The sequence below is a fragment of the Leifsonia sp. 1010 genome (assembly GCF_031455295.1).
Taxonomy (GTDB): domain Bacteria; phylum Actinomycetota; class Actinomycetes; order Actinomycetales; family Microbacteriaceae; genus Leifsonia.
In genome coordinates this window covers 53,812-110,894 of sequence record NZ_JAVDSL010000003.1, presented here as the reverse complement: position 1 = coordinate 110,894, position 57,083 = coordinate 53,812, and the positions used below count along the sequence as shown (strand labels likewise).

Sequence of the window (57,083 nt, the reverse complement as noted above, 5' to 3'; positions counted from 1 at the left end):
CGTCGCAGGCGTGGCGGACGGCCCTCGATCCTCGCGGCGAGTGGATTCCCGCTGTGCTGGCCGCCGCCGACCGCCGCCTCACCGAGGTGCGCAACTCGATCCCCGACGCCGGCGGCCTGGTGATCGCGACGGACCACTACGCCGCCCGTGCCTACGCGGACCTGCTGCACCAGATCAGTGGGGAGCCGGCCACGGTCGTGCTGTCGGACGAGAAGGAGGCGAGCGACCGGATCGCGGAGTTCTCGCAGGGCGACTCGCGGTGGATGGTCGCGGTGCGGATGGTGTCGGAGGGCGTGGACGTGCCGCGGCTGTCCGTCGGCGTGTACGCGACCAGCGCATCCACGCCGCTCTTCTTCGCCCAGGCGATCGGCCGTTTCGTGCGTGCGCGTCGCCGCGGCGAGACGGCGTCGGTGTTCCTGCCGAACGTGCCAACGCTGATGGCGCTGGCGAACGCGATGGAGCTGGAGCGCGATCACGCGCTCGACCGCGTCGAGGAGAACGTCGAGGGCGACCTGTGGAACCCCGAGGACGCGATGATGGCCGAGGCGAACCGCGAGGAGCGCGCGTCGGAGGCGCTGACGGAGGAGTTCGCGTTCGAGGCGCTGGGGTCGGAGGCGAACTTCGACCGTGTGCTGTACGACGGGAAGGAGTTCGGCAGCTTCGCGGTGCCCGGAACGGACGAGGAGCTGGACTTCATCGGCTTGCCGGGGATCTTGGAGCCGGAGCAGGTGCACGAGTTGCTGCTGCAGCGGCAGCAGCGGCAGGCGCGCAGGCACTCCTCGCGGCCGACGACGGCGGAGGGGCATCCCCCTGCTCCGCTGCACCGCACGCTGAAGGAACAGCGCCAGTTGCTGAACAGCCTGGTGGGGTTGTATTCGAAGAACTCGGGGGAGCCGCACGGCCTCATCCACGCCGAGCTTCGCCGGGTGTGCGGGGGCCCGGCGGTGGCGCAGGCCAGCGTGACGCAGCTGCAGGCGCGCATCGACTTCCTGCGCAAGCGGCTCGGCAGTCATTAGGGTCGCCGAACCTTGCTGGCGGGCGATCGGCGTGGTTCTTAGGCTGGGCCCATGGGCGACACAGGATCGGATGATCTGACAGCGAGTGGGGCCGCGGATCGCGCGGCGGCGGACCGCGCGGCCGCGGACCGCGCGGCGGCCGACGAGGCGGCGAGCGGACCGCACCCGGACGAACCGCACCGCGGTGGCTTGGCGCAGCGCCTGAACTGGCTGCGCGCCGGCGTCCTCGGGGCGAACGACGGCATCGTCTCGGTCGCCGCCGTCGTGGTCGGCGTGGCGGGGGCGACGGCCTCTGTTGCGGCGATCGTGACGGCAGGGCTGGCGGCACTCGTGGGTGGGGCGATCTCGATGGCTCTGGGCGAGTACGTCTCGGTGAGCAGCCAGCGTGACAGCGAACGATCGCTGATCGCGAAGGAGCGCCGCGAACTTGCGGAGATGCCGGAGGAGGAACTGGAAGAGCTGACGGGTCTGTACGAGCAGCGGGGGCTGACGCCGGCCACGGCCCGACAGGTCGCGGTGGAGCTCACCGCGCATGACGCCCTCGCCGCGCATCTGTCGGCGGAGCTCGGGATCGACCAGGACGACGTCGTCAGCCCGTGGCACGCCGCGCTCGCATCGGCCGTCGCGTTCACGTGCGGCGCCGTGCTCCCGATGCTGACCATCCTGCTTCCCGCTGCGTTCCGCATCCCGGTCACGTTCGTCGCGGTGCTCGTCGCCCTCGCCGTCACCGGCTATGTCGCGGCGTGGATCGGGGGCAGCTCGCGGGGTCGTGCCATGGTACGAGTGGTGGTGGGCGGCGCGTTGGCGCTGGCTGCGACGTTCATCGTCGGGTCTCTGCTCGGCACCACCGTCGCCGGCTGACCGGCGGCGGACGAGAAAGGGAGACGCAGGATGGTGGATGCGCAGGACCGCGAGGCCGCGGTGAATGTGATGCCCAGCGAGGGCGGCATGAAGGACAAGGAGGCCATCGTCCGCGACTGGCTCCCGCGCTACACCGGCACTCCGTTGGAGGAGTTCGGCGAGTACATCCTGCTGACCAACTTCGGCGACTACGTGCAGCGCTTCGCCGATTGGTACGGCGCCGAGGTGCGCGGGCTGGATCGCTCGATGCCGAACGCTACGGCGGACGGGATCACGATGGTCGACTTCGGGATGGGCAGCCCGAACGCGGCGACGATCATGGACCTGCTGACCGCTGTGTGTCCGAAAGCCGCCCTGTTTCTGGGTAAGTGCGGCGGGGTGAAGCGCAAGAACAAGCTCGGCGATCTCGTGCTCCCGATCGCGGCGATCCGCGGCGAGGGCACGTCGAACGACTATCTGCCTCCCGAGGTGCCCGCACTTCCGGCGTTCCAGTTGCAGCGCGCCGTGTCGTCCACCATCCGCGACTTCCAGCAGGACTACTGGACGGGCACCGTCTTCACGACGAACCGCCGAGTCTGGGAGCACGACGACACCTTCAAGGAGTACCTGAAGCGGACGCGGTGCATGGCCGTCGACATGGAGACGGCGACGGTGTTCGCGGCGGGTTTCGCCAACCGCATCCCGAGCGGGGCGCTGCTGCTCATCTCGGATCAGCCGATGACGCCGGAGGGCGTGAAGACGGCGGAGAGCGATCTCGGAGTGACGCGCGATTTCGTCGAGCGTCACATCCGGATCGGTGTGGAGGCGCTCCGTCTGGTGCGCCGCAACGGTCGCAGTGTGCGGCACCTGCGGTTCGAGGAGTGACGGGACGCGCTGCGGCCTGAGGCGGCTCATCGGAAGTCCCTCGAGACGGTCCGGATGCCGGTATCGAGTGCTTCGAGCCGGTCGGCGAGCACATTGACGACGCCTTCCTCGCTGCGCTCCAGGATGCCGCGGACGATCATCGCCGGTGCCTGGCGGGCGACCCGGCGATAGCGATTCCAGACCCCGACCGGGCAGATGACGTTCACCATCCCGGTCTCGTCCTCGATGTTGAGGAACGTGACTCCCGCCGCCGTCGCCGGACGCTGCCGATGCGTCACCACGCCGCCCACCTCGATACGCCGGCCGGATTCGCCCGCGGCGAGCGTGTCGGCCGGGCGGACGCCGCGGGCGGCGAGCGCCGGGCGCAGGAAGCGGATGGGATGGTCGTCGGTCGAGATACCGGTCGCCCACAGGTCGCTGGCGAGCTGTTCGGCGGGGGAGAGCATCGGCAGCAGGGGCGGCTGCACGGTGATCGCCGTGCCGGCGAGGTACTCCGGTCGCTCCTGGGCGGCGTTGCCGGCCTCCCAGATCGCCTGCCGCCGGCTCAGGTCGAAGCCGTCGAACGCGCCGGCGGCGGCGAGCGCCTCCAGCTGGCCGGTGTTGAGTCCGGTGCGCCGGGCGAGGTCGCCGAGGTCGCGGTAGGGGCCGTACGCTTCGCGCTCGGCGACGATGCGCTCCGCGACCTTCTCGCCGATCGAGGTGACCGCCGCGAGGCCGAGGCGTACCGCGTGACCGGCGTCGCGACGGTGCGCGGCGAAGTCGAGCGGGACCGTCGGATCGAAGGGGTCGATCGGCGGCTGATCGGTCTGCAGGCACGGATCGGATCCGGTCGGCCCGCGCTGCGTGTCCGAGTCGTCGAGCGGCTCGAGGAGCGGGAAGACCCCGGACCGCTGGATGTCGGGACGGTGCACGGTCACGCCGTGCCGTCGTGCGTCGGCGGTGAGGGTGCGCGGTGAGTAGAAGCCCATCGGCTGGGCGCGCAGCAGCCCGGCGAGGAACGCGCCGGGGTAGTGCAGCTTCATCCACGAACTGACGTAGACGAGCAGCGCGAAGCTGATCGCGTGGCTCTCCGCGAAGCCGAAGTTGGCGAACGCCTCGATCTTCTCGTAGATGGCGTCGGCGTCGGCTCCGGTGATGCCGTTGTTCGCCATCCCGTCGTACAGCTTCGCTTTGAGCGCCTCGATCTTCTCCACCCCGCGCTTGGAGCCCATCGCTCGGCGCAGCAGGTCGGCGTCTTCCGCCGTGCAGTCGCCGACCGCGACCGCCATCTGCATCAGCTGCTCCTGGAACAGCGGGACGCCCATCGTGCGCTCCAGCACCGGCACGAGCGAGGGGTGCAGATAGGTGACGGGCTCTTTGCCGAGCTTCCGGCGGATGTACGGATGCACCGCCCCGCCTTGGATGGGGCCGGGGCGGATGAGCGCGATCTCGATCACGAGGTCGTAGAAGCTGCGGGGCTGCAGACGCGGCAGCGTGCCGATCTGGGCGCGGCTCTCCACCTGGAAGACGCCGATCGAGTCGGCACGGCAGAGCATGTCGTAGACGCCCTGCTCCTCCTTCGGGATGCTGTCGAGGGTCCATTTCTCGCCGAGCGACGCCTCGATGGTGCGCATCGAGTAGTCGAGCGCCGACAGCATGCCGAGGCCGAGGAGGTCGAACTTGACCAGCCCCATCCACGCGCAGTCGTCTTTGTCCCACTGCAGCACGGTGCGGCCCTCCATGCGTGCGTGCTCGATCGGGCACACCTCGCCGACGGGCCGGTCGGTGAGGACCATCCCGCCCGAGTGGATTCCGAGGTGCCGTGGGAACTTGAGCACCTGTTGCGCGAGACCCACCACGTCGTCCGGGATGTCGTGGTCGTCGCTGGTCTGGACGGTGCCCCACGAGTCGATCTGCTTGCTCCATGCGTCTTGCTGGCCGGTGGAGTAGCCGAGCGCTTTCGCCATGTCGCGCACCGCGTTCTTGGGCCGGTAGGTGATCACGTTGGCGACCTGCGCCGCGTTGTGCCTGCCGTACTTGGCGTAGACGTACTGGATGACCTCCTCGCGGCGATCGGAGTCGAAGTCGACGTCGATGTCGGGCTCCTCCTCGCGCATGCTGGAGAGGAACCGCTCGAAGGGCAGGTCGTACTTGATCGAGTCGACGGCGGTGATCCCGAGCAGGTAGACGACGGCCGAGTTCGCCGCGGACCCGCGACCCTGGCAGAGGATGCCCCGGCTGCGGGCGAACCGGACGATGTCGTGGACGATGAGGAAGTAGCCGGGGAAGTCCTTCGCCTCGATCACATCCAGCTCGCGTTCGATGCGCTCGCGTTTCGCCGGGTTGCTGTCGAGGTCGGGATACCGTTCGGCGGCACCCCGCCAGGTGAGCTCGCGCAGCCAGCTCATCGGCGTGTGGCCCTCCGGGACGTCCTGTTTCGGCAGCCGCGGACGGGCGCTGCGGAGGCGGAAGGAGAGGTCGTCGGCGATCTCGACGGTCCGTTCGACCGCGCCGGGGTAGCGCGCGAACCGGCGGGCCATCTCGGCGCCGCTGCGCAGGTGGGCCGCCCCTGCGGCGGGGAGCCAGCCGTCGAGCTCGTCGAGGCTGCGGCGGGCGCGCACGGCGGCGACGGCGGTCGCCAGGGGGTATTGCGCCGGACTCGCATAGTGGACGTTGTTGGTCGCAACGGTCGGCAGCCCGAGCCGGCCGGCGATGCGGGTGAGGATGTCGTTGTCGGTCGAGTCGCGCGGACCGCCCTGGTCGATCAGTTCGACGAGCACGTTGTCGTGCCCGAACAGGTCGGCGAGCCGCGCGACCTCCCGCTCCGCCGCGCGTTCGCCGTGCTCGGCGAGGGCCAGCCGGACGTCGCCCTTCCGGCATCCGGTCAGCACCATCCACTCGCCGCCCGACTGCTCGGCGAGCTCGTCGAGCCGGTACACCGGCCGCCCCTTCTCCTCGCCGGCGAGCTGCCCCGCGGTGATCGCGGCGGCGAGCCGGTGGTAGCCGTCCTGCCGGCGGCCGAGCACCACCAGGTGGCTGCCCTCTGGGTCGGGTTCGCCGTTCTGCGGCTTGGTGAGTGACAGCGACAGCTCGGCGCCGAAGACGGTCTTCACTCGGTCGTACGCTTCTGCTGCCTCGGCCAGGTGCACGACGCCGTACATGCCGTCGTGGTCGGTGAGGGCGAGCGCGTGCAGGTTGAGCCGGGTGGCCTCCTCGAGCAGTTCCTCCGGGGAGGATGCTCCGTCGAGGAAGCTGAAGTTGCTGTGCGCGTGGAGCTCGGCGTACGGGACCGCGTCCTCGGGCGTCTCCGGGATCGTCTGCGGAACGTATTTCTGCCGCTTGCGCGACGACGGGCGTTCGTCGTCCTGCTGTCCGGTGCGTCGTCCGGAGAGCCGCCGCTCGAACTCGGCCCACGGGATCGGCGGGTTGTTCCATCCCATCAGGCGTCACCTCGCTCAGTCATAGCGCGCCTCCGCGAACCAGCCGGAGCCTGCCAGGGCGAGCAGCCAGGCGGTGCCGTCGGCATCGACCAGCTGGAAGCGGTGCATCGTGCGGGAGAGGGAGGCGTCCCACCACCGCTCCCGCACGGGCCAGGGACCGGCCCAGGAGTCGACCGGCCGGGCGTCCCGCACCTGGCCGGTGGGGGAGAAGCGGACGATCGGCGCGGTCACGTCTCCGCGATCGGTCACCTCGACCGTCGTGCCCTCCTCGGTGAGAACCGCGACGGGACGCGGAACCTCGAACACGGTCGACGGCGCGGGCGCCGGCAGCGATCCGGGCCACGGCTGGTCGGCACGGGCGACCCCCACCGGCCGATCGCCCCACGGCACCAGCACCTGCCGTTCGCCGGGCGCGCGCCCACCGCCGATCGTGGCCGTGACCACCGCTTCGTGCCCGAGCATGCTCTGCACGCGGGTGAGGCCATGGTGGATGCGCTCGTCGGCGCCACCGCCCCACAGGCCGTCTTCGTGGTGGCCGATGTCGTCGACCGCCTCCGGCTCGAGCACCACCCGGGAGATCGGTGACGCCAGCCCGGAGTCGATCGCGCCGGAGCCCTGCAACTGCCAGCGGACCCGGTCGACCACGTCGGGCGGCGAGAACAACCGGGGGTGGAGCCAGGTGCGCTCGCTGACCCGCCCGGACTCGTCGGTGACCTCCACCCGCAGCGATGTGCACACGAGCCCGGCCTTGGTGAGTCCTCCGATGAACTGCTCGGCCGTGCCGCGCACGGCGAAGGTCACCTGGTCGACACGGTCGAGGGGAGGTTCGAACTCGATGGAGCGGTCGAGCTGCTTCGGCGGGGTCCGAGGCACCACCGCCGTGCCGTCGAGTCCGCTTGCCAGGGTATGTGCGAGCTCTCCCCGCTCGCCGAACCGCTCCCGCATGTCCACGCGCGAGAGCGCGGCGATGTCGCCGAGCGTGTGCAGTCCCAGTCGACGCAGCAGCGGCGTGAGTTCGGTGAAGCCCAGGTGGGCGACCGGGAGCGGGGCCAGGAACCTCGGAGAGTCGCCGGAGGGGATGATGCGCATTCGGCTGCGGGCCCAGAAGTGCGGGGCGGGGGCCTCTGCAGCGCGACCGGCAGCGGGATCTGTCGGCGTTCCCCCAGCCGAGGGAGTGCTGCCGGCGGAGGGAGTGCCCCCGGTGGATGGGGCTCTGCCGGACGGCCGGGCGGCTCCCGTCGAGCGCGCGGCCTGTTCGGCGGCGAAAGGACCGTCGGCGATCCCGACCCGGGCATCCGGCAACCCCAGCCCTTCCAGGCAGCGCAGCAGTTCGGCGGCAGCTTGCTCTTCGCCGCCGTAGTAGCGCGCCGGCCCGCGCGCCCGGAGCACGCAGGTGCCCGGGCGGACCGGCTGAACGCCGGGGGTGATCTCCTCGATCGCGGCGAGCACCGGCTCGAATGCACGCGCATCGAGCACCGGATCGTACGGCAGCACGTTCAGCTGGGGGCAGCGCGCCTGCGCCTCGCGCATCCGCAGCCCGCGCTTCACCCCGTCGGCTCGAGCGGCCGGAGAGCAGGCGAACACCACGCCCTTCTCGACCAGGGCGAGAGGTTCATCGGAGAGCAGGTCGAGCGCTTGCTGCGCAGCGATGACCGGCCAGTCGGGGCACCAGAGCACGATCGCCCGGGTGACGACGGCTTCGCGTGTTTCGTTCGTCATCTAGCTCACCGCCTCGAGCCGCGTTGGCCCGGAGGTGCGGAAGCTCTCGTCGACGGCCGGCAGCCACAGCTCGGCCGTGCGACGTGGTCCCGTCCCGCCACGCGGTGCCGACTCCACGGTGACCCTCCGCGACGACAGGTAGCCGTTCCCGGTGCCGAGGCCGTCCCACCCGCTGCGTGCGACGGTGAGCGTCGCTTCCACCTGCGGCCAGTCGCCGGCGACGATGAGAGTCGCTTCGCGCTGGCGCAGCCTGGCGGTAAGCCGGGCGACGTCGCCGTCTTTCGCGCGCGCGGGCGGCGCGACGACCACCACGCTGAGCACATCGACGACCGCCGCGGTCACGGTCAGCCAGTTCTCACCGGGATGCGGCACCAGCACGAGCCGCTCGAGGTCGATGCCGAACCGCCCGGCGGCCTCTGCGCCGAAGTCGGGCATACCGACCACGCCGCACCACGCTCCGGCCGCGCTCGGACCGGCCAGCATGGCCATCAGCAGGGTCGTCGAACCGCGCACCGAGTACGCCGCCCCGGCCTTGAGCGAGCCCCCGGGCAGGAGCGGGGAGAGCGCCGGATGCGTCTGCAGGGTCCGGCTCTCGAGCTTGGTCGCCTGCATCTGCCGGATGCGGGTCTGCAACTCGTGCACCTGCGCCCGGCCGGCGACCGGTTCATCGAGGTGTGGAGCTGCGAGGGACATGAGTCCATTTTCGAACGTATGTTCGAACAACGCAAATGGAATTTCGACGTTGTGGACAACCGCTCCGTGTGGAGATGAACAGTACGCCACCCGACCGACAGCCGTCGGCGCACAATGGACTCGTGCGCCCGACCTATCCCGCCGCCGTGTACCTGTGCCTGTTCGACGGAGACCGAATCCTGCTGCAACGCCGTGCGGGCACCGGCTACCGAGATGGCGAGCTGTCCCTCCCCGCCGGGCACATCGAACCGGGGGAGTCGGCCACGGCAGCGCTGCTCCGCGAGGCGCGGGAGGAGGTGGGCCTCGCGCTCGGTTCCGACCAGGTGCGGCTCGCCCTGGTCCAGCATGGGCGCGCGGACGGTGACACCTACATCGACTTCTTCTTCGCCGCCGCGCTCCCCGAGGGGGCTGTTCCCGTGATCGGCGAGCCCGAGAAGGCTTCCGAGCTGGTCTGGGCGCCTCTGACCGACCTCCCGGGTGATGTCATCCCGGTGATCCGCCACGGCATCGAGGCGCTCGGCCGCGGTGATGCCTACACCGAGTACGGCTGGTGAGCGGCGTGATCCTTCCCGCGCCTAACGCCCCTGGGGTTCGGTGACGAAGTCGATCAGCTGCTCGACCCGGCCGAGCAGCTCCGGCTCGAGATCGGTGTAGGAGCGGACCTGGCCGAGGATGCGTTTCCAGGCGCGCGCGATGTCGGCCTGCGTCTCGTGGGGGAGGCCGAGCGCGGCGCAGATGCCGTGCTTCCACGAGATCGAGCGGGGGATGCTCGGCCACGCCTCGAGGCCGACTCGCTGTGGCTTCACCGCCTGCCAGATGTCGATGTAGGGGTGGCCGACGACGAGGACGTGTGCGCCGTACGGCCCGCGCGCCACCTGCTCGGCGATCCTGCTCTCCTTCGAGCCGGGGACGAGGTGGTCGACGAGGACGCCGATGCGTCGGCCGCGGTCGGGCTGGAACTCTCGCACGATCGCGTCGAGGTCGTCGACGCCTTCGAGGTATTCGACGACGACGCCTTCGACCCGCAGGTCGTCGCCCCAGACGCGCTCGACCAGTTCGGCGTCGTGGCGACCCTCCACGAAGATGCGGCTGGCGCGGGCGACGCGTGCCTTCCGGTCGCCGACCGCGAATGACCCGGACGCGGTCCGCGTGGGGCCGGCCGCCGCCCGGGATGGGACGACCAGGCGTATCGGTTCTCCGTCGATCAGGAACGAGCCCGACAGGGGAAAGATGCGCTTCTTGCCGAAGTAGTCCTCGAGTTCCACCGTCTGTGCCTCGAGTCGCGTGATGGCCCCGCAAAAACCGGACGCAGCGTCCTCCACAACGAGGTCTTTCACGGCTTCGACGGTGGGGACGGGCTTCTTGCCGGCACTTCTCCAGTCGCCGGCGAGCACATCGGTTCCGTAGCGGTCGTCCATCACCCGATGGAGGCTATGCGACGGGATGCGCGGCGCGGGTGAGCCACGCTGCGGTCAGTCGAAAACGCGGACCAGCCGCCACGATCGGGCGCTCGCGTCGTGCCTGACGTCGAAGACATGGGCCTCGCCGTCTTCGCTGGTCCCCTGGAAGCGCCAACCGCCGATCGTGCGCGGGACGCTCCCGATCGGATAGCGATGCTCCCCGAAGGGGCGCCACCAGGCGCAGACCTCGGCCCAGACGGTCGGGGTGTCGGACACCCGGTACCGAGTGGACCTCCACACCAGGCGGATGGGGACGCCCTCGTCGGTCGTCCAGACGGCGACGGTCTCGTCGATCTCGGTCATGCTGCTCACCTCGGCTGTCGAACGTATGTTCGAAAGAGAGTGTACCTCCGCCTCGCGACATCGCACCTCCCATCCTGGTTCGCCGCCGGCTTCGCGTGCTCATCCGGAGACCGCCGGAAGCGACTGTCGTGCGAGTGGACTGTCGACCGACGCGGGCGGAGTGGTCATCGTCTCACCAGAGGGAGGAGTGCCCGTCGCAACGGCGGTGTTCTGGACGTGGCCGGCAGCGAGATCGGCGTTCGTGAGGCGGTAGCTGGCCGTCGCCGTCACCGACTGGCCCGGTTCGAGCCGCCCTGCAGCGCCGGGCCACGCATATGTGAGCGAGGACAGGCCGGCGAGCGGATCCGCGACGGACACTCCGTCGATCGTCACATTCCCGGTGTTCTTCGCCTTCAACACGTAGGTGATCACATCACCCACCTTCGCCGGCGACGACACCCCCGAACTCAACGCATCCTTCGTGAACGTCAGATCCGGGCCCTGCGTCAGCGGGACGTCGGCAGCGGCAGGAGGAGTGCTCACCGACGGGCCGGTAGGCGGGTTGCCCGAAGCGGTCGCGGTGTTCGGAACGAGTCCGTTGTCGATATCGGCCTGCGTCAGCTTGTAGGTGGCGGTCGCGGTGACCGTCTCATCCACCTTCAGAGTCCCAGCGGCGCCGGGCCAGCTGTACGTCAAGGGGGACAGTCCGACGTGGGGGTCACTGATGGTGACGCCCGTCAAGGTGGTCTGGCCGGTGTTCTTCGCCGAGAAGCGGTAGGTGATCGTGTCGCCGACCGTCGCCGGCTTGGTCACGGCCGAGTCGTCGGCCACCTTGGTGACCGTCAGATCGGACACAGGGACCGTTGACGTGCAGTTCGCGTCGACCGACCCTGCCGCGCAGTTGCTCCCGACGGTCGGAGACACGACGGTGTTGCGCAGGGAGTGGTCCCCGGCAGTCGGGTTCTTCACCGTCACCGAGTAGCTGATCGTCGCAGTCTCACCGGGTGCGAGAGCACCGGACCACGCCAGGGTGGGGGCGGTGTACGCCACCGCGCCCTGCGATGCGGTCGCGTCGCCGTTGTACGTGGCGTCCTTCAGTACGTCGGTCAGGTCGTCCGTGAACGAGGCTGTGTCGTACGCCTGCGTGCCGGTGTTCTTGACGGCGACCGTATAGGTCACCGCGTCTCCTGGCCGGGCCGATTGCAGCGACGAGCTCTTGGTGATCGCGAGAGAACAGGATGCGGGATCCGCCTCCACGGTGAACTGTGCGCCGCCGGAGGTGTTGCCGTTCGGTGCGTCGGTGCCCGCGGGGGAGGTCGTGACCGCATTGGCCGAGTTCGTGAGGATCAGTGGCGCGGGAGCGTCGCAGGAGACCGGGGGAGCCGTGGTCTGGAAGCAGAGCTGAGGAGCGTCACCAGACCACGTGATGGACACCTGGCCGCTCTCGACCCCGGCCGGGTCGGTGACGGCGTTCACGGTGACGGTCGCCGTGATGGAGGTCACCGTCGTCGGGATTCCCGACAGGTCGACGGACCCCCCGGCGATGACCGTGACCGCTTCGAACCCGGTGATGACCGCGTCGTTCTGGTCGCGCAGCGACACCGTGGCGTTCGCGTACGAGCCGTCCGTGAGGCCCGGAAGGGTCAGCGCACGCCATCCGCGGAAGGACGACGCTCCCGTCCCGCAGTAATACCCGCTCGGCGTGACGGTGACCTCCTGCGGCTCCGTCGGGCCGGCGCACTCTTTGCCCGTCGTCGCGTCGAAGAGCACGAACTGGGCGGCGTCTCCCGTGGCCACCAGGCAGTTCGTCGCGACATCCGTCGCGGGCCGGATGGTGTAGTTGAGGCCGTTGTTGACGTTGCTGAATCCGGCGCACGGCGGGACGGTGCCGGTCCCGGACCACTGCCCGAAGTCGCGGCACATCACCTGGTTGCCGTTCGACAGGTAGACGCGCGTGCCGATGACGTAGGCCTCGCCGGCGCCGTTGCCGCCGGCGGCGTAGTTCGCGCCGGTCCCGGAGTAGGGGTTGACTGTGGCAGCGCCCGTGACGGTGACGCAGTTGGACGCGGTTCCCGGACCGTTCGTGATGGTGCAGACGCCCGTAACCGCGCCGCTGCGGGAGAGGATGGGCGCCATCGGCGATCCGGCCTTGGTGTTGGCCGCCGAACCGTTCACGGGCCAGCTGCCGGTGCAGAGCGCCTTGGTGGTGGTGTTGTAGCAGTAGTTCTTCCACGCGCTCGTCGAGGTCTGCTGGACGCTGGCGAAGACATAGGGGCCGTAACTGGACGAGGTATAGATCGAGGTGGTCGTGACGCCGCTCGCGATCAGGGTTGCTCCGGGACACGAGCCCATGCCGGGTGTCGTACACACCAGGGCGGCCTCATTGCGGCTGACGACGACGCTGTAGGTGTTGCCGTCGGCGGCCGGGAGTCCGGTCCCGTTGATCTGTGCGGCGAACGCGGTGTTGCTGACGGCCGCTCCCGATCGGGCGGTGTAGCCGCAGCTAGTCGGTGTCTTGGTCGACAGGTCGAGGCACGCGATGCCGTTGCTGCTGCCATCGGTGAGGCCGGCGTACCAATACAGCTTGTCGCCGACGAGCCACGTGCCGCCCTGCTGCGGGGTGATCCCTGCGAAGGACGTGCCCGTGCCGACCGGTGTGCCCGGGACCGACGACCACGTCTGGACGTTGCTTCCGGTCGGCCAGCCCGGGCAGGTCGTCCCGTCGTGCTGTGCACAGAAGACGACCGCTCCCTTGGCGTGGTGATAGACCGCGTAGAGGAGGTCCTTCCGTGCGACGACGTTGTACGCGTCTCCGCCGCTCATCGCGATGACCTTCGACGGCGGCACGACGAACGGCGGCGAGAGCTGCTGCGTGCCCTGCGGCACGGGTGTCGCCACGAACCCGATGCCCGTGGCATCGGCGGGGGGAGTGCCGGTGACCCAGCTCGACCCGCCTGCGCGGTACTGGGGAGTCACCGAGCCGGCGGGGTTCTGGTTCGGCGGCAGCCGGAGCGAGCCGGGGACGTAGGAGCCCGCTTTGCTGAGGTCGTCCTTGACATCGACGACGGCGTTGGCGCCGGTGTTGTTCTGCGACTCGACCACCCAGTCGATCACATCGCCCGGCCGCGCGGTGCCCGTCGACGGGCCTCCCGGCGCGTCGTCCGACGCCGCGGTGGACCCGTTGGCCGTGTTCTTACCGGTGGTGAACACCGTCGACACGGCGGTCGTCGCGGCATCGGAGTAGTGCTGGGGCAGGAGGAGCACCCCGACGAGTGCACCGACGGTCACGCACGCGCCGAACGACAGCCCGACCCGCCAGCGGCGGGCTCGGCGAGCAGCGAAACCAGAACGACGCGCCATGTGCAGCACTTCCTCTCAGGACACGCCCGGAGGAGTCAGCCCCGGTCACGTGGTCGAGGGCACGGTTGCCCTCATTTATGAGGACACGGGGATGTGACGTTCGTTACGGGATGCTCGATTCAATGCAAGCAAGGTGGTCTTTCCATGCGAGACGTGCGATCCGGGGTGCGAATCCGAAACGGTGCCGTCCCGCCTGGGCCGCTGCCATACTGACGTCTATGTCGGACATCACAGACCCTTCCGGCGCATCCCTGCGCCTCAGCAACGACGAGCGCGAGCGTGCCGTCGCTGCGCTGCAGTCGCACGCCGCGCAGGGGCGGCTCACCGACGCAGAACTGCAGACGCGGTCGGCCGCGGCCCGGTCCGCCGTGACACGCGGAGATCTCGCCCCGCTCTTCACCGACCTCCCCGGCGGACTGCAGCTCGCGGGTCATCCCCAGGCGGCGCCCTCCGTCTCAGCCGGCGCGGGTGTGACCGGCCGGGAGCCGTCGTCGCGCTGGGGCCTCCTGGCGGTGTCGATCATCCCGTTCGTCTCGGTGATCCTGTTCTTCCTGACTGGGATGGCGTGGGGCTACCAGTACTCGTGGCTGTGGTTCCTGCTCATCCCGCTGGTCGGCGCGGTCGTCTACGGCACCGAGGGCGGCCGTCGGCGCTAGGGCGCATGCGACGCCGCTGCGGTCAGCCGACGGTGGCGCCGAACAGCAGGCCGAGGAGGTACGTGGCGGCCGCCGCTCCGTACCCGATGAGGAGCTGACGGATGGCGCGCTTCAGCGGTGACGCACCGGAAAGCAGCCCCACGACGGCTCCCGTGCCGAGCAGGACGATCCCGACCAGCAGCGCGGAAACGATGATCGCGGCCGTCCCGGTCAGCCCGAAGAGGAAGGGCAGGATCGGGATGAGCGCACCGGAGGCGAAGAAGCAGAAGCTCGAGATCGCGGCGTTCCATCCGGTCCCGATGGCCTCGTGCTCGTCCTCCTCGATCGCGGGGGTGATGGGGATGGGCGAGGTCACCGCCTGCAGGCTGGAGAGGACCTCGCGTGCGTGATCGGCGGCCTCGTCCGCCGTCATTCCACGTGCTCGGTAGACCAGGGTGAGCTCGTTCGCGTCGACGTCGAGGTGTGGCAGCGCCGAGCCGGTGGCGGGGTTGGGCGTGGATGCTTCCAGCAGTTCGCGCTGCGACCGCACGGAGACGTACTCTCCCGCGCCCATGCTGAGCGCTCCGGCGAGCAGGCCGGAGATCCCGGTGAGCAGCACCACGTGCGTCGGGACGCCGCTGGCGCTGACGCCGAGGACGAGCGCCAGGTTGCTGACCAGGCCGTCGTTCGCGCCGAAGACCGCGGCGCGGAACGTGCCGGAGAGCCGCTGCCTGCCGCGGGCGGCGAGCGCCCGGACGACCTCTTCGTGCACCTGCTCGTCCGCCGCCATCTGCGCCGTCGCGTCGGAGTCGTCCGCGTACGGCGACCGGGCTTCCGCGCGCTGTGCGAGTGCGAGCACGAACACCGAGCCGAACCGCCGGGCGAGCCAGCCGAGCATCCGCGTGCGCAGGTCGCCCTTCAGCGGCCGGCCCGCCTGGTCGCCCAGCAGGTCGACCCAGTGCTGCTCGTGGCGTCGCTCGGCTTCGGCCAGCGCGAGCAGGATCTCACGCTCCTCGCCCTGGCGGCGGCTGGCGAGGTCGCGGTACACCGAGGCCTCGGCGCGCTCGTCGGCCAGGTAGCGACGCCACCGCCTGATGTCGGCGGGGCTCGGGTTTCGGGCTGCTGTCGTCATCCCCTCAAGTCTAGGAGTCGGCGACGGGCTCTCTCGCGGAGGCGGCCTCAATGGTGAGCGCCAGCGCCGAGCGGGTGAACCTGTCACCCCAGTCGGCTGCGGCGACGATCGCCTCCTCCGGGCCGAGGATGCGGAAGGGCGCGTCGACCGCGGCGAGGCCGAAAAGCGCCCATTCGGCGCTGTCCGCGGTGATCCGGACAGCGCACGTGCCGTCGCCGCGGTCATCGACCGTCGCCCACCGCCCGAGCACCTCGACGACCCGGTCGCCGGGTGCCTCGATGAGCGCCTCGACGATCATGGGCTCCACCGCGCTGTTGAGCGATTCGCGCACGTACTCCGCGGCGTCCTCCGCCGGCAGCGCACGCGGCCGGAAACGGACCCCGGTCGGATGCGGATCGGCGATGCGGTCGAGGCGGAAGCTGCGCCAGTCGAATCGGGTGAGGTCGTAGGCGACGAGGTACCAGCGGCGCTCGATCGAGACGAGCCGGTGCGGTTCGACCGTGCGGTTGGAGGCTTGGCCGTCGCGGGCGACGTAGGCGAACTCGATCCGCTCCTCGTCGCGGCAGGCCTGGGCGAAGGCGGTGAGGACGCCGGGGTCGGTCGTCGGCGTCGGTCCGAGCGTCGTGGACAGCGTGGTCATCCGCAGCGCGTCGACGCGGCGCCGCAGCCGCGGCGGCATCACCTGGACCACCTTCGCCAGCGCACGAACGGACGCCTCGTCGACCCCCGCGATGCCGCTCTGTGCCGCCGTACGGAGGCCGACGGCGAGCGCGACGGCCTCGTCGTCGTCGACGACGAGGGGAGGGAGGGATGCGCCGGCGGCCAGCTGGTACCCGCCGGACACGCCGCGGGTGGCGTCCACCGGGTACCCGAGGTCGCGGAGCCGTTCGACGTCACGGCGGAGGGTGCGCGGCGAGACCCCGAGGCGGTCGGCGAGCTCCTGTCCTGGCCAGTACCGGTGCGTCTGGAGGAGGGAGAGGAGCTGGAGCGAGCGGGAGCCGGTACTTGCCATGCATCCATTGTGCACATCCTTGCGGTCGGAAACTGACCGCTAGCTGCGTACGGCCGCCTCCGGACCCGGGCCTCGCCCGGAGGGACGCAACGGTGCGGCGCCGGGCCGGGACAGCGTGATCACGGCTTCCGTGATCCACTCCGACTCCTCGAGCGACGCTTCGACCGCCTGCAAGTCGGCGGCGACATCCGACTCCCGGTCGTTGCCGACGAGGTCGACGGCCGCCACCAGATAGAACCTCTCGGGACCGACGTACTCGAGGTGCAGGTAGGTGACCGTCTCGACCTCGGGATGCGCGAGGAGGGCGCCGAGCGCGGCCTCCGAGGCGCGGTCGCAGCCGGGCTGTCCGACCAGGAACCGCCGGTTGCGCTCGATGAGCACGACGGCGACGATCGCCAGGAGCACACCGACCAGGATGGAGCCGAGCGCATCCCAGAACGGGTTGCCGGTGAGCTCGTGCAGCAGCAGGCCGAGGAAGGCGATCACGAGGCCGACGAGGGCCGCGGAGTCTTCGGCGAACACGGCCCGCAACGTCGGATTCGAGGTGCTGAACACGTGCTCGAACGTGCCGGTGCCCGAGGACTCGGCCTTCGCGTGCGCCTGCCGGTACGACTGGATGAACGAGATGCCCTCGAAGACGAAGGCCGCCGCAAGCACGAGGTAGCCCACGAGGTAGTCCGCGTCCTCCTCCTTCGATCCGAGCGCCTGGACGCCGTGCATGATCGACACCACCGCGCCGGCGGTGAACAGCCCCACGGCGGCGAACAGGCTCCAGACGTACGCGTCGCGGCCGTACCCGCCGGGATGCGACGCATCGCGCGGCCGCACGGCGGAACGCTCGGCCTGAATGAGGAAGATCTCGTTGCCGGCGTCGGCCCACGAGTGCGCGGCCTCGGCGACCAGAGAGGCGGATCCGGTGAGGATGGCGGCGATGGTCTTGGCGATCGCCACGAGGATGTTCGCCGCGAAGGCGAGCAGCACCGTGAACAGGCTCGAGGATCGTTTGCTGCGGGGCATGGCGACACCATAGTCCCGCGGCGTCGCGGGAATGCAGAAGGCCCCGGTCGCTGTGACCGGGGCCTTCTGTCCGCTTTCGCGGTTCTGTGTCCGAGGGGGGACTTGAACCCCCACGCCCTATACGGGCACTAGCACCTCAAGCTAGCGCGTCTGCCATTTCCGCCACCCGGACGAGGTGAGATGGCCGCCGAACTGCTCCGGCTGCCGAAGAAAGACGATAGCACGGATTCTCCACAGAGGATCACTCGTCCACACACCTCGGGCGTGGCGCGGCGGTGGTCGGATGCGGCAGGTAGCGTGGTGGGATGACCGACGAACTCCGCGCGACCGAGCGCGACCTCGACGAGACCGCGATCATCGCCCGGGACCTCATCCGGTTCGACACGACGAACTACGGCGAGGGCCGCTCCAACGGCGAGGCGGAGGCCGCCGCCTATGTCGAGGCGAAGCTGGCCGCGCTCGGCCTGCGTCCGCAGGTGTTCGAGTCCGAACCGGGCCGCGCGAGTGTGGTGGCGCGCGTCGAGGGCACCGACCCGGGCAAGCCGGCGCTCGTCGTCCACGGTCACCTCGACGTCGTCCCGGCAGACCCGCGCAACTGGACCGTCGATCCGTTCGGCGGCGAGATCAAGGACGGCCTGCTGTGGGGCCGCGGCGCGGTCGACATGAAGAACATGGATGCGATGATCCTGACCGCGGTCGGCGACATCCTGAGCGCGGGGGAGCGTCCCGCCCGGGACCTCGTCGTGGCGTTCTTCGCCGACGAGGAGGACGGCGGCCGTCGGGGGTCCCACTACCTGGTCGACACGCATCCCGAGCTGTTCGCCGGAGCGACCGAGGCCATCAGCGAGGTGGGCGGCTACTCCATCGATCTGGCGGGTCGCCGCGCGTACCTGCTGCAGACCGGCGAGAAGTCGCTCGTCTGGATCAAGCTCGTCGCGCGCGGCCGGGCCGCGCACGGTTCGCGGCTCATCCGTGACAACGCCATCACGCGGCTGGCGGAGGCCGTCGTCGCGCTGGGCCGTGAGGACTGGCCGGTCCAGCTGACCGCCACGACGACCCGGCTGATCGGCGAGCTCGGGCGGCTGCTCGACGTCGACCCGCAGCGGATCGGCCCGGACGAGGTGGTGATCCGAACGGGTACGGCCGCCGGCTTCATCCTGGCGACGCTCCGGACGACGACGAACCCGACGCTGCTCGAGGCCGGCTACAAGCACAACGTCATCCCCGACACGGCGGAGGCGCTGATCGACATCCGCACCCTGCCGGGCGAGGAGGAAGCCGTGCTCGCGCGCGTTCGCGAGCTGATCGGCGACGACGTCGAGATCCAGGTTATGCACCGCGACATCGGCCTGGAAGCCGAGTTCGGCGGGGGTCTCGTGGACGCGATCACGGGCACACTGCAGCAGCACGACCCGGGCGCGCCCGTCCTCCCGTATCTCCTCTCCGGCGGCACCGACAACAAGGCGCTCAGCACGCTCGGCATCACGGGATACGGCTTCGCGCCGCTCCGGCTGCCCGCCGACCTCGACTTCCCGGGCATGTTCCACGGGGTGGACGAGCGTGTCCCGCTCGACGCGCTAGTGTTCGGTAGGACCGTGCTCCGCGACCTCCTCCGCGCTTACTGACCCCGGGATTCGACGCTTCGTATGGACTTCATCAACGCCCTGATCCTCGGCCTCGTTCAGGGGCTCACCGAGTTCCTCCCCATCTCGTCGTCGGCGCACATCCGCATCGTCGGCGAGCTGCTCGGCACCGGTGCCGACCCGGGGGCGCGCTTCACCGCGATCATCCAGCTGGGCACCGAAGCGGCGGTGCTCCTCTACTTCTGGCGCGACATCACGCGCATCATCGCGCAGTGGTTCCGCGCGCTGTTCGGCCGCATCCCGCGGAATGACCCGGACGCGCGGATGGGGTGGCTCGTCATCCTGGGCAGCATCCCGATCGTGGTCCTCGGACTCTTCTTCCAGGATCAGATCGAGACGACGTTCCGCTCGCTGTGGATCGTCGCGACGACGCTCATCGTGTTCGGCATCCTGCTCGGGATCGCCGACTGGGTCGGGTCGAAGCGCAAGCGGCTGCGGGAGCTGACCTGGGGCGACGGCATCATCTTCGGGCTCGCGCAGGCGCTCGCGCTCATCCCCGGCGTCTCGCGCTCCGGCGGCACGATCACGGCCGGGCTGTTCATGGGGTACCAGCGCCGCGCGGCCGCCCGCTACTCGTTCCTCCTCGCGCTGCCCGCTGTGTTCGGCAGCGGTTTCTACCAGCTCTACAAAGCGGTGAAGGAGCCGTGCACCGAGGCGCTCGCGAAGGCAGGGACCTGCACGCCCGAGGTCTTCGGACCGGTAGAGACGGCGGCCGCGACCGTCGTCGCGTTCGTGGTCGGACTCCTGGTGATCGCTTTCTTCATGGGCTACATCTCGCGCCGCAGCTTCCTGCCGTTCGTGATCTACCGCATCGCCCTGGGCGTGCTGCTGATGATCCTGCTCGCCACCGGCGTCCTCCAGGCATGAGCGACCTGGTCGCGTCCGTTCGACGCGACCGGAGACGGTGAGGAGAACGCTCCCGCGGCTGTCAGCCGCGGCGGGGGTCGTCGGGTGCTCGCCCGGCGGTCCCGCCGTCGCGGCCGTCACCGCGCCGGCGCAGGTACCGCTCGAACTCCTGCGCGATCGCCTCTCCGCTCGCCTCGGGCGAGTCGACAGTGTCGCGCGCCTGCTCGAGCTGCTGGATGTACGAGGCCATCTCCTCGTCGTCGGCGGCGAGTGCGTCGATCCCGGACTCCCAGGCCGCCGCCTCGTCGACCAGGCTGCCGCGGGGGATCGTGACGTCGACGAGCTCCTCGAGCTTGTCGATCAGCGCGAGAACGGCCTTCGGGCTGGGCGCGTTGTGCACGTAGTGCGGCACCGACGCCCAGATCATCAGGGTCGGGATGCCGACATCCTCCGCGCCTTCGGCGAGCGCGCTGAGGATGCCGACCGGCCCTTCGTACGTGGAGCGCTCCAGGCCCAGTTCGGCCCGGACGGCCGCGTTGTCACTGGACGCGAAGACGGAGATCGGCCGCGTGTGCGGAACGTCGGCGAGCATCGCGCCGAGGAAGACGACGGCTCCGATGTCGGCGGCGAGTGCCACATCCATGATCTCGGCGGTGAAGCTGCGCCAGCTGCGGGACGGCTCGGTGCCGAGCAGCAGGAAGATGTTGCCGGCGTTGTCGCCGGTGACGGTCAGTTCGGCGTCACCGGCCAGGTCTTCGCCGACGCGCCCGGGAAGCGACGGCCCGTACATGACGGCGGAGGGCCAGATCAGGCGCCTGCGGCCGTCGTCGTCCGTCACCACCGGCCTGTTGAACTGGAAGTCGAAATAGAGCTCGGGGTCGACCTCGGCGATGGGAACCACGTCGAGCTGCTCCTTGAGCGTCTTGACCGCGCCGCTGGCCGCCTCGCCCGCGTCGTTCCATCCCTCGAAGGCCACCACGAGGATGCGCCCGCCGAGGATGTTCTGTCCGTCTGTCACGAAGCTGTCCCTCGTCCCTTCCTGGCGTCCGGTCGGGGCGCCATCCATCCAGGATAGGCCCGCGGCTCTCCCGATAGACTTGCCCGTTGTGACCGCGTCTTCCCCCCGCAGCGAACATACCCGTAGCGACGCCGACCTTCCCGCCGCCGTGCTGTGGGACATGGACGGCACCCTCGTCGACACCGAGCCGTACTGGATGGCGTCGGAGGTCGAGCTCGTCCACTCGTTCGGCGGCACGTGGACGCACGACGACGGCCTGCTCCTCGTCGGCCTCGGTCTCTGGAACTCGGCGGAGATCCTCCGCTCCCGCGGCGTCGCAATGGAGCCGGACGAGATCGTGCACTGGCTGACCGACCGGGTGCAGCAGAAGTTGGATGCGGACGGCGTGCCGTGGCGCCCGGGCGCCCGCGAGCTGCTCGAGTCGCTGCGCGAGCGCGGCATCCCGACGGCGCTGGTGACCATGTCGGTGCGGAGGATGGCGGAGCAGATCGTCGCGCACATCCCGTTCGACGCGTTCGACGTGATCGTCAGTGGCGACGAGGTGGACGAGCCGAAGCCCGCGCCGGAGCCATACCTGCGCGCCGCGGACCTGCTGGGCGTCGACATCCGCGAGACCGTCGCCCTGGAGGACTCGCTGGTGGGCCTTGCATCCGCTGTGGCGTCCGGTGCGACGACGATCGGCGTTCCGCACATCGTGCCGCTGCCGGAGTCGGAGGAGCACACGCTGTGGTCGTCGCTGGACGGCCGCACGGCGGACGACGTCTTCGCCGTCGCCCGCGCACACCGTGAGGCGGCGAACCGATGAACGAGACTCCGCGCAGCTCCGGCCCGTTCCGCGCGGGCGACCGCGTGCAACTCACCGGTCCGAAGGGCCGGATGAACACGATCACGCTGCAGCCGGGAAAAGAGTTCCACAGCCACCGCGGCGTCCTGTCGCACGACGCCATCATCGGCTTGCCGGATGGTTCGGTCGTCACCAACAACGCGGGCGTCGAGCACCTCGCGCTGCGTCCTCTGCTCACCGATTTCGTCATGTCGATGCCGCGAGGCGCGGCCATCGTCTACCCGAAGGATGCTGCGCAGATTCTCGCGCTTGCGGACATCTTCCCCGGCGCGACCGTCGTCGAGGCGGGGGTCGGCTCGGGTGCGCTCTCGCTCTGGCTGCTGCGCGCGATCGGTCCGGAGGGCCGGCTGCTGTCGTTCGAGCGCCGCGAGGAGTTCGCCGACGTCGCGCGCGACAACGCCGCGACCTTCCTCGGCAGCGAGCCCGCCAACTGGACACTGACCGTCGGCGACCTGCAGGATGCGCTGCCCGCCGCCGTCGAACCGGGAACCGTCGACCGCGTGGTGCTGGACATGCTGGCGCCGTGGGAGACGCTCGACGCGGTCACCGCCGCGCTCAAGCCGGGCGGCGTCGTGATCTGCTACGTCGCGACCGTGACCCAGCTGTCCCGCGTCGCCGAGGCCATCCGCGCCTCCGGCGACTACACGCACCCGCAGTCGAACGAGACGATGGTTCGCGGCTGGCACGTGGAGGGGCTGGCCGTCCGGCCCGACCACCGGATGATCGCGCACACCGGCTTCCTGATCACCGCCCGCCGGCTCGCCCCGGGGACCGTCCTGCCCGAGCTGAAGCGCCGTCCGTCGAAGTCCGACTACTCCGACGAGGATGTCGAGGCCTGGACCCCCGGCGCCCTCGGCGAGCGGCAGTCCAGCCCGAAGAGCCTCCGCAAGCGGATGCGCGAAGCGGCCGCCAGCGCCGAGCTTGCTAAGGGCCGTGAGGCGGACGAGGACGCTCCGGGCGTCGGCTAGCATGAATTGGCCCTCCAACGCCCCGACCGAAAGAGAACACGTGCGCAGAGTCACCATCGGAAGAACGTCCGCTGTCGTGGTCGCCGCCGGCCTCGTGGCCGCTGTCCTCACGGGATGCTCGACCGACCCGAACAACGACTGCTCGACCGCTCTGCCCTCGGGCAAGGCCTCGCAGCTCGTGGAGGCGACGGGGAAGATCGGTTCGAAGCCGAAGATCACCGTTCCGACGCCGCTCGACACGACGAAGTCCGAGCGCACCATCATCACGGAGGGCACCGGTGAGCAGGTCCACAAGGGCCAGGTCATCGAAATGCAGTACACCATCCTCGACGGCAAGACCGGTCAGGTGCAGCAGACGTCCTACGGCAGCGGCGACACCTACCCGCTGGCGCTCGGCTCCGGCAACGAGGCCCTGAGCAAGGGCCTGCAGTGCGCGCCGGTCGGCTCGCGAGTCGCGGTCGTGATCTCGCCGAAGGACGCGGGCGGCGCAGGGGCGACCAGCTCCGGTGTGATCGTCGTCGACATCCTGAAGGCGTACCTGGCGAAGGCCGATGGGGCCGTCCGGCCGTCGGTGAGCGGGTTCCCGACCGTCGTGCTCGCGCCGACCGGTCAGCCCGGTATCACCATCCCGTCCTCGGGGTCGGCACCGACCAAGGTCCGCAGCGAGGAGTTGAAGGCCGGAGACGGCGCGACGGTCACGAAGGACTCGTCGGTCTTCCTCAACTACACGATCGTCGGATGGGAGCAGAGGAACCCCATCCTGTCGACCTGGGACACCGGCTCGCCCGACCTCGTCACGATCGGCACCGGCGAGAGCACCGCGAATACAGCCCTCCCGCAGAAGGTGCTCGCCGAGCTGATCGGCAAGAAGGTCGGCTCGCAGGTCGTCATCGAGGCCCCCGCCGAGGGCCAGGTCGCGGCGTCGGCCTGGGTCGTGGACATCCTCGGGATCCGCTAGCGCACGCACGACGCGGACTAGGATGGACGGGTGTCCCGTTCCCCCTCTTCGCCCGCGCGCGTCCCGGTCGAGGAGCGCCTGTTCAGCCTCGTGCTGGCACTGCTCGCGACCGAGAACGGCCTGACCAAGAGCGAGATCCTGTCGACCGTTCAGGGGTATCGCCAGCGGTATGAGCCGCACGGCGACAACAGCAGCCTGGAGCGGCAGTTCGAGCGCGACAAGGACGACATCCGCGAGCTCGGCGTCCCGCTGGAGACGGTCGAGGCGCCCGAGGCATCCGGCAACAATCAGCTGCTGCGCTACCGCATTCCCAAAGGGGCATACGACCTCCCGGCCGATGTCAGCTTCTCTCCCGAGGAGTTGACCCTGCTCGGCCTCGCCGCCGCCGTCTGGCGCGAAGGGTCGCTGTCGGGGGAGTCGCGGCGTGCGCTGATGAAGCTGCGATCGCTCGGCGTCGAGGCGGACGACCCGGTCGTCGGGTACGCGCCGCGGCTGCGCGTCCGCGAGAGCGCGTTCGAGCCGCTCAGCCAGGCGCTGGAGCGTCACGTCATGGTGCAGTTCCCGTACCTCAAACCCGGCGAGAGCGCGTCCCGTCAGCGCACCGTCGCGCCCTTGTCGCTCGTGCAGCACCAGGGCCGGTGGCACCTGCAGGGGATCGACCAGGACGCCCGCGGTTCGCGGACCTTCCTGCTGTCCCGGATCGTCGGGCCCGTCAAGCTGACGTCGCGCGTCTTCGACCCGGAGCAGTACCGCGTCGACGGCGAGGCCTTCGCCGAACGGGCGCTGCTCGAACTCGAGCGCATCTGGGAGTCGAACGTCGCCGAGATCGAGGTCACCGCCGGCACGGATGCGGCGACGCGCCTGGGCAAGCGGTACGGCGACGCCGTCCCGGTCGGAGCCGAGGGCGAGCCCGTCCGCCTCACCGTCAACTTCTCGGACATCAACATCCTCGCCGACCAGCTGGCGTCGTTCGGCCCCGAGGTGCTCGTCCTCGCGCCGCCGGAACTGCGTGACCAGGTGCTCCAGCGGCAGCAGGCGACCGTTGCGGCGCACGCGGAGCCGGCCAGCACGGCAGAACGACGGCCGGGGGAGGCCGGCAATGGCTGAGCGCCGCAAGCCGATGCAGGCGCAGGACAAGCTCGCCTTCCTGCTCGCCCTCGTGCCGTACCTGATGGATCGCGACCGCGTCAGTGTCGCAGAAGCCGCCGAGCACTTCGGCGTCGACCAGGAGCAGCTGCGCGACGCCGTGCGACTGATCGCCGTCTCCGGCATCCCCGGCGAGACCAATGCGTACCAGCCGGGCGACCTGTTCGACATCGCCTGGGACGACTTCGAGGAGAACGACCAGATCGTCCTCACCCACCAGGTCGCCATCGACGACTCGCCGCGCTTCTCGGCGCGCGAGGCTGCCGCGCTCATCGCCGGGCTGCAATACCTCACGGCCCTGCCGGAGAACGCCGACCGGGATGCGATCGGCTCGCTCATGGCGAAGCTCGCGCGCGGGGCATCGGCGGCACCGAGTCAGCTGGCGGTCGCGCGGTCGGAGACAGACGAGGCCCTGGCGACGATCCGGGATGCGGTCATCGCGGGCGTGCAGGTCGAGTTCGACTACCTCAGCTCGCGCGGGGAGCGGGAACGGCGCCGCGTCGACCCGCTGCGCATCGAGTCCGTCGACCAGGACTGGTACCTGCGTGGCTGGGATCACCTCCGCACGGCCATCCGCACGTTCCGTCTCGACCGGATCGACGACCTGGTCGCGACCCAGGAGGCGATCACCTACCGCCCGGGCGACGTGAAGCTCCCCGAGACGCTGTTCACCGGCACGCCGGAGGACCAGCTGGTGACGGTGGAGGTGTCGGCGTCGGCGATCCCGCTGATCGAGGACTACATCCCCGAGGGTGCAGAGCGCGAGGAGCGGGACGGCGTCATCCGCACGAGCGTCCGGGTCGCCCACTTCCATGGCCTCAAGCGGCTGGTCGCCGGGCTGTCGGGGGTGCTCACGGTGCTCGACCCGCCCGAGGCGCGCCAGGTGGTCGCGGGCTGGGCGCGTGCGGGCGCCGAACGCTACCTCTGAGCGCGTGAACCGCCGGGTAGGCTGGGCCCATGCCCTGGTGGTCGTGGCTGGTGATCTGGATCGTGCTCGTGCTCGGTCTCCTCGGCATGCTCGCGTTCTTCGCGTGGTGGCTGTTCCGCAAGGTGGTCGCCGCCGGCCGTGAAGCCGCCGCGCTCATGGAGAAGGCGGAGGTGCTGTCGCGCCGAGCCGAAGAGCTGCACGAGACGTTCGAGCCGGCCGTGCTGGCGGATGCCGACGAGCTCCGCGCGCAGCGGCAGGACCACCTCACGGAGCGGGCGTTCGCCCGGCAAGCTCGCAGGGACGCCCGCGTCCGGCGCGGTAGACTACTGGTCGATGTGGACCCGGAAACGGTGCCCGCTCGCTTCGCCCACCTTTTGAGAAGGACCTGATCTCATGTTCGCAGGACTGACCGGATGGCATCTGCTCATCATCCTCGCCGTGATCCTGCTGCTCTTCGGTGCGCCCAAGCTCCCGGCGCTCGCCAAGAGCATCGGCCAGTCGATGCGGATCTTCAAGGGTGAGGTCGACGAGTTGAAGAAGGACGGCAAGGACGGCAAGTCCGACCAGGTCGCCGACGGCACTGCCACCACCACCACCGCGCAGAGCACCGCGGCACCGACGGTGACGCCCGCCCCGGCTCCCGTCGACCCCTCGACCGAGTCGAACCCGAAGTCCTAGTCCGGTGGCCTCCACGAAGCGAGGCAAGAACCGCGAAGGACGGATGACGCTCGCCGAGCACTTCATCGAGCTTCGCAAACGCCTCTTCCGTTCCGCCCTCGCTCTGGTCGGCGGTGCCGTCATCGGCTGGTTCCTCAGCGGCTATGTGATGGATGCGCTGCGCGGTCCGATCACGGATATCGCGAAGCAGCAGGGCCGCGAGGCCATGCTCAATTACGACAGCATCACGGGCGCGTTCGACCTGAAGATGCAGGTCGCGATCACGATCGGCGCGATCATCTCCAGCCCGGTCTGGCTTTACCAGATCTGGGCGTTCTTCGTCCCGGCGATGACGCGCAAGGAGCTGCGCTACGGCTTCGGTTTCTTCTTCACCGCCGTCCCGCTGTTCATAGCGGGCGGCGTGACCGGCTGGCTGCTCGTCCCGCACATCGTGAGTCTGCTGACGAGCTTCGCCCCGGAACCCGACTCGGCGATCATCCAGGCGAAGACCTACTTCGACTTCATCCTCAAGCTGGTCATCGCCGTGGGCATCGCCTTCGTGCTCCCCGTGTTCCTGGTGCTGCTGAACTTCGTCGGTGTGCTGAGCGCGAAGTCGATCATCGCGTCGTGGCGCTGGGCGCTCATCCTGATCGCCCTGTTCACCGCCATCGCCACGCCGGCGGCCGACGTGCTCTCGATGTTCCTGCTGGCCATCCCGATGGTCGCCCTGTACTTCGCCGCGTACGGCGTCGCCTGGCTGCACGACCGTCGCGCGGCCAAGCGCGAGCTGCGGCTCGAGGCCGAGCTCGCCGCCTGACCGCTCGGGCATAGGCTGGTGGGGTGACCGACCAGACGCTCTCACCGGCGGAGCGGTTCGCCGCCTCGCGCGACCGGGCCCGCCAGCCGCTGCTCGAGACCTTCCGCGCGAGTCTCCGGTTCGACCTCGACCCGTTCCAGCGCGAGGCATGCGGGGCTTTGGAGCGCGGGCGCAGCGTCCTCGTCGCCGCCCCGACCGGCGCCGGCAAGACCATCGTGGCCGAGTTCGCCGTCTTCCTCGCGATGCGCGAGGCCAACGCGAAGGTCTTCTACACGACGCCGATGAAGGCGCTCAGCAACCAGAAGTTCCAGGAGTTCGTGGAGGCGTACGGCCCGGAGTCGGTGGGCCTCCTCACCGGCGACACGAACATCAACTCCCACGCCCGGATCGTCGTCATGACGACCGAGGTGCTCCGCAACATGCTCTACGCGGACTCCGACCTCCTCACCGACCTCGCCTACGTCGTCATGGACGAGGTGCACTACCTGGCCGACCGGTTCCGCGGCGCCGTGTGGGAGGAGGTCATCATCCACCTGCCGTCGGAGGTGCGGATGGTGTCGCTCAGCGCCACCGTGTCGAACGCCGAGGAGTTCGGCGACTGGCTGCAGGCCGTCCGCGGCGACACCGACGTCGTGGTGTCGGAGGAGCGTCCCGTGCCGCTGGAGCAGCACATCCTCATGCGCTCCAAGCTCATCGACCTGTTCGACTCGTCGGGGCTCGCCGCCACCAACCGGGTCAACCCGGAGCTCGTGCAGATGGCACGCTACGGCGGCCGGGTGCTGAGCAGCCGGCAGATGCGGGATGTGGGCCGTTACCACTCCAAGGGCGGTCGTCCGGACACCTTCCGGATGAGCCGGTCGGATCTTGTCGCGCTGCTCGACGACCGCAATCTGCTGCCTGCGATCTTCTTCATCTTCAGCCGCAACGGCTGCGACCAGGCGGTACGGCAGGTGCTCCGGGCGGGGGTGCGGCTGACCGAGAAGCACGAGCGCGACGAGATCCGCGAGATCGTGGAGGAGCGCTGCCGTACCCTTCTCGACGAGGATCTGGCGGTGCTCGGCTACTGGGAGTGGCTGGAGGGGCTGGAGCGCGGTGTCGCCGCCCATCACGCCGGCCTGCTGCCCGCCTTCAAGGAGGTCGTGGAGGAGCTGTTCCGCCGGAAGCTCGTCAAGGTCGTCTTCGCGACGGAGACGCTCGCGCTCGGGATCAATATGCCTGCCCGGACCGTGGTCCTGGAGAAGCTGGAGAAGTTCAACGGCGAGGCCCGCGTCCCGATCACACCGGGGGAGTACACGCAGCTGACCGGTCGCGCCGGCCGTCGTGGCATCGACGTGGAGGGGCACTCCGTCATCCAGTGGGAGGACGGTCTGGACCCGCAGTCGGTCGCCTCTCTCGCATCCCGCCGCAGCTACCCGCTGAACTCCAGCTTCCGCCCCACCTACAACATGGCCGTGAACCTCATCGATCAGTTCGGCCGACCGCGCACCCGGGAGATCCTCGAATCGTCGTTCGCTCAGTTCCAGGCCGACCGTGCCGTGGTCGACCTCGCGCGCAAGGCTCTGCAGCAGGAGCAGTCGCTGGCCGGTTACGAGGAGGCGATGACGTGTCATCTCGGCGACTTCCGCGAGTACTTCGCCATCCGTCGAGAGCTGACGGACCTGGAGCGGTCCGGATCCCGCATCGAGTCGGCGTCGAGCGCCGACAGGGAGAAGCGGCAGCGTCAGCTGGCCGCGCTGCGCAAGCGGATGAAGGACCACCCTTGCCACCGCTGCCCGGAGCGTGAGCAGCACGCGCGCTGGGCGGAACGCTGGTGGAAGCTGAAGCGCGACACCGACCGGCTGCGGTCGCAGATCCAGTCGCGCACGGGCGCCGTCGCGAAGGTTTTCGACCGCGTGTCCGAGGTGCTCCTGGAGCTCGGCTACCTGGCGAAGGAGGACGGCGAGACCGTGCTGACCGTCCACGGCCGCACCCTCAAGCGCATCTACGGTGAGCGGGACCTCCTGGTCGCCGAGTGCCTGCGCCGCAACGCCTGGAAGGACCTGGATGCGCCGGGCCTGGCCGCCATGGCGTGCGCCCTCGTCTTCGAGCCGCGACGCGACGACGGCCTGGCCAACGACCGGACGCTGCCTCGCGGCGCGTTCCGACCGGCGCTCGAGAAGACGATCACCCTGTGGAGCACGCTCGACGACCTGGAGCAGGACAACCGGCTCCCGGGCAGCGAGCCGCCGTCAACGGCGTTGTCGCTGGCGATGTGGATGTGGTCCCGCGGCTCGGGGCTCGACGCGGTGCTCAGCGAGGCCGACATGGCGGCGGGCGACTTCGTCCGCTGGGCCAAGCAGACGATCGACCTGCTCGACCAGCTGTCGCTCGTCGCCCAGGGCAACGTCGGGCGCGTGGCCCGGCAGGCGCTGGAGTCCATCCGGCGCGGGATCGTCGCGTACGCGTCGGTCGCTTGACGCGGCTCGAGAGCGGCCTACGCGACCGTGCCGCGCATCCTGAACGGCCCCCACACGCGGATGCTTTAAGCTCTCCCTTCGTGCAGACCGTCCCGCGAGCCCCCCTTCCGCTCTGGCTCGCGGTACTGGTCGCCGCGGCCGCCGGCCCGGTGCTCGATGCGGGGTTCCCGGACAAGGACTGGTGGCCGCTGACGTTCCTCGGCATCGCGATGGTGCTGCTCGCGCAGCGGGGTCGTCGGGCCGGCTCGGCGTTCCTGGTCGGCTGGGTCGCGGGGGAGGCGTTCTACCTCGTCCACGTGTCCTGGACGGCGCTGTACCTCGGCCCGGTGCCCTGGGTGGCGCTCTCGACGCTCGAGGCGCTGTTCTGGGGTGTGGGCGGCATCCTGATCACGCTCGCGTACCGGTGGGTGCCGCGGGCCTTCCCGACCGTGCTCGGGCGGCTGGGGCTGCTGCCGGTGATCGTGAGCGGCCTCTGGGTGCTGCGGGAGTTCGTGACCGGCACCTGGCCGTACGGCGGCTTCTCCTGGGGGCGCGTCGCCGAGTCGCAGTCCCTCAGCCCGCTCGCCCCGATGGTCGCGTGGATCGGCATCTCGGGTGTCAGCTTCGTGATGGTGTGGCTGGTGGCCTTCCTGCTCGAGCTTCCCGGCGCGCTGGATGTGCGCACGGTGCAGCGCTGGCTCCTCGCCGGGGCGGCGGTCGCGCTCGTGTTCGCGATCCCTGCCTGGCCCGCGACGACCAGCGGATCGACGCGCATCGCCGCCGTGCAGGGGAACGGTCCCGCCGGTTACTTCGACAATGCGCCCGTCGGCGCCGTGTTCAACGCGCAGGTGGCCGAGACGCTGCGCATCCCGTCGTCGCAGGTCTCCGGCGCGAATAAGGTCGACATGGTGGTCTGGCCGGAGGGGTCCGCCCTGCCGGACCCGACGCGTGACCCCGACAATGCGGCGATCCTGGATGCGCTGAGCCGCAAATTCGGCGCCCCGTTCGTCGTCGGCACGATCACCTCGCGCGACGACCGCCTCTACAACACCTCGCTGCAGTGGCAGGCAGGAAGAGGCGCTGTCGACTACTACGACAAGAAGCACCCGGTGCCGTTCGGGGAGTACGTCCCGGACCGCGCCTTCTGGCGTCCCTTCGCTCCGGAACTCATCGACCTCATCGGACGCGACTACACGCCCGGGACACGGGACAGCGTCTTCGACGTCGGCGGCGTCCGCGCCGGCATCTCGATCTGCTTCGACATCGTCGACGACCAGCTGCTCACGGACATGATGCGCGGGGGAGCGCAGGTGATCCTCGCTCAGACCAACAACGCGGACTTCGGCGAGACGGACGAGAACCAGCAGCAGCTGGCGATCGCCCGCCTGCGCGCGATCGAGGCCGGGCGGTCGCTGGTGAACATCTCGACGGTGGGCAGCAGCCAGATCATCGGGCCGGACGGTCGCACGATCAGCTCCATCCCCCCGTTCAAGCCCGGGCACATGGTCGCGGATGTCCCGCTCGGGACAACGACGACGCCGGCGACACTGCTCAGCCGCGGGATCGAGTTCCTGGTCGCCGGTCTCGGGCTGTTCGGCCTGATCGTGGCGTTCACCGCCCGTCGCGGACCCCTGCCGACGACGAAAAGGCCGCTCCCACCGCAAGGGTGAGAACGGCCCGGTGGCCTGACGGGGTCAGGCGGTGTGCTTGTGCTCGCTCGTTCCGCGACGCGACCGCAGGTACTGCAGGCGCTCCTCGAGGAGCTCCTCGAGTTCGGCGCGGGTGCGACGCTCCAGCAGCATGTCCCAGTGGCTGCGGGGGGTCTTGACGTCGGAGTGGTCGACCTCGACGGGAGTGTCGCCGATGAGCAGGCGCGCCTCCTGGCCGCAGTGCTTGCACTCCCAGGTCTCGGGGGCCTCGGCCTCGGCCGAGAACACCATCTCGGTCTCCTTGCCGCAAGCCGGGCACAGGTAGTTGTAACGGGAACGCGGAGAGTAGACGACGCCTTCTTCACTCTGTAGGCTCTGGGCGCCGAGTCTCATACCGCGCAAGCTTCGATCTGCCATTGTGTGGTCTCCTCTAGTGCGCGCGAATCCTCACCGTTATAAACGGTCAAGCTGGGGATTCTCTTTCCAGGAGAGCGTTTCTCCCAGTGCCCTCTCAGAGTCGGCTGCGGTCGCCGGACGTCAGCGGCGCGATGTCACCACGGTCGTGAGCACGTCGCAGCGGTCGGTGACGATGCCGTCGACCCCGAGGTCGAGCAGCCGGACCATGTCGGCCGGATCGTTGACCGTCCAGACATGGACTTCGGCCCCGGCCGCGTGGACGCGTTCGACGGACCGTCGCGTGACGATGCGCAGCGGACCCCGCCGCTCGGGGACCTGCACCGCGACGAATCCGCGCAGCGCCCGCCGCACCAGCGGGGCAATGCCCAGCCGGGCGCCGATCAGGGCGGGGAGGAACTCCGCGACGGCGGGGGAGGAGGCGACCCCCGGGAGTGCGTCGGCGACGGCACGTCGCCGCTCGCTCGAGAAGCTGGTGATCAGCACACGGTCGGTCGCCCGGGCCTCGCGGATCGCGGCGACGGCGGGTGCGGCTGCGCGCGCATCCTTCACGTCGATGTTGAAGCGCGCCTGCGGGAACGCGTCGAGTGCTTCGGCCAGCGAGCAGAAGCCCTGTCCGTGACCCAGGTCGATGCGGCGCAGCTCGCTCATCGTCAGCTGGCCGACCTGCACGTTCCGCCCGGCGACGCGGGCGAGGTCCGGATCGTGGGCGATGACGGCGACCCCGTCGGCGGACGCGTGGATGTCGGTCTCGAGGTGCGTGGCGCCCGCCGAGAGGGCGCGCAGGAACGCCAACAGCGTGTTCTCGGGCGCGTCCAGAGCCAAGCCGCGATGCGCGATGATGCGCGTCCCGGCTCCGTCGAGGTACGTCACGGCGCGGTCGGTGCCGCCGGCCCGGTCTCGGCCGCCGGCGCGGGCGGCGTGGCAGAGCCCGGCGCGGCTCCCGTCGACGGCGGCTGCTGCGCACCAGCGCCCGGCCCGAAGGCCTGGCCGATGCCCTTCAGGGCTTCGGTCAGCTCGCTCGGGATGATCCACAGCTTGTTCGCGGGCCCCTCGGCGAGCTTCGGGAGCGTCTGGAGGTACTGGTAGGCGAGCAGGAGGTTGTCCGGGTTGCCCTGGTGGATCGCGCCGAATACCGTCGTGATCGCCTGCGCCTCGCCCTCGGCGCGGAGCACAGCCGCTTTCGCGTCGCCCTCCGCCTTGAGGATCGCGGCCTGCCGCAGACCCTCGGCGTTGAGGATCTCGGACTGCTTCGTGCCCTCGGCCGTCAGGATGACAGCGCGGCGGTCACGTTCCGCGCGCATCTGCTTCTCCATCGAGTCCTGGATGGACGTGGGCGGATCGATCGCCTTGAGCTCGACGCGGGAGACGCGGATGCCCCACTTGCCGGTGGCCTCGTCGAGCACGAGCCGCAGCTGACCGTTGATGTTGTCGCGGCTGGTCAGCGCCTCTTCGAGGTTCAGTCCGCCGACCACGTTGCGGAGGGTCGTCGTGGTGAGCTGCTCGACCGCGCCCAGGTAGTTGGCGATCTCGTACGTGGCGGCGCGCGCATCCGTCACCTGGAAGTACACGACCGTGTCGATGGAGACGACCAGGTTGTCCTCGGTGATGACCGGCTGCGGCGGGAACGAGACGACCTGCTCGCGCATGTCGATCAGCGGCCGCACCTTGTCGATGAACGGGACGACGACGTTGAGTCCGGGCATCAACGTCTTGTGGTACCGGCCGAGCCGCTCGACCACGCCGGCGCGCGCCTGCGGGATGATCCGGATCGCACGGAACAGCGTGACCAGCACGAAGATCGCGATGATCAGGACGATGATGCTGACCACGATGGTCAGGATCAGCTGGCTGGGATCGTTCACGGAGTGATCCTCTCGGTGAGGCCGTCGGTACCTGCGGAGACCGGTGCGGGCGCGACGACGGCGGTCGCTCCCTCGATCGAGACGACGACGACGTGCTCCCCGGGCACGAGCTCCCCGCGACCGCCGCCGGTGAAGGCGCTGTCGGCGAGCCGCGATGTCCAGGTCTCGCCGACCTGGAGCTTCACCAGCCCCGTGGTCCGGGTGACGGTCGAGACGACGACCCCGCCCATCCCGATCAGGCGGTCGATGTTGCTCTTGGCGGGATCGCCTCCGCGCTTCAGTGCGCGGAGCAGCGGCGGCCGGATGAAGAAGATCAGGACGACGGACAGGATCGCGGCGATGATCAGCTGCAGCCACCAGGGTGCGCCGAACAGGCCGGAGACGAGGCCGCCGAGGCTGCCGATGGCGATCATCAGGAAGACGAAGTCGAGCGTCAGCATCTCGATGATCACGAAGATCAGGATGAGGACGAGCCAGACGATCCAGGCGAAGGACGTGATGTCCATGACGTCCCCCTTTCACTGCTTTCTCCGACCGTATCAGGTGCGGCCCACGCCGATTCCACCCCTCTTGGTAGTCTCAGGATGCAGACATCGACGCCGAGGAGTTTTCGTGGCAAACCCCCTTTCACCTGGTTCGCTGACGGGCAAGCGCGCCCTCGTCACCGGCTCGTCGCGCGGGATCGGCGCCGACACCGCGCAGTACCTCGCCGAGGCGGGCGCGAGTGTCGTCATCAACTACCGCAACAAGGAGGCGCGGGCCCAGAAGCTCGTCGACTCGATCGTGGAGCAGGGCGGGACGGCCATCGCCGTCGGCGCCGACCTGACCGACTCCGACTCCGTCGCGGCCATGTTCCGGACGGTCGCCGACGCGTGGGGCGGCCTCGACATCCTCGTGCTCAATGCCTCCGGCGGCATGGAGTCCGGCATGGCAGAGGACTACGCCATGCAGCTCAACCGCGACGCCCAGGTGAACACGCTCACCGCGGCGCTCCCGCTTCTCGGCGACGGAGCGCGCGTCGTGTTCGTCACCAGCCACCAGGCGCACTTCATCCGCACGACGCCGACCATGCCCGAGTACGAGGCCGTGGCGCTGAGCAAGCGGGCGGGGGAGGATGCGCTGCGCGCGCTGCTCCCGTCGCTCACCGAGAAGGGCGTCGAGTTCGTCGTCGTCTCCGGCGACATGATCGAGGGCACCATCACGGCCACCCTGCTCAACCGTCTCAACCCGGGCGCCATCGACGCCCGCAAGGAGGCCGCCGGCCGCCTCTACAACGTCAGCGAGTTCGCGGCCGAGGTCGCGTCCGCCGTCGTCGACCCCATCCCCGCCGACCACACGCGCCTCGTCGGCGACGTGTCCAGCTTCACGCCGGTCGTCGAGTGAAGCCCGCCGATCTCGGTCTGCTGACCGGCGTCTCGACGCCGACGGTCCACCCCGGCGGCGCGAAGGCCGTGGTGTCGGTGACCCGGCCGTCCCTGGAAGCCGACGCGACGGTCGGGCAGCTGTGGAGCATCCCGCTCACCGGTCACGCCGCGCCGCGCCTGCTGACCCGCGGGTTCCGCGACACGGCGCCGCGATTCTCGCCCGACGGACGCCTGCTGGCGTTCCTCCGTGCCGAGCCCAAGAAGCCGCCGCAGCTGTTCGTCGTCGACGCCGCCGGCGGCGAGCCGGTCGCCGTCACCGACCGCACCCTCGGCGTCTCCGAATTCGCCTGGTCGCCCGACGCGCGGACGCTCGCCTTCGTCAGCCGTGTGCCCGAACAGGGCCGCTACGGCACGGTCGAGGGCATCGACCCGAACGGGGAGCCCGCCCGCCGGATCGATACTTTGAAATATCAGGCGAACGGTCTCGGGTACGTCACCGACCGGCGCGCCCACGTCTTCACCGTGCCGGTGCCGGATGTGTGGGCTGCGCCCATCCCGGATCCCGCACCGAAACCGGACGGGTCGACCGATCCCGCGCCGTCGGTCGCCGAGCCGCGTCAGCTGACCGATGGTCCGTGGGACGACGGCGCGATCTCGTTCTCGCCGGACGGCCGGAGCATCGCCTTCGTCTCAGAACGGCACGCCAGCCGCGACCTCGACCTCCGGTCGAACGTGTTCCTCGTTCCGATCGATGGGGGAGAGGCGCGTGATCTGACCGGCTCGCACGGGTCGTACAGCGTGATCGCCGCGCACTACGCCGACGGTGGCGCCCTGTTCTTCACCGCGCAGGATGTCGGCCAGACCGGGCGCGACTTCGTCGCGAAGAACGCCGCCCTGTACGTGATCGACGCCGCTGGTTCCGCGCCGCGCCGGCTGACCGACCCGGAATCGGTCGACTTCACCGAGTCCGACATCGCGCCGCGAGCCGATGACTCGGTGCTCGTGCTCGACCGCAGTCGCGGTGCGCTCGTGCTCACCGAGGTGAACACGGCGGGGGAGAGCCGGCGTCTCACCGACGACCACACGGTCGTGGGCGGTGCGGATGCGGCGGGTGAGACGATCGTGGCCTCGTTCGCCGACGTGCGGACGACCGGAGACGTCGCCGTCGTTGAGGGCGCCGGTCTGCGCCGCCTGACCGACTTCTCGGCTCCGCTGCGCTCGACAGGCATCATCGAGCCACGTGAGCTCACGGTCACCGGCCGCGACGGCTATCCCGTGCACGGCTGGGTGCTGGTCCCCGAGGGCGACGGGCCGCATCCCGTGCTTCTCAACATCCACGGCGGGCCGTTCGCCTCGTACACGCACGCGCTCTTCGACGAGGCGCAGGTGTACGCCGCGGCCGGCTATGCGGTCGTGATGTCGAACCCGCGCGGTTCGGCCGGCTACGGTCAGGAGCACGGCCGGGTCATCCGTCAGCGGATGGGCACGGTCGACCTCACGGACGTGCTCGACTTCCTCGACGGCGCCATCGCCGAGGTCCCGGGCCTCGACGCCGAGCGCGTCGGGATCATGGGCGGCTCGTACGGCGGCTACCTCACGGCCTGGACGATCGCGCACGATCACCGCTTCGCCGCGGCGATCGTGGAGCGCGGATTCCTCGACCCGGACGCCTTCGTCGGAACCAGCGACATCGGCAGCTTCTTCGGCGACGAGTACACCGGCACGGACCCCGAGCTGATGCGGTCGCAGAGTCCGCAGGCCGTGGTCGACCAGGTGCGCACGCCGACGCTCGTGCTGCACTCGTCGCACGATCTGCGCTGCCCGCTCGGGCAGGCCGAGCGCTACTACGCGGCGCTCAAGCGCAGGGGAGTGGAGACCGAGCTCGTCATCTTCCCGGGCGAGGACCACGAGCTGAGCCGGAGCGGGCGGCCGCGCCACCGCCGGGAGCGGTTCGACATCATCCTCGACTGGTGGGCGCAGCACCTCCCGAGCCGCAGCAACCACCGGTAGGTCGCGCGCGATTCGTGCCGAATGTGCGTTTCGCGCGCGCCTTTCCGCACATTCGGCACGAATCTGTCGTAGTGGATCGTATACGATCAGGCGACGCGGGGCGAGGCGGCAGGGGAGTCGGTCGCCTTCAGCACCTCGCGTCCGAAAGTGAATGCCCGCACGATCCCGATCACGCCCAGGACGATCAGCGAGAACGCCGCGAAGAACAGCAGGAACACCGCGGACGACGCAGGCAGCACCAGCACGACGATTCCGGCGATGATGCTCAGGATGCCGAACGCGATGGCCCAGCCGGACGACGCGGCGCGTCCGGATTCGGCCAGCGCCATGACGCCGTCGATGATCCAACCGACGCCGATGAACGCGATGGCGAAGATCACCAGCGTCACCGCTGCCGCTGAGACGTTCTTCAGCGCGACGATGCCGGCGAAGATGAGCAGGACTCCGAGAACGATGTTGAGCGCTCTGGACCCGCCGCGCATCCCGCGGGTGAAGATGCCGATCCCGAGACGCATGATCCCGGCGACCAAGAAGTAGATCCCGAGGAAGATCGCCAGCACCGACAGCGTCTTCTCGGGCCAGAACAGCAGGACGATGCCGAGGATCAGCGAGACGGCGCCGCTGACGCCGAGCGCCGTGCGTACGGCGTTGATGGCCGTACGGGTCATGTGCTGGGCATCCAGCGAGAATTCATGCAGCATCGGGTCGGTCGGATCTGTAGCGCTCATCACGTCATCCCTTCGAGAGCGGCGGCCGCTTCACAGGCGGTTCGCTGCTGACACTAGCGCGCCGTATGCACGCTGTCAGGAGTGCGAATCCGTCGTGTCGTCGCGGGATATCGTTACGCTGATAATGCACATTATGTCAGCTCGACGCGAGAGCAGCCAGTCAGTTGATGGTGTGGAGTCGCGTGGCCGCACGCGCGACGAACTCCGAGCCCCAGCCCGGGTTCTGTGACCAGATGGTCTCCTCCGTGTCCGCGATGTAATCGGCCGGGGCTCCCCGTGTGGCGGGGCTGGTACCAAGCCGGATCTCCACGTCGGACGCCGTGAAGCGAAGCGCACCCTGCTGGCTGAACAGCGGATGAAGCGTGACGGTGGTCTTGTCACCGAAGGTGGACGCCGTGGCTCCCCCGAGCGTCCAGTTGTACCAGGCCCCCTTCGGAGTGGTCGCACCCAGATCGACACTCGATACGTCCGACGCCACAATGAGTGCAGCATCGTACGAAGGAATGCTCCCCTGGCCCAGGATGACGCCCAGCCGGCCGCGGTGCACGACGAGGCGCACATCGAACAGAAGAAACTCCTCGAGGCTCGACGCGTCAGCCATGTCGACGGCCGGAACCGGAAGGTCGCTTCTGGACCCGACCTGAAGCTCGTCGCCGAACGTCACCATATGGACATCTCCCCCAATTGCTGTGCGTGCCGGGATGCAGCGCATCCTCGCGCTCAGAAGCTATCACCGGCTCCAGGACCACTCGAACCCGCTCCCCCATACTCTCGTTCAGCCGCTCGGATGCGAATTGGGCGGTCCGTCCCAGTAGCCGTGTGACACGTTGTTGTCGTATCTCACCAGGTCGTCGGCGCGCTCGAGTGATGGGCAGACGGCCATGAGCCGCCGCTTCGACGGATCCAGGTCCCACCGGATCAGCAGGTACTGGTCTCGGCCTCCCCTGTCTGTATAGCGTCGGATCACCGCCTTCGGCACGACGGCGTCATCGCGCATCACCAACCAGGTGTCGCGGTCGTAGCGAATAGGCTTCGGGCGCGTCACCACTCCATTAGAACATATGTTCGAATGTCTGTGACCGCGCCCGTCGGGAAGGCCGAGCCACTAAGCCGCTGGCGAACGCTCCCCCGGCGTCGCCTCGGGACGCGCACACTCGTGTCATGTCGAATGCCGATGCCAATCCCGATGCGGGCGCCTTGGACGCGTACTCCACGGTGGTCGTGCGCGTCGCCGCCGCCGTGAGCCCGGCGGTCGCCGCCGTGACCGCGCGCACGGCCCGAGGCGTGGGCCTCGGCAGCGCCACGGTCGTCTCGGCCGAGGGACACCTCCTGACCAGTGCGCACGTCGTGGAGAGCGCGACGAGCGTCGACCTGGCCTTCGGGGACGGAACCAGGGTGCGGGCGCGAGTCGTCGGGCGCGACCCGCTGTCCGACCTCGCGATCCTGAAAGCCGACGAACCCACGCCGCCACCGGTCGAGCTGGGCGACGCCGCCGCACTTCAGGTCGGACAGCTCGTGGTCGCGGTCGGCAATCCGTTCGGCCTGGCGGGAAGCGTGACAGCCGGAATCGTGTCTGCGCTCGGTCGCTCGCTGCCGACCCGCGCCGGGCGGGTGGTCGACGAGGTCATCCAGACCGACGCCGCCCTGAACCCCGGGAACAGCGGTGGAGCGCTCGCGGACAGCTCGGCCCGCATGATCGGTGTGAACACCGCCGTCGCGGGAACCGGGTTGGGGCTCGCCGTGCCCGTGAACGCGACGAGCAGGCAGATCATGAACACCCTCATGCATGAGGGGCGCGTGCGCCGCGGCTGGCTCGGCATCGCGGGCGCGGAGATCGCGCTCCAGGAGGCGGTCGCCCGCAAGGCCGGCGCCCGCACCGGAATCCAGGTCATGACCGTCGTGCCGAGCAGCCCGGCGGACCTCGCGGGCGTCCGGCCCGGCGACGTGCTGATCTCGCTCGACCGGACGCCGATCCACTCGGTTGCAGACCTGCAGCGTCTGATGATCGCCAGCACCATCGGACGCCGCCTCGAGTTGACCGTGTGGCGCAACGGTGCCCTCGTCGACGCGGTCGTCGAACCCACGGAGCTCGCTGACGCGTGATCGACGCATCGCCGCGTTTGGCGGCACCGGGCGGCCGAGCCTAGGAGCTCACTCGCCCGCTACGCGGACCAGGGCTCCGCAGCGTGCGCGAGCCACACCTGCTGCGGCTCGAAGGAGCGGATGAGGCGCTGGCCTTCGGTCTCCGGGGTATCGAGCTCACCGAACCACACGGCCGTGTCGCCGGCGATGACGATGGGCCGCTCCCCCGTCTCCACCACGACGATCTGGGAGCCTCGCGTGTGCCCGGGCGCCGGGACCAAGCGGACGCCGGGCAGGAGCTCGAGTTCGCCGTCGACCGGCGTGTACTCGACGCCGGGCGCATCCACCCACTCCCGGATCGTGTAGTCCTCCTGCGTGCGCGCATCCTCGAGTTCCGCCCGCTGCACGTAGATCGGGCGTCCGGCGAAGAGGTGGTTCCCGCCGCAGTGGTCGAAGTGCAGGTGCGTGTTGACGACCGCGGTGATGCTGTCGAGGCCGACGTCCGCGTGCTCGGTGAGAGGCTCCAGCTGCGGATCCATGTCGGCGACAGCAGGATGCAGCGCCGTCAGCCCGGTGTCGACCAGGATGCGGACGTCCGGGTGGTCGACGAGATGGACGAACACCGGAAGCCGCTCATCCTCCCCCACGAGCAGGCTGGCGACGCGGATCGGGGTGACAGTCATAGACGTGGTCATCCGGTCACAGTACCGGCAACGGGCACAAAAAATGCGAGGAATATCACCTCGCATTTCCAGAATATATCAGGCCAGGGGGCTTGCCACAAGAGCCCCCTCCCCCGGCAGACTGCACTCTCGGCCGATTCCAGCAGAAGGGCAGAGCATCGTGAGCATCGTCGTCGCCAATCAGACCATCACCGCCGACGGCTACGCCGCCGGCATCAACCAGACCGAGGAGCGCCCGTTCGGCGAGGACGGCGGAGACGGATGGGGTGACCGGCTCCACGCGTGGATGTTCGACCAGGGCGACGAGAACCGAGCCGAGGTCGAGCAGATGACCGGCGCCCGCGCACACATCATGGGGCGCAACATGTTCGGTCCGGTCCGCGGCGAGTGGGACCGTGACTGGAACGGGTGGTGGGGCGACAATCCGCCGTTCCATGCTCCGGTGTTCGTGCTCACCCACCACGCGCGCGACCCGCAGCCCATGGAGGGCGGCACGACGTATCACTTCGTCACGGACGGCATCGAGTCGGCGCTCGCGCAGGCGCGCGAAGCGGCGGGCGACAGCGAGATCTCGATCCAGGGCGGCGCGGACACGATCAACCAGTACCTCGCGGCCGGGCTGGTCGACGAACTGCGGCTGCACATCGTCCCGTTCACTCTCGGTGCCGGCGCCCGCCTGTTCGACGGTGTGCCTCCGCTCGATCTGGAACAGGTGTCCGCCCGCGCGGCGAGCACGGTCGTCCATGTCACGTATCGGGTGTCGCGGAAAACGACGGGGAGCAACTGATGGCCACCGTGCTGTACATGTCGGTGTCGGTCGACGGATACGTGTCGACGCCCGACGACTTCCTCGGCGGGGACGACGGCAACCGGCTGCACGACTGGTACGCACCCGGCGGAGACGAGGATGCACTGACCGGCGAGGCCAAAGCCCTCGCGGGAGAGCTCGACCGGATCGGCTCGGTGGTCACCGGGCGACGCACCGCGGAATTGATGGACCATTGGGGCGGCGACGTCCACAACGGCGTTCCCATCTTCATCCCGAGCCATCGGCCGCCCGGGCCGGCAGCCCGCTGGGGCTACCCGAACGTGACCTACGTGCTCGACGGCATCACGAGCGCGATGAAACAGGCGGTCGCCGCCGCAGGCGATCGCGATGTGTACGTCCAGGGCGGCTACACCGCACAGAAGGCGCTCGAAGAAGGGGTGCTGGATGAGATCCAGCTCCACCTGATCCCGGTGCTGCTGGGCGGCGGGCATCGCCTGTTCGACGTGCTGCCTTCCGAGATCGAGCTCGAGATCGTGAAGGTCATCGACACGCCGCATGCCACCCACATCCGTTACCGGGTACTGCGCTGACCCCCTCCTATCCCCCTTTCCTTCACTGATCGGACCGCGATGACCCTTGCCCTCCCGTCCCTGTTCGCCCTCGACGCCCATCCCGCCAAGGCCGCACCCGAGCTGATCGATGACGATGCACGTCACTTCGCTCGGATCGAGGCGCGTCTGGCAGCCGAGCGCGCGGAGGTCGACGGCCGCCTCGCCGTGCTGCTGGCGACACCCGGCGGCAACGGGCAGGAGGCGTACGAGCGGGAGGTGGAGATCGTCCGGCTGAACCGGCGCGCACGGCTGCTGCGCCGGTTCGGGGCGGACCTCTGCATCGGGCGGGTGGTGGCCGACACGGGAACGATCTACATCGGTCGCGTCGGCTTGGCGGACTCGGACGGCGAGCGGCTCCTGGTCGACTGGCGCACCCCGGCGGCCGAGCCGTTCTTCGGTGCAACGCTCGCGCATCCGATGGGGCTGACCTCTCGGCGCCGCTATCGCTGGACCGACCGCCGCGTGACGGACTATTGGGACGAGACGTTCACCGAGACGGCCGCCTCCTCCCCTGCCGCGCTCGACGACCAGTCCGCGTTCATCGCCAGCCTCGGTGCGAGCCGGACTCCCCGGATGCGGGATGTGCTGGGCACCATCCAAGCGGACCAGGATGCGATCATCCGCGCCGACGGCCAGGGCACCCTGGTCGTCGACGGCGGCCCGGGCACAGGGAAGACGGTGGTCGCGCTGCACCGCGCCGCCTACCTCCTGTACTCCGACCCGCGCCTGCAGAGCGGGCACGGGGGCGTACTGTTCGTCGGACCGTCGCACGCGTACACCGACTACGTCGCCGACATCCTGCCGGGGCTCGGTGAGGAGGGCGTGCGCACCTGCACGCTCACCGACCTGGTTCCGGAGGGCGCGGAGGCCGTGCCCGAGGCGGACCGCCGCGTCGCGCTGCTCAAGGGCGACGGTCGGATGCCCGAGGCCGTGGAGGCCGCCATCAGCCTGTCCGAGCGGCCGCCGTCGCGCCCGACCGTGCTCTACACCCCGTGGGGCGAGCTCCGCGTCGGCCCGCGGGAGTGGGCCGAGGCGCTCGCCGCGGCAGACCCGACCGCGCCGCATAACGACGCGCGGGCGGAGATCTGGGAGGCCCTGCTCGACATCCTGGTCGATCTCGTCTCGACGCGGAACGGCGAGAGTGACGCAGGGAGTCACGGCCGGTGGAGCGCCGAAGGGTGGGGCGACGCGGGATTGGATGACGCGGGATGGGATGACGCGGGATGGGATGACGCAGCGTCCTCTCGTGACGACGACGCCCCGCGCTGGGGGTTCGACGACGAGGAGGAGTTCGACGCCTACGGGCTCGCCGGCGGAAGGACGGACGCCGACGCGATCCGTCGCACGCTGACCGACGGCACCGACCTGCCCGCGATGGTCGACGCGGTGTGGCCGCTCCTCGACCCGGCCGCGATCGTCCGGAGGTTGTGGAGCTCGCCCGCTCTGCTGCTGCGCTGTGCGCCGTGGCTGACCACCGACGAGGCGGCGCTGCTCCAGCGATCGCCGTCCGACCCGTGGACCCTCTCCGACCTTCCGTTGCTCGACGCGGCCCTGCAGCGCGCGGGCGACCCCGAGCGGGATCGTCGCCGCCGCGCGGAAGCAGCGCGTGCCGCCGCCGACCGGGCCGTGATGGACGACGTCATCCACGACCTCATCGCGACGGACGACTCCGACCTCAAGACGATGTCGATGCTGCGAGGCCAGGACCTCCGGGCTGCACTGGACACGTACACCGGCCCGGCCGCGTCATCCACCGAGCTGCTCGCCGGCCCGTTCGCGCACATCATCGTGGACGAGGCGCAGGAGTTGACGCCGGCGGAGTGGGCGATGGTCACCCGGCGCGTTCCGTCGCACAGCCTGACGGTCGTCGGCGACCGCGCGCAGGCACGGCACGGCTTCCGGGAGAGCTGGACCGAGCGCCTCGCCGGGGTCGGGCTGCCGGACGCGACGGTGGCGACGCTGTCCGTCAATTACCGGACACCGGTCGCCGTCATGGAGCAGGCGGCGCCGGTGATCCGCGCCGTCCTGCCCGACGCAAACGTGCCGACGTCTATCCGCGACAACGGCATCCCGGTGCGGCATGCGCGGGCTTCCGACCGCGACCGCATCCTCCGCGCCTGGCTGGGTGTCCACGCCGAGGGCACCGCCTGCGTGATCGGCGACGATTCGTTCGCGGGCATGCCGCGTGTCCGCTCTCTCAGCGCCGTCGAGGCGAAGGGGCTCGAATTCGACCTCGTGCTCCTCGCGGAACCCGGTGCACGTCCCGGCGGCGCCCTGCTCGATCGCCCGGCAGTCATCGAGTCGGCGGTCGACCGCTACGTCGCCATGACCCGCACGACCGGCGAACTGGTCATCCTCGACGCGTCCGACTACTGACTTCCCGCCCCGCTCCCCCGCTGCGATACTGCGGGCACCATCCGCCCGGACGTAGCGCCGGCCCGGCTCAGGAAGGCGCCCGCATGAACGGTGATCAGTTCCCAGTGCTCGGCGGCATTCTGATCCTCGCCGACCTCGCCATCCGTATCGCGGCCCTCATCATCGTGCCGCGCGATCGCAAGCCCACCGCCGCCATGGCGTGGCTGCTGGCGATCTTCCTCATCCCGTTCATCGGCATCCTGCTGTTTCTCCTCATCGGCAATCCGCGCCTGCCGAAGAAGCGACGGGAGAAGCAGGATGAGCTGAACCGCATCATCACGGACCGCGCGCAGGGCATCGAACTCGTCGACGGGCGCGGCTCCTGGCCGGACTGGTTCGGGTCGCTCGTGCGGCAGAACCACGAGCTCGGCGCACTGCCCGCGGTGGGAGGCAACGCGGCGACGCTGATCGGCGACTACCGCTCGTCGATCGACGCGATGACCGCGGACATCGAGACCGCGTCCCGGTTCGTGCACGTGGAGTTCTTCATCGTGTCGTGGGATGCGACCACGAAGCCGTTCTTCGCGGCGATGGAACGGGCGGTGCAGCGCGGTGTGACCGTACGCCTCCTCGCCGACTACGTCGCCTCCCGCCGGGCGGTCGACAGCGACAAGACGTTCGCCGAACTCGACCGGATCGGCGTGAAGTGGAGCTGGATGCTCCCGGTCCGCCCGTTCTCGGGCGAGTACCAGCGCCCGGATCTGCGCAACCACCGCAAGCTCGTCGTCGTCGACGGCCTCGTCGCCCACATGGGGTCGCAGAACCTCATCGACCGCAGCTACAACACCCCGAAGAACCTCAAGCGCGGGTTGCAATGGCAGGAGCTGATGACGCGGATCACGGGCCCGGTCGTCGCCGAGACGAACGCCGTGTTCCTCTCCGACTGGTACCTCGAGACCGGCGAACTGCTCGGGTCGGACGCGCAGGTGAGGGCGGTGGATGTGCCCGCCGACCCCTCCCCGGACGCGCTCGTCTGCCAGGTGGTCCCGAGCGGACCGGGGTACGGCGAGGAGAACAACCTCCGCCAATTCCTGACGCTGGTCACGTCGGCGCAGCGGAAGGTCATCATCACGAGCCCGTACTTCGTGCCGGACGAGGCCATGATGTACGCCATCACGACGGCCTGTCAGCGTGGTCTGGAGGTGCAGCTCTTCGTCTCCGAGGTCGGCGACCAGGGCGCTGTCTGGCACGCACAACGGTCGTACTACGAGCCGCTGCTGCGCGCGGGCGTGCAGATCTGGTTGTACCCGGCGCCGTACATCCTGCACTCGAAGCACCTGTCGATCGACGACGATGTCGCGGTGATCGGGTCGAGCAACATGGACATCCGCTCGTTCGCGTTGAACTCCGAGGTGACGCTGCTCGTGCACGGCCGCTCGTTCGTCGAGCAGATGCGCGCGGTCGAGCAGGGCTATCGCGACGCCGGCAGGCAGCTGACGCTCGAGGAGTGGAAGCGGGAGCCGAAGTCGGCCACCTTCCTGGATGGCGTCGCCCGGCTCACCTCGGCGCTGCAGTAGGCGCGCGATGTCCCGCCGCCGGGAGAATCGAGTCGCCTGAGATCCGTGCTCCCGGCGTAGCCTGCGCACATGGCCCTCGGCATCCGCCGCGCTCCATCGGCTTTCGAAGGAGCACACCATGGCCGCCCACACCGACATCACGCCTCCGACGACGGCGGCTCCGCCCTTGCGGCACCGCATGTCACCGTCGAGACGGGTCTCCCTGACCGTCGGGATCCTGTACGTGATCACGTTCGTGTCCATCCCCACGCTCGGGCTGTACGCGCCCATCAAGAACAACGTCGGCGGATTCATCCTCGGGGCGGGCAGCACGACCGCCGCGCAGTGGGGCGCGTTCTCCGAGGTCATCGTGGGAGTCGCCGGCATCGGAACCGCCATCGTGCTGTATCCCCTCGCCCGACGGATCAGTCCGACGGCCGCCCTAGGCTTCGTCGCCGCCCGGCTCGTGGAGACCTGCCTGATCTTCGTCAGCGTCGTCAACCTGCTTACGATGATGACGTTGCGCGCGGACCTGGCCGGCACCCCGGGGATGAGTCCCGCGCTGACGACGATGGGCCACGGCCTGCTCGCGAACTACACCTGGACATTCCTTCTCTCGCAGAGCCTGATGCCGGTCGCGTGCGACCTGTTCATCGGCTACCTGCTCTTCCGGTCGGCGATCGTCCCCCGCTTCTTCCCGATCGTCGCCTTCATCGGCGCACCGCTGCTCCTCGCATCCGACATCGCGGTGTTCTTCGGCGCATACTCCTCGGTGGCTCCGCTCGCCGTCCTGGCCGCGTTGCCTGTCGCCGTGTTCGAGCTCTCGCTGGGCGTGTGGCTGATCGTGAAGGGCTTCACACCGCGGCCGGTGACCGCCGAGTTCGACACGGGCCGGCAGGTCGCGGCGAACTGAGCGGTCAGTCGGCGGCCCGGCGCTCCCGCTGGCAGCAACGATGGGCCATCGGATCGGACACCCTCGGATCATAGGGGATGCGCCCGCCTGCGACCCCGCTATGAGCCGCTTGCGGCGCTCTCAGACTGCGGCCGGGGTCTTGCAGCCGCGTCATCGACTCGCGCCGTAGCGTCGCATCCGAGAGGAGGCGGCCGATGATCGCCCTGTCGCACGATCCGTCGGGTGGACGGCTGCTGGCGTCACTCCGCGCGCTGCGCGAGCCTTCCGCCCTCCGCGCACCGGTCGTCGCGCGCGAGCTGCGGAGCCCTCGCCTCCGGCTCCGCCCGTATCGAGTGACGGACGCGGCCGACTGGATGCGCATCGAAGGGGACGAGAGGATCCGGTGCGGGCTCGGCTGGCCGATCCGCACCGAGAGGGAGGCCCTCCGGCATCTCCGAGATCGCACGCGCCATGTGGCGCTCTCCGTTCCCGGGGACCTCCTCGTGCTCGCCGTCGAACGCGACGGCCACGTGATCGGCGACGTGTCCCTGCACCTGCGCACGACCGCGGCGGAGACCCGGACCGCCGAGATCGGCTGGCTGCAGCTGACCAGCGCCTGCGGACACGGGTACGCGACGGAGGCGGCGAGGGCGATGCTGGAGTTCGCCTTCCGCGACCTGGAGGCCGCGGTCGTGACGGCGGTGATCGACAGCAGGAACGCGACGTCCGCCGCGCTCGCCGTGCGACTCGGGTTCCTCGCCGCGCAGGACACCGGACGGCGGAGGACGTTCGTGCTCACGGCCGTCAGCGCTGGGCTGACCCTGGTGCAGAAAGCCCAGCGCTGCGAAGAGCGGTAGGGACGGATCAGGCGCAGTCGTAACCCTCCCGGGAGCTCAGACCGCCTCCGGGTTCCAATGGTCGCGCAGGTCGCTCCGGCTGCCGAGGCCCAGTTTCCGCAGGGCGCGGTAGACGTGATTCTCGACCGTCCGCACGCTCAGGTAAAGGCGCGTCGAGATCTCCCGGTTCGTCAGCCCCGACCGAGCGAGCAGAGCGACTTCGCGCTCCCGGTCACTCAGGCCGCCGTCGCCGTCGAGTCGACCACTGGGATTCGCGGACAGCGACGCGGCGACCCGCTCCCCCACCAGCGTGCTCCGGTCGGCGGGGCTCAGTGGTGCCTTGCCGACCGCATCCCGCCGCCGGTCGATGAGGTGCAGGGCGGTGGCGGTCAGCCGGAGGTCGTTCCCGGGCGGCGCGGTCCGCAGCGCGGCGGCAACCGCGTCCGGGTCGCCGGCGGCAAGGGCGGTGTGGAGGCGCGCCCGGCTGTCGAAGAGCGCGGCCTCGCTGGAGCTCGCGACGCGGGCGAACCGCTGTGCGCGCTGGTCGCTGAGCGGCGCACTGATCGCGCTGAACCGGCGGAGCGCGGCGGCGACATACCCCTTCTCGAGGTCGGCCTCCCCCGCCCGCCACAGCAGTTCGTCCGCCTCGTCGGGATCGCCCTCCGCCGACGCGAGGTGCGCCCGACCCCATTCGGCCTGCACGCCGAACAGCGGACGGTGGCCGTCGTCGAGCGCATCCAGCTCCCTCTGAAGCACCTCGGCCAGCTCGGTGTTGCCGCTCTGCGCCTGCACGACCGCGCCCAGCGCGACCAGTCGTGGGTAGGTCCGGTTGTCCGGCCCCGGCGTCCCCTGGCGGAGCACCAGAGAGATGGTCCGCCAGGTCGCCGCGAGGTCGCCCTTCAGGTACAGCGCTTCGGCGAGACCGACCGAGTGGATGCGGATGCCCACCGCATCCAATTCGGCGTACGCCTGCTCCAGCCGCTGCCGCGAGAGCTGCTCGGCCTCGTCGACGCGGTTCAGCATGAGCAGCGCGTCCGCCCGCTGGGCGTCGAGGTAGCGGTTCGCGTGCCGGAGGTGGCGCGAATCGGGCAGGCCGTCGAGGAGTTCGAGCACGCGGGCGGGGCGGCCGAGCTCGAGCAGCAGCCAGCAGTGCAGGTTCGCGGCCCAGGCCCGCGCGAATCCACTCGGCTGGTCGGCCAGGCAGGCGTCGAGCAGGTCGGCGGAGAGCGTCGCGCCCTCTGCCGGCGCGCGTACGACCGACCAATACGTGCACAGAAGGATGTGGTGGGCGCCCACCAGCGCCTCGCACCGCGCGAGGAACGCGGCGATATCGCGGTCCGTCGCCCCCGACCAGATCAGCCACTGCAGCTGGAGCAGGCAGAACTCGGCGCGTGCCGCCTCCGCGTCGTCGTCGCGCAGCACCGTGTCCGCGAACACCTCCGCGAAGGCGTCCGTGTCCGGCCGGCTGAGCAGGGTGTGCAGGTAGACGATCGCGTTCCCGATGCCGGGGTCGGCCATCCACCGCGTCCGCGCCTCCGCCTGCTCGCCTGCAACCCGCTGCTCGACGTGCGACGCGAGGTCGGTCGCCCAGCGCCAGTAGTCGTCGACCTGCGCCCGGTCGCTCACGTACAGGCGGTCGGTCGCGCTGTCGGGAGCCGGCAGCGGCGGCGTGGACGTGGATGCGGCGCCCAGCACCGAACGCACCCGGTCGGTCAGCTCGGCGCGGCGGAAGTCGGATGTCCGTGCCCGGAGCGCGCGACCGAGGGCCGGGGGCGACACGCTGACCAGCCGGCCGTCCGTTCCGCGGTGGAGGGCGATCCGTCCGCGTTCGGCGAGCCGGTGGAGCGGCACGGTGCCGACCAGGAGCTCGGCGTCGTCCGACGCGATCGACCCGGCCCAGGCGAGCGCTTCGAGCGCATCCAGCTCGTCGGTTCCGAGCCGGGAGGTCAATGCGTTGGCGACCGCGTCGAGCGGGATGCCGTCCAGCGGACCGGTCTGCGTCCACACGCCGTCGACCAGGTCGATCGCGCCCGCCCAGCGCCCGCCGTCGACGAGCGCGGTCGCGACGCGCGGGTTGCCTCCGGAGTGGGTCGTGATCGCGGTGATCAGCGCGGAATCCGGCGTGCCGGACAGGCGCCAGGTGAGCAGCGACGAGATCCCCCAGTATCCGAGCGGGGCGATGCGGACCTGCGCGGGAGACCGCTGGCCGATCAGGTGCCGCACGGGTCGAGTGGCGCCGTCTGCGTTTTCCCGACTGTTCCGGTCGAGCGGCAGGTCGAGTCCGGCGGTGCCGACCAGTCGGCTGCTCGTGGTCTCCAGCAGGCGCTCGACGACGAGCACCGACTCCTGGTCGAGGAGGTCGATGCCGTCGATGAGGATGACGTTGCTGCGGCCCTGCAGTTCGGGTGTCAGGATGCGCACGATCTCCGCGGGCACCCAGCGGTGCTTCGGCTGGTCGAGCGCGACGAGGTCGTGGAACAGGAACGGCGCGAGAGCCGTGTCGCGGCTGGACCGCGAACCCGACAGCATCAGGACGTTGGTGCCGCGGTCGAGGAAGAGCTCGCGCAGCTGCTGCGCGAGGTGCGTCTTGCCCGCTCCGTCGTCGCCGAGGACGAGCACGTCCTGACCGTGCGAGACCCAATCCCGCGTCGCGATGATCGCGGGGTTGCTCGAGGCGCTCTGCCCCGCGCCCACCACGTCGGCCCACTCACGTTCCTGCTGCGTCGCCACTCGCATCTGTCGCTCCCCTGATCTCCCCGGACGGCGGAGCTGGGATCAGTCCGCCTACTCAGGAGGACGAGGTGAGAATGCTGGCATTACGGCGACTCAGCGAACACTCAGATGCTGTTCAGCCTGGCGAGCGAGCAGCGAGTGGATGGCCGTGGCGATCCGGGCGGACGCGGAACCGTCGCCGTAGGGGCTCGGCGTGCGGGCCAGTTCGGCGTGCTTCGCGGCCAGGCCGTCCAGCCATTCGTTGACGATGAGGGAGATCTCCGGTCCGGGGTTGGTCCGCTCGGCGAACGTGCCGATGACCTCGGGGCGCTCGGTCGAGGCGCGCACGACGAGGAGCGGCCGCTTCAGTACGCTGCACTCCTCCTGGACACCGCCGGAGTCGGACACCAGCACGGCCGCGTTGCCCGCGAGCGCCAGGAACTCCGCGGGCGGAACGGGGTCGATCACCGTCAGCGGTGCGAGCAGGTGCGACAGCCCCGCCTTCTCGATCCGGGAGCGGGTGCGGGGATGCAGCGGCGCGACGACCTCGGCGTCGATCTTCGCGAGTTCCTCCAGGATCGTGGTGAGCACCTCCAGCGGGTCGGTGTTCTCCGGCCGGTGGAAGGTGGCGAGCACGTAGCGGTTCGGCGTCAGCCCGTGCGCGTCGAGCACGGCGGAGGCGGCGCGGTCGTCGAGGCGCTGCGCATCCACCGCCTCGACCACGGTGTTGCCGGTGAGCAGCACCCGGCCCGCCGCGACGTTCTCGGCGCGGAGGTTCGCCACGTTGGTGGAGGTCGGTGCGCAGAGGAGGTCGGAGAGGTGGTCAACCATGACGCGGTTGTGCTCCTCGGGCATGGCCCGGTCGAAGCTGCGGAGGCCGGCCTCCACGTGAATCAGTGGGATGTCGTGCGCGTTCGCCGCGAGGGCACCGGCGAGGGTCGCATTGGTGTCGCCCTGGACGACCACCGCCCGCGGCGGGCGCTCGGCGAAATGCACATCCAGCTGGTGGAGGGCCGACGCGACCTGGACGGCACGGGTGGCTCCCCCGACATCCAGCACGGCCTCGGGCTCGGGCAGGCCGAGCGAGGACCACACGTCGCCGGAGAGCGCCGGGTCGTAGTGCTGTCCGGTGTGGAAGACGCGTGCCTGCTCCCCCAGCTCGGCGATGATGCCGGCCAGCTTCACCATCTCCGGTCGCGTGCCGAGCACGACCGCGATTCCGGTCCGGGCGGGTGTTTCCATGGGAGGGTTCCTTTCAACAGGGGCGGGTTCAGCGTTGTCCGCGATCCGGGCGCTGAGCGCGGGATCGGCGGGCATTGGGTAGTGGATGTGCGGCCCAGGCGGCGCGGCTGAGTAGTCGGCCGGGGTGGTGAGTGGGGCGGCGGTGAGTGCGGCGGCGGTGAGTGCGGCGGCGGTGAGTGCGGCGGCGGTGAGTGGGGCGGCGGTGAATGCGGCGGCGGTGAATGCGGCGGCGGTGAATGCGGCGGCGGTGAGTGGGGCGGCGGTGAGTGGGGCGGCGGCGAGTGGTGGATGCGGTGAGCGGTCGTGAGTGGTGGTGGCCGCCGGTTGATGCCGGTCAGCGGCGGTCCGCGTACGCGACCGCCGCGCCGAGCCAGGGGGCGATGTCGCGCAGGCCCGCGTCGCTGAAATGGACGCCGTCCACATACAGCGGGTCTCCGTCGGCCGTGGAGGTGGTGCAGCGTCCGTTCGGGCAGACCTTCCCCTTGAGGTCGAGCAGGGTGACCTCGGGGGTGGCGGCGACGAACTCGGCGATCAGGGCGTCGTGCGCGGCGGCCGCGTCCGGCTCGGTGACGGGCGAGTCGGGCCGGGAGTTGGCGAGCAGCACGGGAACGCCCGCTGCGGCGACGATCGTGCGCAGGGTCTCGAGCTGCGCCCGGTAGTGGGAGCGCGCCTCCGGCTGGGCCAGGTCGGTCCACTTTCCGTCGAGCTTCTGGCCGACCGCATCCCAGCCGAGCGTGATCAGCACGATATCGGGATGGGCCTCCGCGAGCGCGTCGCGGTAGCGCTGCTCCCAGGGCAGGCAGTCGCGCGGCACCGCGAGCTCCGGCTCCTCCGGGGTCCGGGTCTGCTCGGGCGAGAAGATCCCGCATCCGCCGACGCTGCGATCGACGACCGAGGTGCGGACGCCCGCCTCCTCCAGCGCGAGCGCCGAGGCGAAGTCGGCGCCGAGCGAGTCGCCGAGGGTGAGCACGCGCACTCCGCCGCCCGCCGTCGTCTGCGCGGGCGGCGTGCCGGCCAGCGCGATCAGCGTGGCGCACACCGTGATCGCTGTCGCGGCGAGCAGACTGCCGGGCTTGCGCCAGCGTGCGCGGCGCAGCGGCTCGGCGACCGCGAAGTGGAGCGCCAGTCCGCACAGGACGCTGAGCGGCAGCACAGTGGTGAGGAGCCCGAGCGGCGCAGTGCCCGGGTTCAGCGTGCTGACCAGCCAGATCAGCGGAAGGTGGACGAGGAAGATCGAGTACGACGCGCGGCCGAGGGTGACGAGTACGGTCCAGCTCAGGAACGCGGTGAGGATGCTCGGGCCGGTCAGGCTCCACACCAGCACCCCGGCGAACACCGCGACGGCCGCGAGGCCGCCGTAGTACAGCCACGACGCCTGGTACGTCTCGGCGGCGATGCTCAGCTGCACGATGAGGAAGGCGGCGACGACACCGACGATCGAGCGCACCAGGACGCGGCGCCCGCGTTCGGTTCGGGCGAACGGCCGCCGCTCGCGCGCCGCGATGATCAGGCCGGTGGTCACCCCGGCGGCCAGGCTGAGGGCGTGCGTGTCCGTCCCGAGGTACGCGCGATCCGCGCCGGAGGTGGAGAAGACGTACGCGGTCCAGATCGACAGCTGCAGGAACAGCCCCGTGCTCACCCAGGCCGCGATGGCGACGCGCGTCGGCCGGGTGGCGACCGTCAGCGGACGGCCGCGCCGGTGGACGAACAGGATGAGCAGCAGGATGGGCGGCCAGATCAGGTAGAACTGCTCGGTCACCGAGAGCGACCACATGTGGCTCAGCGGGCCGGGCGCGACCGCCTCCCAGTAGGCGTCGCCATTGAGGATCTGCTCCCAGTTGGCGATGTTCGCCAGCGAGGCGAGCGCGTGCGGGAGGAAGTCGGCGCGTTCGGTCGGTGAGCCGAGAATCCATACCAGCACGGCCGTGATGGCGAGCGTGACGACGAGCCCCGGCAGCAGCCGCTTCACCCGCCGGGCGTAGAACCGGCCGACGCGGACCTCGCCGCGGAAGTACTCCCGCGTCAGCATCAGGGTGACGAAGACGCCCGAGAGGACGAAGAACACGTCGACGCCGAACAGCCCGTTCGTGTAGAAGCCGGTGTGATAGACGACGATCGACAGGACGGCGACCGCGCGCAGCCCGTCGATCGCCGCGTAGTGGCGGAATCCGGATCGCCCCGCGTCGCCCCCTCGGGGAGCGAGGAGGGCGGACGCGAGGGTGCTGCGGCCCCTCACCGGCTCAGGACGCGGTCGGCGGAGGCCTCTGCGCCCTTCGGGTCGCGGGTCGGGGTGGCGGTGCCGGCCGCGGTCTTCCCTTCTGCCTTCTCCGCTGCCTCGCGACGACGCTTGCGCGCTCGCGCGACGGTCAGGCTGATGCCGCTGACGACGACGAGGAGCACACTGGCGGCCCCGAGGATCATCCAGTTCTCGAACAGCGGCTTCTCCTGGTGGGCGACCTCGAACGTCGCGACGTCGCTGGTGATCTCGCCCCACGCGTTCTGGGTCGCGGTGACGGAGGTGGAGCCGTCGCCCATGTCGACGACCGAGGTGCACGACCAGCCGGAGGCGGTGACCTTGGCCGCGCACAGTACGGTCCCCTGCGGGTCTCCCACGACGACGGATGCGCCCGGCGCGCCCGTTCCGCGGAACTCGGGATTCTTCGAGTCGGCCCGGGTGAAGTCGACGGGGGCGGTGATCGCGACGACCGCGTGCTCGCTCTTCGGGGCGGCCTCCTCGGCGGAGGCGAGGCCGGCGCCGGAGGTGGCGAGGACGACCCCGATGCCGGCGGCGACGAGTCCGATGCGGATACTCTTCATTGTTCGTTGATTCCTTAGTGTGACGCGGGCGCGGAGGCGGCCGCGGAGGTGGTGGACGGGGATGCGGTCGCTTCCCCAGGTTCGGCCGACCGGGCGGTCTTGTCCCACCCGGTGCGGCCCTGGATCATCCGCAGCAGCGCTCCCCAGGCGCAGGCGAACGAGAGGTAGTTCATGACCAGGAAGGCGTGACCCATGAGGATCGCCCAGCCGAGTCCGACCCGACGGTCTCGTCGGAGGTACACGACGGTGGTGAGGATCGACGGCGCGAACGTGAGCACGTACCAGGCGACCAGGCCGACGACGAGCGACAGCGGGCCGTCGACGTACGAGAACACAGAGTCGGCGCGGACGATGAACGTGAACAGCAGCCAGTGCCAGAGGATCGACCAGGGCAGGTCGAACAGCCACGGCACGGAGAGGTAGGCGGACATCTCGAACATGCGCGCGTTCGACAGGTCGGGGTTCTTCCAGATGTCGACGATGCGCTTGCCCGCCGTCATGTGGCCCTGGTACCAGCGGCGGCGCTGGACGATGAGCCGGCGAAGGGACTCGACGCCCTGCTGGTCGACCGACGCCGCGGGAGTCGTCTCCAGCGTCCAGCCCTTGATGAGCAGCGAGATGGCCAGGTCGAGGTCTTCGGTGAGGGACGCCGACCACGGCATCCCGTCGAGTCCTTCGAGGGCCGACATGCGGGTGAACTGGCCGTTGCCCCCCAGGCTGACCGTGCCGGTCTTCCGGCGGCCGAACTGCGTGATGGCCGACATCGACCAGAACTGGAAGTCCTGGAAGCGGGTGAGGAAGTTGGTGTTGCGGTTGCGGATGCGCACAGCGAGCTGCAGGCCGCCGACCTTGGGGTCCTCGAAGATCGGGAGGACGTGCGAGAGCGCGCCGTCGGAGAGGCGGCCGTCGGCATCCATGACGCAGATGAGCACGCGGGCCGGGTCCTGGCCGCGCTCTTCGACGAGCTGACGGACGAGCAGGTAGGCGTCGTTGAGCGCCTCGCCCTTGCCGGTGCGCGCGTTCGGGAGCTGCCGGCTGAGGACGATCGTGTTCGGTCCGCCGTGCTCGCGGGCGACCTCGGCCGTGCGGTCGTCGGAGGCGTCGTCGATGACGATGGTCGTGCTGCGGCGACCGGGGGCGAGGGCTGCGACGGTTGCGCCGATGACGGCCTCCTCGTTCAGGCACGGCACCAGGAAGTAGACGTCGAAGGTCTCCGGCTCGTCGAGGAACGGCTGCTCGTAGCGGGCGTCGCCCTGCACGCCGAGCTTGGTCTTGTTCTTGCGGAGCTCGTGTATCCCGGCACCCATGGCGGCGAGGAAGTACACCAGCGACAGGGAGATGACGACACCGGCGATGGTGTTCAGGATGGGGAAGAGCAGGTCCATCAGCGTACCGACTTCCTGGTGGAGCGGAAGCGGCGGCGCGGGCGACGTCGCGGGACGATCCCGAGGAACACGCCCAGGCTGACGACGAGACCGGCGGTCATCAGGAAGCTGCCGCCGAGACTGTGCGCCCACTCGAAGCCGTCGCGTCCGTACTCGGAGAGCACCCACGCGAGGCCGACGATCCGCACCTGGTTCAGCAAGATCATCAGACCCGCACCGAGGGCGGTGGCCACGACGACACGGACGGTCCGCAGCCGCGGGAGCATCAGGAGCAGCCCGCCGAAGATGACGATGCTGCCGGCGTAGAGCGCGATCGAGCACTCGATCGTGATGCGCAGCGCGAGGAACGTGTCGTGGACGCCGAAGACGACGGCCGGGGTTCCTGCACTGAGCGATGGGAGGGCGTTGGTCGCGAAGAGCCTGTCGACCAGCCAGGCGCCGACCTGCGCCTCGAGGAGGCGGGCGGAGTACTCCTTGACGAGGAAGAGGATGCCGAGCGCGACGACGGCGAGGCCGAGGAGCACGCGGAGGGCGGTCAGCAGCCGACGGGCGGCGCGCCGGGAGGGCGCGGGGGTGGCGGGAGCGATGGTGGACATCGTCGGGTTCCTTCGTGGGCTCGGGAAAGCAGCCCACGGCAGTGGGCGGGTGAACGGGTGTGAGGCGCGCGGAGAGGCCGGCGGAGCCCCGGGGTCGCGCTAGGGACGCGACCCCGGGAGTCCTTCTGCTCGGCCGGTCAGGCCGAGGCGGCCTTCGCCGCGCGGGTGGCGCGACGCCGACGGATGTAGTTGGCGCGCACGAGCGCCAGCCCGACCAGGACGAACGCGGCCGCTACGAACGTGTAGGCGAAGGCGTCGAATCCGGTCGTGGCGAGGGCTGTGGCGCCGGCGATCCCGCCGACGATCGGGGTTGCGGTTCCGTACATGACGTCACCTGTCCAATCTCGTGGGAGTGTTAAGCCTGCTCGGCGTTGCGGCGGCGTCGGACGAGGACGATGCCCGCGAGACCGATGCCCGCGATGGCGGCTGCGCCGCCGATCGCCGGGGCGATGACCGGGGTGTCGGGCTGGTCCTCGGTCCAGGTGAACGTGGCCGACGGCTGGAATTCGCCAGTGACCAACTCGTTCACACCGTCTAAGCCGACCTGATAGATGTCGTACGTAACAGTGCCCTGCAACGCCCCCGGGGTGATCTCGGCGATCTGGAAGGTCGGAATGCTGAGACTCGATATCGAGACTGGGACGCCGGTGGGAGAATCCACCGCGATACGCCACACATTGGCCGGGTACGTCGGGAGGTGGTAAAGGGTGTAGCGGAGGCCGTCCGTGACGATCCGCTGATTGATCGGATTCGTGCCGTCGGGCACGGTGACATCGATCCACACGGT

General features: G+C 69.9%; 52 protein-coding genes and 1 tRNA gene (2 of these 53 only partly in view). 26 read left to right on the top strand and 27 right to left on the bottom strand.

Annotated elements, in window-relative coordinates; genetic code table 11:
* The 3 genes in view from J2Y42_RS14095 to J2Y42_RS14085 are tightly spaced (at most 51 nt apart) and all read left to right on the top strand, a layout consistent with a single transcriptional unit that may run on beyond the window.
* Positions 1–1,016: the 3' portion of a DEAD/DEAH box helicase gene (locus J2Y42_RS14095; protein ID WP_089875997.1), read on the top strand. The gene continues 757 nt to the left of window position 1, outside the view; 1,016 of the gene's 1,773 nt are visible here — the last part of the coding sequence; its start codon lies off the left edge, out of view; its stop codon occupies positions 1,014–1,016.
* Between the two features lie 51 nt (positions 1,017–1,067).
* Complete coding sequence (locus tag J2Y42_RS14090; RefSeq protein ID WP_309859817.1) at positions 1,068–1,877, top strand: VIT family protein; 810 nt, start codon at positions 1,068–1,070, stop codon at positions 1,875–1,877.
* A 30-nt stretch (positions 1,878–1,907) separates the two neighbouring features.
* Entirely contained in the window at positions 1,908–2,741 is an 834-nt protein-coding gene (locus J2Y42_RS14085; RefSeq protein WP_020077555.1) for an AMP nucleosidase, read from the top strand.
* A 26-nt stretch (positions 2,742–2,767) separates the two neighbouring features.
* On the opposite strand, the gene J2Y42_RS14080 is transcribed toward J2Y42_RS14085, so the two are convergent.
* From J2Y42_RS14080 to J2Y42_RS14070, 3 genes are read right to left on the bottom strand one after another with little or no spacing between them, the layout of a single operon-like run.
* Positions 2,768–6,160, bottom strand: coding sequence for an error-prone DNA polymerase (locus J2Y42_RS14080; RefSeq protein WP_309859815.1), 3,393 nt, complete (start codon positions 6,158–6,160; stop codon positions 2,768–2,770).
* 15 nt (positions 6,161–6,175) lie between these two features.
* Entirely contained in the window at positions 6,176–7,879 is a 1,704-nt protein-coding gene (locus tag J2Y42_RS14075; RefSeq protein WP_309859813.1) for a DNA polymerase Y family protein, read from the bottom strand.
* Positions 7,880–8,572: a hypothetical protein gene (locus J2Y42_RS14070; RefSeq protein WP_309859811.1), complete on the bottom strand. Its 693-nt coding sequence runs from the start codon at positions 8,570–8,572 to the stop codon at positions 7,880–7,882. It abuts the gene before it with no gap.
* Between the two features lie 122 nt (positions 8,573–8,694).
* On the opposite strand from J2Y42_RS14070, the gene J2Y42_RS14065 reads away from it, so the two are divergent.
* Positions 8,695–9,126 carry an NUDIX domain-containing protein gene (locus tag J2Y42_RS14065; RefSeq protein WP_309859809.1) on the top strand — a complete coding sequence of 144 codons (432 nt, stop codon included), beginning with the start codon at positions 8,695–8,697 and terminating at the stop codon, positions 9,124–9,126.
* A gap of 21 nt (positions 9,127–9,147) precedes the next feature.
* On the opposite strand, the gene J2Y42_RS14060 is transcribed toward J2Y42_RS14065, so the two are convergent.
* The 3 genes from J2Y42_RS14060 to J2Y42_RS14050 all read right to left on the bottom strand — a co-directional run bounded on the left by J2Y42_RS14060 (position 9,148) and on the right by J2Y42_RS14050 (position 13,674).
* Positions 9,148–9,990, bottom strand: a complete 843-nt coding sequence (locus J2Y42_RS14060; protein WP_309860354.1) for a DUF3097 domain-containing protein — start codon at positions 9,988–9,990, stop codon at positions 9,148–9,150.
* Between the two features lie 54 nt (positions 9,991–10,044).
* A complete protein-coding gene (locus tag J2Y42_RS14055) occupies positions 10,045–10,335 on the bottom strand; it encodes a DUF6504 family protein (protein ID WP_309859808.1) in 291 nt (96 codons plus the stop codon).
* A 99-nt stretch (positions 10,336–10,434) separates the two neighbouring features.
* On the bottom strand, positions 10,435–13,674 hold the full coding sequence (locus J2Y42_RS14050) for a hypothetical protein (RefSeq protein WP_309859806.1): 3,240 nt from the start codon (positions 13,672–13,674) through the stop codon (positions 10,435–10,437).
* 218 nt (positions 13,675–13,892) lie between these two features.
* On the opposite strand from J2Y42_RS14050, the gene J2Y42_RS14045 reads away from it, so the two are divergent.
* Positions 13,893–14,330, top strand: a complete 438-nt coding sequence (locus J2Y42_RS14045; protein WP_309859804.1) for a DUF1707 domain-containing protein — start codon at positions 13,893–13,895, stop codon at positions 14,328–14,330.
* 22 nt (positions 14,331–14,352) lie between these two features.
* Here the strand turns inward: J2Y42_RS14045 and J2Y42_RS14040 are convergent, their stop codons facing one another.
* The 4 genes from J2Y42_RS14040 to J2Y42_RS14025 form a co-directional block, all read right to left on the bottom strand.
* Complete coding sequence (locus J2Y42_RS14040) at positions 14,353–15,441, bottom strand: VIT1/CCC1 transporter family protein (RefSeq protein WP_309859802.1); 1,089 nt, start codon at positions 15,439–15,441, stop codon at positions 14,353–14,355.
* A gap of 10 nt (positions 15,442–15,451) precedes the next feature.
* On the bottom strand, positions 15,452–16,453 hold the full coding sequence (locus J2Y42_RS14035) for a YafY family protein (RefSeq protein ID WP_309859800.1): 1,002 nt from the start codon (positions 16,451–16,453) through the stop codon (positions 15,452–15,454).
* A gap of 39 nt (positions 16,454–16,492) precedes the next feature.
* Positions 16,493–17,470 (bottom strand): cation transporter, encoded by a 978-nt coding sequence (locus J2Y42_RS14030; RefSeq protein ID WP_309859799.1) that lies wholly within the window; start codon positions 17,468–17,470, stop codon positions 16,493–16,495.
* Positions 17,471–17,557: 87 nt separating this feature from the next.
* Positions 17,558–17,642, bottom strand: a tRNA-Leu gene (locus J2Y42_RS14025).
* Between the two features lie 133 nt (positions 17,643–17,775).
* On the opposite strand from J2Y42_RS14025, the gene J2Y42_RS14020 reads away from it, so the two are divergent.
* Positions 17,776–19,095: a M20/M25/M40 family metallo-hydrolase gene (locus J2Y42_RS14020; protein ID WP_309859797.1), complete on the top strand. Its 1,320-nt coding sequence runs from the start codon at positions 17,776–17,778 to the stop codon at positions 19,093–19,095.
* A 21-nt stretch (positions 19,096–19,116) separates the two neighbouring features.
* Positions 19,117–19,980: an undecaprenyl-diphosphate phosphatase gene (locus J2Y42_RS14015; RefSeq protein ID WP_018191087.1), complete on the top strand. Its 864-nt coding sequence runs from the start codon at positions 19,117–19,119 to the stop codon at positions 19,978–19,980.
* 61 nt (positions 19,981–20,041) lie between these two features.
* On the opposite strand, the gene J2Y42_RS14010 is transcribed toward J2Y42_RS14015, so the two are convergent.
* Positions 20,042–20,977 (bottom strand): PAC2 family protein, encoded by a 936-nt coding sequence (locus J2Y42_RS14010; RefSeq protein ID WP_309859795.1) that lies wholly within the window; start codon positions 20,975–20,977, stop codon positions 20,042–20,044.
* A gap of 88 nt (positions 20,978–21,065) precedes the next feature.
* Between J2Y42_RS14010 and J2Y42_RS14005 the strand changes: the two genes are divergently transcribed.
* From J2Y42_RS14005 to lnt, 10 genes are all read left to right on the top strand, one after another.
* The gene (locus J2Y42_RS14005) at positions 21,066–21,782 is read left to right on the top strand and encodes an HAD family hydrolase (protein ID WP_309859792.1); all 717 of its coding nucleotides are present in this window, start codon (positions 21,066–21,068) and stop codon (positions 21,780–21,782) included.
* Entirely contained in the window at positions 21,779–22,789 is a 1,011-nt protein-coding gene (locus J2Y42_RS14000; RefSeq protein WP_309859790.1) for a tRNA (adenine-N1)-methyltransferase, read from the top strand. Before J2Y42_RS14005 ends, J2Y42_RS14000 begins: the two co-directional genes overlap by 4 nt.
* A 40-nt stretch (positions 22,790–22,829) precedes the next feature.
* The gene (locus J2Y42_RS13995; protein WP_309859788.1) at positions 22,830–23,747 is read left to right on the top strand and encodes a peptidylprolyl isomerase; all 918 of its coding nucleotides are present in this window, start codon (positions 22,830–22,832) and stop codon (positions 23,745–23,747) included.
* A 30-nt stretch (positions 23,748–23,777) separates the two neighbouring features.
* A complete protein-coding gene (locus tag J2Y42_RS13990; protein ID WP_309859785.1) occupies positions 23,778–24,854 on the top strand; it encodes a WYL domain-containing protein in 1,077 nt (358 codons plus the stop codon).
* Complete coding sequence (locus J2Y42_RS13985) at positions 24,847–25,821, top strand: WYL domain-containing protein (protein WP_309859784.1); 975 nt, start codon at positions 24,847–24,849, stop codon at positions 25,819–25,821. The genes J2Y42_RS13990 and J2Y42_RS13985 overlap by 8 nt, the downstream gene beginning before the upstream one ends.
* 29 nt (positions 25,822–25,850) lie before the next feature.
* Complete coding sequence (locus J2Y42_RS13980) at positions 25,851–26,210, top strand: hypothetical protein (RefSeq protein WP_309859782.1); 360 nt, start codon at positions 25,851–25,853, stop codon at positions 26,208–26,210.
* Between the two features lie 4 nt (positions 26,211–26,214).
* Positions 26,215–26,499, top strand: a complete 285-nt coding sequence (tatA, locus tag J2Y42_RS13975; RefSeq protein WP_309859780.1) for a Sec-independent protein translocase subunit TatA — start codon at positions 26,215–26,217, stop codon at positions 26,497–26,499.
* A gap of 43 nt (positions 26,500–26,542) precedes the next feature.
* A complete protein-coding gene (tatC, locus tag J2Y42_RS13970) occupies positions 26,543–27,295 on the top strand; it encodes a twin-arginine translocase subunit TatC (protein WP_018191077.1) in 753 nt (250 codons plus the stop codon).
* 23 nt (positions 27,296–27,318) lie between these two features.
* Positions 27,319–29,751 (top strand): DEAD/DEAH box helicase, encoded by a 2,433-nt coding sequence (locus J2Y42_RS13965; protein WP_309859779.1) that lies wholly within the window; start codon positions 27,319–27,321, stop codon positions 29,749–29,751.
* An 80-nt stretch (positions 29,752–29,831) separates the two neighbouring features.
* Complete coding sequence (lnt, locus tag J2Y42_RS13960) at positions 29,832–31,400, top strand: apolipoprotein N-acyltransferase (RefSeq protein WP_309859777.1); 1,569 nt, start codon at positions 29,832–29,834, stop codon at positions 31,398–31,400.
* A 24-nt stretch (positions 31,401–31,424) separates the two neighbouring features.
* On the opposite strand, the gene J2Y42_RS13955 is transcribed toward lnt, so the two are convergent.
* From J2Y42_RS13955 to J2Y42_RS13940, 4 genes are all read right to left on the bottom strand, one after another.
* The gene (locus J2Y42_RS13955; protein WP_309859775.1) at positions 31,425–31,796 is read right to left on the bottom strand and encodes an RNA polymerase-binding protein RbpA; all 372 of its coding nucleotides are present in this window, start codon (positions 31,794–31,796) and stop codon (positions 31,425–31,427) included.
* 120 nt (positions 31,797–31,916) lie between these two features.
* Positions 31,917–32,666 (bottom strand): glycerophosphodiester phosphodiesterase family protein, encoded by a 750-nt coding sequence (locus J2Y42_RS13950; RefSeq protein WP_309859773.1) that lies wholly within the window; start codon positions 32,664–32,666, stop codon positions 31,917–31,919.
* Positions 32,663–33,658 (bottom strand): SPFH domain-containing protein, encoded by a 996-nt coding sequence (locus J2Y42_RS13945; RefSeq protein WP_309859771.1) that lies wholly within the window; start codon positions 33,656–33,658, stop codon positions 32,663–32,665. The genes J2Y42_RS13950 and J2Y42_RS13945 overlap by 4 nt, the downstream gene beginning before the upstream one ends.
* Positions 33,655–34,164 carry an NfeD family protein gene (locus J2Y42_RS13940; RefSeq protein WP_309859769.1) on the bottom strand — a complete coding sequence of 170 codons (510 nt, stop codon included), beginning with the start codon at positions 34,162–34,164 and terminating at the stop codon, positions 33,655–33,657. Before J2Y42_RS13940 ends, J2Y42_RS13945 begins: the two co-directional genes overlap by 4 nt.
* 106 nt (positions 34,165–34,270) lie before the next feature.
* Between J2Y42_RS13940 and J2Y42_RS13935 the strand changes: the two genes are divergently transcribed.
* Positions 34,271–35,041 (top strand): SDR family oxidoreductase, encoded by a 771-nt coding sequence (locus J2Y42_RS13935; protein ID WP_309859768.1) that lies wholly within the window; start codon positions 34,271–34,273, stop codon positions 35,039–35,041.
* The gene (locus J2Y42_RS13930; protein ID WP_309859766.1) at positions 35,038–37,032 is read left to right on the top strand and encodes a S9 family peptidase; all 1,995 of its coding nucleotides are present in this window, start codon (positions 35,038–35,040) and stop codon (positions 37,030–37,032) included. Before J2Y42_RS13935 ends, J2Y42_RS13930 begins: the two co-directional genes overlap by 4 nt.
* Positions 37,033–37,118: 86 nt before the next feature.
* Here the strand turns inward: J2Y42_RS13930 and J2Y42_RS13925 are convergent, their stop codons facing one another.
* The 3 genes from J2Y42_RS13925 to J2Y42_RS13915 form a co-directional block, all read right to left on the bottom strand.
* Positions 37,119–37,760 (bottom strand): DUF308 domain-containing protein, encoded by a 642-nt coding sequence (locus J2Y42_RS13925; protein WP_309859764.1) that lies wholly within the window; start codon positions 37,758–37,760, stop codon positions 37,119–37,121.
* Positions 37,761–37,920: 160 nt separating this feature from the next.
* Complete coding sequence (locus tag J2Y42_RS13920; protein ID WP_309859762.1) at positions 37,921–38,427, bottom strand: hypothetical protein; 507 nt, start codon at positions 38,425–38,427, stop codon at positions 37,921–37,923.
* A 108-nt stretch (positions 38,428–38,535) separates the two neighbouring features.
* The gene (locus J2Y42_RS13915) at positions 38,536–38,805 is read right to left on the bottom strand and encodes a hypothetical protein (RefSeq protein WP_309859760.1); all 270 of its coding nucleotides are present in this window, start codon (positions 38,803–38,805) and stop codon (positions 38,536–38,538) included.
* Between the two features lie 116 nt (positions 38,806–38,921).
* Here J2Y42_RS13915 and J2Y42_RS13910 point away from each other — a divergent pair, with 116 nt between their 5' ends.
* Positions 38,922–39,863, top strand: coding sequence for a trypsin-like peptidase domain-containing protein (locus tag J2Y42_RS13910; protein ID WP_309859758.1), 942 nt, complete (start codon positions 38,922–38,924; stop codon positions 39,861–39,863).
* Positions 39,864–39,922: 59 nt separating this feature from the next.
* Here the strand turns inward: J2Y42_RS13910 and J2Y42_RS13905 are convergent, their stop codons facing one another.
* A complete protein-coding gene (locus J2Y42_RS13905; RefSeq protein ID WP_309859756.1) occupies positions 39,923–40,525 on the bottom strand; it encodes an MBL fold metallo-hydrolase in 603 nt (200 codons plus the stop codon).
* Between the two features lie 160 nt (positions 40,526–40,685).
* Here J2Y42_RS13905 and J2Y42_RS13900 point away from each other — a divergent pair, with 160 nt between their 5' ends.
* From J2Y42_RS13900 to J2Y42_RS13875, 6 genes are all read left to right on the top strand, one after another.
* Positions 40,686–41,312, top strand: a complete 627-nt coding sequence (locus J2Y42_RS13900; RefSeq protein ID WP_309859753.1) for a dihydrofolate reductase family protein — start codon at positions 40,686–40,688, stop codon at positions 41,310–41,312.
* Complete coding sequence (locus J2Y42_RS13895; RefSeq protein WP_309859751.1) at positions 41,312–41,884, top strand: dihydrofolate reductase family protein; 573 nt, start codon at positions 41,312–41,314, stop codon at positions 41,882–41,884. Before J2Y42_RS13900 ends, J2Y42_RS13895 begins: the two co-directional genes overlap by 1 nt.
* A 39-nt stretch (positions 41,885–41,923) precedes the next feature.
* Positions 41,924–44,281 carry a UvrD-helicase domain-containing protein gene (locus tag J2Y42_RS13890; protein ID WP_309859748.1) on the top strand — a complete coding sequence of 786 codons (2,358 nt, stop codon included), beginning with the start codon at positions 41,924–41,926 and terminating at the stop codon, positions 44,279–44,281.
* 83 nt (positions 44,282–44,364) lie between these two features.
* The gene (gene cls / locus J2Y42_RS13885) at positions 44,365–45,837 is read left to right on the top strand and encodes a cardiolipin synthase (protein ID WP_309859745.1); all 1,473 of its coding nucleotides are present in this window, start codon (positions 44,365–44,367) and stop codon (positions 45,835–45,837) included.
* Between the two features lie 118 nt (positions 45,838–45,955).
* On the top strand, positions 45,956–46,729 hold the full coding sequence (locus tag J2Y42_RS13880; RefSeq protein ID WP_309859744.1) for a DUF4386 domain-containing protein: 774 nt from the start codon (positions 45,956–45,958) through the stop codon (positions 46,727–46,729).
* 194 nt (positions 46,730–46,923) lie between these two features.
* On the top strand, positions 46,924–47,565 hold the full coding sequence (locus J2Y42_RS13875; protein WP_309859741.1) for a GNAT family N-acetyltransferase: 642 nt from the start codon (positions 46,924–46,926) through the stop codon (positions 47,563–47,565).
* A gap of 36 nt (positions 47,566–47,601) precedes the next feature.
* Here the strand turns inward: J2Y42_RS13875 and J2Y42_RS13870 are convergent, their stop codons facing one another.
* The 8 genes from J2Y42_RS13870 to J2Y42_RS13835 form a co-directional block, all read right to left on the bottom strand.
* Positions 47,602–50,280, bottom strand: coding sequence for a LuxR C-terminal-related transcriptional regulator (locus J2Y42_RS13870; protein WP_309859739.1), 2,679 nt, complete (start codon positions 50,278–50,280; stop codon positions 47,602–47,604).
* Between the two features lie 90 nt (positions 50,281–50,370).
* Complete coding sequence (gene wecB, locus J2Y42_RS13865) at positions 50,371–51,498, bottom strand: non-hydrolyzing UDP-N-acetylglucosamine 2-epimerase (protein WP_309859737.1); 1,128 nt, start codon at positions 51,496–51,498, stop codon at positions 50,371–50,373.
* A gap of 334 nt (positions 51,499–51,832) precedes the next feature.
* Positions 51,833–53,734 carry an acyltransferase family protein gene (locus J2Y42_RS13860; protein WP_309859734.1) on the bottom strand — a complete coding sequence of 634 codons (1,902 nt, stop codon included), beginning with the start codon at positions 53,732–53,734 and terminating at the stop codon, positions 51,833–51,835.
* Positions 53,731–54,315: a hypothetical protein gene (locus J2Y42_RS13855; RefSeq protein ID WP_309859733.1), complete on the bottom strand. Its 585-nt coding sequence runs from the start codon at positions 54,313–54,315 to the stop codon at positions 53,731–53,733. The genes J2Y42_RS13860 and J2Y42_RS13855 overlap by 4 nt, the downstream gene beginning before the upstream one ends.
* A gap of 14 nt (positions 54,316–54,329) precedes the next feature.
* Complete coding sequence (locus tag J2Y42_RS13850) at positions 54,330–55,700, bottom strand: glycosyltransferase family 2 protein (protein ID WP_309859731.1); 1,371 nt, start codon at positions 55,698–55,700, stop codon at positions 54,330–54,332.
* Positions 55,700–56,296, bottom strand: a complete 597-nt coding sequence (gene xrtR / locus J2Y42_RS13845; protein WP_309859728.1) for an exosortase R — start codon at positions 56,294–56,296, stop codon at positions 55,700–55,702. The genes J2Y42_RS13850 and xrtR overlap by 1 nt, the downstream gene beginning before the upstream one ends.
* A gap of 137 nt (positions 56,297–56,433) precedes the next feature.
* On the bottom strand, positions 56,434–56,622 hold the full coding sequence (locus tag J2Y42_RS13840) for a hypothetical protein (RefSeq protein WP_309859726.1): 189 nt from the start codon (positions 56,620–56,622) through the stop codon (positions 56,434–56,436).
* Positions 56,623–56,651: 29 nt separating this feature from the next.
* Positions 56,652–57,083, bottom strand: partial view of a peptide ABC transporter substrate-binding protein gene (locus J2Y42_RS13835; protein WP_309859723.1) — the 3' portion only. It continues 105 nt past the right edge of the window; only the last 432 of its 537 coding nucleotides appear in the window; its start codon lies off the right edge, out of view; the stop codon is at positions 56,652–56,654.

Bases quoted from the DNA above. Each gene is read 5' to 3' on its own strand.
- J2Y42_RS14050 (WP_309859806.1), bottom strand. From the start codon at position 13,674: ATGGCGCGTCGTTCTGGTTTCGCTGCTCGCCGAGCCCGCCGCTGGCGG.
- J2Y42_RS14060 (WP_309860354.1), bottom strand. From the start codon at position 9,990: ATGGACGACCGCTACGGAACCGATGTGCTCGCCGGCGACTGGAGAAGT.
- J2Y42_RS14030 (WP_309859799.1), bottom strand. From the start codon at position 17,470: ATGCCCCGCAGCAAACGATCCTCGAGCCTGTTCACGGTGCTGCTCGCC.
- xrtR (WP_309859728.1), bottom strand. From the start codon at position 56,296: ATGTCCACCATCGCTCCCGCCACCCCCGCGCCCTCCCGGCGCGCCGCC.
- J2Y42_RS13840 (WP_309859726.1), bottom strand. From the start codon at position 56,622: ATGTACGGAACCGCAACCCCGATCGTCGGCGGGATCGCCGGCGCCACA.
- J2Y42_RS13895 (WP_309859751.1), top strand. From the start codon at position 41,312: ATGGCCACCGTGCTGTACATGTCGGTGTCGGTCGACGGATACGTGTCG.
- J2Y42_RS13870 (WP_309859739.1), bottom strand. From the start codon at position 50,280: ATGCGAGTGGCGACGCAGCAGGAACGTGAGTGGGCCGACGTGGTGGGC.
- J2Y42_RS13850 (WP_309859731.1), bottom strand. From the start codon at position 55,700: ATGGACCTGCTCTTCCCCATCCTGAACACCATCGCCGGTGTCGTCATC.
- J2Y42_RS14015 (WP_018191087.1), top strand. From the start codon at position 19,117: ATGGACTTCATCAACGCCCTGATCCTCGGCCTCGTTCAGGGGCTCACC.
- wecB (WP_309859737.1), bottom strand. From the start codon at position 51,498: ATGGAAACACCCGCCCGGACCGGAATCGCGGTCGTGCTCGGCACGCGA.
- J2Y42_RS14080 (WP_309859815.1), bottom strand. From the start codon at position 6,160: ATGGGATGGAACAACCCGCCGATCCCGTGGGCCGAGTTCGAGCGGCGG.
- J2Y42_RS13955 (WP_309859775.1), bottom strand. From the start codon at position 31,796: ATGGCAGATCGAAGCTTGCGCGGTATGAGACTCGGCGCCCAGAGCCTA.
- J2Y42_RS14040 (WP_309859802.1), bottom strand. From the start codon at position 15,441: ATGACGACAGCAGCCCGAAACCCGAGCCCCGCCGACATCAGGCGGTGG.
- J2Y42_RS14075 (WP_309859813.1), bottom strand. From the start codon at position 7,879: ATGACGAACGAAACACGCGAAGCCGTCGTCACCCGGGCGATCGTGCTC.
- cls (WP_309859745.1), top strand. From the start codon at position 44,365: ATGAACGGTGATCAGTTCCCAGTGCTCGGCGGCATTCTGATCCTCGCC.
- J2Y42_RS14085 (WP_020077555.1), top strand. From the start codon at position 1,908: ATGGTGGATGCGCAGGACCGCGAGGCCGCGGTGAATGTGATGCCCAGC.
- J2Y42_RS13905 (WP_309859756.1), bottom strand. From the start codon at position 40,525: ATGACTGTCACCCCGATCCGCGTCGCCAGCCTGCTCGTGGGGGAGGAT.
- J2Y42_RS14045 (WP_309859804.1), top strand. From the start codon at position 13,893: ATGTCGGACATCACAGACCCTTCCGGCGCATCCCTGCGCCTCAGCAAC.
- J2Y42_RS13985 (WP_309859784.1), top strand. From the start codon at position 24,847: ATGGCTGAGCGCCGCAAGCCGATGCAGGCGCAGGACAAGCTCGCCTTC.
- J2Y42_RS13855 (WP_309859733.1), bottom strand. From the start codon at position 54,315: ATGAAGAGTATCCGCATCGGACTCGTCGCCGCCGGCATCGGGGTCGTC.
- J2Y42_RS14020 (WP_309859797.1), top strand. From the start codon at position 17,776: ATGACCGACGAACTCCGCGCGACCGAGCGCGACCTCGACGAGACCGCG.
- tatC (WP_018191077.1), top strand. From the start codon at position 26,543: ATGACGCTCGCCGAGCACTTCATCGAGCTTCGCAAACGCCTCTTCCGT.
- J2Y42_RS13980 (WP_309859782.1), top strand. From the start codon at position 25,851: ATGCCCTGGTGGTCGTGGCTGGTGATCTGGATCGTGCTCGTGCTCGGT.
- J2Y42_RS14055 (WP_309859808.1), bottom strand. From the start codon at position 10,335: ATGACCGAGATCGACGAGACCGTCGCCGTCTGGACGACCGACGAGGGC.
- J2Y42_RS13925 (WP_309859764.1), bottom strand. From the start codon at position 37,760: ATGAGCGCTACAGATCCGACCGACCCGATGCTGCATGAATTCTCGCTG.
- J2Y42_RS14035 (WP_309859800.1), bottom strand. From the start codon at position 16,453: ATGGCAAGTACCGGCTCCCGCTCGCTCCAGCTCCTCTCCCTCCTCCAG.
- J2Y42_RS13910 (WP_309859758.1), top strand. From the start codon at position 38,922: ATGTCGAATGCCGATGCCAATCCCGATGCGGGCGCCTTGGACGCGTAC.
- J2Y42_RS13940 (WP_309859769.1), bottom strand. From the start codon at position 34,164: ATGGACATCACGTCCTTCGCCTGGATCGTCTGGCTCGTCCTCATCCTG.
- J2Y42_RS13875 (WP_309859741.1), top strand. From the start codon at position 46,924: ATGATCGCCCTGTCGCACGATCCGTCGGGTGGACGGCTGCTGGCGTCA.
- tatA (WP_309859780.1), top strand. From the start codon at position 26,215: ATGTTCGCAGGACTGACCGGATGGCATCTGCTCATCATCCTCGCCGTG.
- J2Y42_RS13880 (WP_309859744.1), top strand. From the start codon at position 45,956: ATGGCCGCCCACACCGACATCACGCCTCCGACGACGGCGGCTCCGCCC.
- J2Y42_RS14090 (WP_309859817.1), top strand. From the start codon at position 1,068: ATGGGCGACACAGGATCGGATGATCTGACAGCGAGTGGGGCCGCGGAT.
- J2Y42_RS14070 (WP_309859811.1), bottom strand. From the start codon at position 8,572: ATGTCCCTCGCAGCTCCACACCTCGATGAACCGGTCGCCGGCCGGGCG.
- J2Y42_RS14000 (WP_309859790.1), top strand. From the start codon at position 21,779: ATGAACGAGACTCCGCGCAGCTCCGGCCCGTTCCGCGCGGGCGACCGC.
- J2Y42_RS13890 (WP_309859748.1), top strand. From the start codon at position 41,924: ATGACCCTTGCCCTCCCGTCCCTGTTCGCCCTCGACGCCCATCCCGCC.
- J2Y42_RS13920 (WP_309859762.1), bottom strand. From the start codon at position 38,427: ATGGTGACGTTCGGCGACGAGCTTCAGGTCGGGTCCAGAAGCGACCTT.